This window comes from Magnetococcales bacterium (assembly GCA_015228815.1).
Taxonomy (GTDB): domain Bacteria; phylum Pseudomonadota; class Magnetococcia; order Magnetococcales; family UBA8363; genus UBA8363.
On record JADGCV010000006.1, the window covers coordinates 1 to 57,671 of the forward strand.

Genomic DNA, 57,671 nt, shown 5'->3' on the forward strand with positions numbered 1-57,671 from the left:
CACGGACTTTTCCCGTGAGGCCTCGGCGCTGATGGCCTCGATGGGCAGATAGTCCTCGATCACTCGGCGGTCGTCGTAACACCTCATTTTTTCTTCAGCCATGCGACGCCCCATCAAACAGGCTGCCACTGCCGGCAACCTGTCGATTCTCCACAACCGCGCGCCAGTTGGCCAGAAGTTTTATCAACGCGGCGTGTTCCGCCGGGGTGGTGGCGGCGAACTGGGCGGCGGCATCGGCGCTTTTGCCGGTGAGGGCGGCGCCGGCCAGGGCTTGCGCCACCATGCGCAGGCGGTCCTTGTTGGGATTGGCTTCGTCCAGGAAGTTGGCGAGCTTGCGGGGTTGGTTCTCCAGCAGCCACAGCGCACGGTGGAGCGCGTCCACCAAAGGGGCCGGCACGTCGGCATCCGTTCGTTGCCCCAGTTTTTCGTCCGCGCCCCGTTCGGTGAAATCACGCAAACGATAGCTGCCTTTCTTCTTTTCCACCAGGGCGTCCCGTCCATTGGAGAGTCCCTGGGGGCCATCCAGTTCCACGTTCTGGCCGTAGGTGAAGACGATGGCCTCCCCCGCCTCCAGTTCCGCCACTTTGTAGGCGTAGCGCCACAGGACGTAGAACCGGGTCGGGCCGTCCACTGTCGCGACGCCGGAACCGGCGACGCCGAAGATTTTCTTCAGCAGTTCTTCCAGCACCACCGCTTCCACCTGGGCCAGGAAGGATTCCGCCGGAACCGGCTCGCCGTTGGCGAACTCCACCCGGGCGAAGCGGGTGAAGGCGCGCAGGCCCGCGCCCACGGCGGCGATCACCAGATCCGCCCCCGCCACCCCCTTCTCCTCGGGACCATTGACGGGCCGGAATTGCGCCATGGGAACCAATGCGCCGTACACCGCCGCCCGGCACGCCACCAGGGGCCGGCGCGCCCACCACAGATGCAGGGTGGAGATGTGCCCCTTGCGCACGGACTTTTCCCGTGAGGCCTCGGCGCTGATGGCCTCGATGGGCAGATAGTCCTCGATCACTCGGCGGTCGTCGTCCTGGCTCATGCGTTCATCATCTTCCCGTGCGTCCCCTTCCCAGGGGGGATTGCCCGAAGCGTGCTGCCACGCCACGGTCTCCAACAGTTCATCCAGATTCGGGCGTCCCTCCACGGTCCGCCCCAGGGGCCGCGCACCGCTCTCCAGAAAATAGCGGTTTCCGGCGGCCCGCGCGATGTGCGATCCGTAAAGAATGACGAACAGGGGACGTTTCAGTGCCCGGGCCGCCTCCGCCGCATGGAAGGTTCCGCCCCCCTCGCCGGATTCAATCACCACCATGGCGTGGGCCAGTTCGGCGATGAAGCGGTTGCGTTTGATGGGCATCCAACGGGCAAAACCCACCTCCGGCGGAAAAGTCGAGGCAATCAACACCCGCCCCTCATCAAAGGCGGGCTGCAAGTCCTTGTGCAGCCGGAATCCGTTCAGCCCCCTGGCCGGGACTACCGTGGTCACGCCGCCCGCCGCGATGGCCGCCCGATGCGCCGCCATGTCCACTCCCCGGGCATGGCCGCTGATGATGTTGATCCCCCGGGCCGCCAGCGCACCGACATATTCCTCGGTGACCTTCAATCCCACATCGGATACGTCCCGTGTTCCGACAACGCCGACGGCGGGTAGACTCAGTACATCTTCATTTCCCTGCAGGTGAATGGTCGCCTTGGCCACATCATCACGCCCGATCCATGATGGCATCCGCCGGAATCTCGAAGAATCACGCCTCGGCCTGGGCCATCATCCCGGCGCCCCTGGATTCACTTCACGAACGATACATCCAGAAGATGTACCGCGCAGGAAATGCACGGATCATAGGCCCGCAGGAGCATTTCCATGTTTAATGTCAGTTCTTTTTCCGACATGAGGGGCAACATTCGCGGCACGAAGGCTTTCATGTCCTGTTCGATGTTGTTGACATTCTGGCTGGTGGGGATGATCGCGTTGGCATCGCAACACCGGCCATCCCGGTCGAAGGTGTATTCGTGGAAAAGAATGCCCCGGGGAACCTCGACGGCGCCGGCGCCCTGCCCCTCCCGCGGTTGATGATCGATCGGTTCCTCGCGCAGGCCGTTTTCCAGAAGGGTGGTCATCATCGCGAGGCTGTCGTGGGCGCAGTGGATGATCTCGACCACCTGGGCGCAATTGTTCATGTAGGGATTGAAGCAGGGGACACGGAGACCCAGATCATGGGCGACTTGCCGCGCTTCCGGTCCGAGTTGTGCAAAATTGTTGTTGACCCGCGCCAGGGCGCCGACGGCGTAGGAATCGCGGTGCCAGCGGGACCAGCGGCTGGTCGAATGGGGGACGGTGAATTCGTTGGTCACCTGGCGGTAGTCGGCGACCGGGACCGTGGCGCGGGTATCGGAACTGTAGATTTCGCCATCGTACAGGGCATATTCGTCGGGATGCTTGAGCGAAACGAATTCGGTTTCCCGTTCGAAGGGGGGTATGTTCAACGTTTTGACGATGGCAACGGTTTCGTGAAGATCGGGAAGGGCGTCCTGGAGCCGTTGCCGGAGCTGGGCGATGGCTTCCTGGTCGGGAAGCCTGCGCCATCCCTTGAGGGTGTTCGCCATGGGATGAAGGGTTCGCCCTCCCAGGACGGCGGTATAGTCGTTGGCGAGCTTTTTCAGGCGCAGGGCCCGTTTGACGACCTCGGGGTGGGTCTTGACCAGAGGGAGAACGCTGGGGGCGCCGACGAAATCGGGAATCGCCAGAAAGTAGACGTGCAGGATATGGCTTTGCAGAAACTGGGATTGGTTGAGCATCTTGCGCAGCAGGACGGTCTGTGGCGAAACCTCGATCCCCTGGGACGCCTCGACCGCCTTGGTGGCGGCCAGTTGGTGGCCGACACAGCAGATGCCGCAAATCCGTCCCACGATCCAGGGGATTTCATCGGGCCGCATGCCGCGGGTGAAACTTTCGAAAAAGCGGTTGGCCTCGACGATGGACAGTTTGACCTCTTCCACCACCCCTTCGCGGACGTTGATGCGAATGCTGCCGTGTCCTTCGACACGGGTGACGTGGTGAATGTCGATATTGCAGTCGAGGGTGGCGAGGGTCATCGTGATTTCTCCCAAAATGGCGTCTGGGTGCCACCGAAAAGGTGGTATCGGTGTTGGATGTCGGTGTCGGAGAGCCCTTTTTCTCGAAGCAGGGCGCGATGGGCTTCAAGGTTGGCATGCGGCAGAAGACCGCGGCATCCGTCGCAACGATAGCCCTGGGTAATGCACAGGGCATGGCATCCGCCCCAGGTGATCTGCCCCATGCAGGTGTCGCCGCGATCGAAAACACATTCGTTTTCGTTCATCTTGCATTCGACGCAGACGGCGTTGGCGGGAACGTGGGGGATCGTCCCCTGAAGGAGCGATTGGACAAGTGCCAAAAATTCATCCGCCACCATCGGACAGCCGCGCAGTTGAAAATCGACCGTGACGATTTCTCCGACCGGACGCACCCGGGTATGGGACCACAGGGGCCAGAATTCCGGATCGGTCTGAACGCGGTTGCGGTCCGTTTCGCCGTAGACGCGGCGATAGTTTTCCGCCGGAGCGATCCGATTGGCGCGGGCCTGGACATTGCCGTTGCAGGCGCAGGCCCCCATGGCGACCAGAAAAGTGCTTCTGGCACGGATGTCTTGCAGGCGCAGAAGATCCTGTTCGCGGTTGATGCTCCCTTCGATGAAGGCGATGTCGTAGCGCGGGGCGGTTTCCGAAAGCGCTTCGCGGAATTCGACGAGTTCGACCTGGGTCAGAAGGTCCAGAAGAATTTCCTCGCAGTTGAGGAGGGCGAGTTGGCACCCTTCGCAGCTGGCAAAATCGAAAAAGGCGACTTTCGGTTTCATTGCAGGGCCTCCTGAAGGGTGCCGATGCGGTCGAAGCGGAAGACCGGACCTTCCTGACAGCAGCAGACCCGATTGATCTGGCAATGACCGCAACGACCGACGCCGCATTTCATGCGCCGTTCCAGATCGACGTAGATGCGGTGGAGGGGCAGACCGCGGGCGACGAGTTCCATGATGACAAACTTGTACATGACCGGAGGGCCGCACAAAGCGACGATGGTGCGTTGTGGATCGAGGGGCAAGGTGGCAATGGGGGCGGTGACGAGGCCTACCTGACCATTCCAGGGAAGGTTGGCGGTTTGATCGACAAGGCGGATGACCGATACAGGGCGTGCGGATCCGGAGGCGGCCCAGGCTTCCAGTTCCTCGCGATAGAGTTCGTCGGCAGGGGTGCGGCAGCCGCTGATGATGGTGATGGAACCGTAATGGTCGGGTTGGGCGATCAGGGGCAGGATCAGGGAACGCAGCGGAACCAGGCCAAGACCGCCGACAATGCACAGGACATCCTGGCCGCGAAAGGTTTCAAGATCGAAGCCGGAGCCGAATGGACCGCGAATGCCGACCTGATCCCCCGGTTTGAGCCGGTGCAGGACCCGGGTGAGGCGGCCTGTCTCGCGGATGACCATTTCGAGGAAGTTGTCGTCGCCTGGGCCGGAGGAAATGGAAATGGGCGCCTCGCCGATTCCCAGGCGGGAGAGCATGACAAACTGTCCGGGTCGATGACCCAGAGGTTTGGGCAGTTGGACCTTGAAATAGTTTTCCCGCGCCGTCATCCGACGGATTTCGAGGATTCTGGCCATCCTGGGGATATGGGGTTCCCAGTCGTGATCCTGGAGGGGGCGATCCGGCGATACCGTGTTCATGAGCGGGTCTCCTCCGGTTGGGCAAGATCCAGAATGATGGAGAAGATGTCGATGTTGGCGGTACACTGGCGACCGCAGCGACCGCAGCCGACACAAAAAGAATGGTCCCCAAACCGCCGGGGCAGGTAATCAAACTTTCGTTCGACCCGATGGCGCTGGCGGCCTGCCGGAAGGGGGCGAAAATTGTGGCCTCCGGCGACTTCGGCAAATCGGGGGAGCATGCAGGCATCCCAGGTTCGAACACGTTGACCGTATTGTGGATTTGTCAGGCCGGATTCATCACGGGTATCGAAGCAGTAGCAGGTGGGGCAGACCAGGTTGCAACTGCCGCAGGAAAAACAGCGTTGCACATGGCGTTCCCATATGGGGGATGACCATTGGGCGGCGATGGTGGCGGCAAGGTGTTCCATCGGTCGAGGAAATTGCCGTCCAAAGGGTTTGGGACGCGCCGCTTCGGCCTGTATCCTGTGCGGTCGGGCATCGGGACAGGGGTGAAAAGATTCGCCATCGATCAGGGACGCTCCCGCCTCGGACTGGACCTCCACCAGAAAAGAATCGCCGATGGGCGTGAGGAAAAGATCGGCGTTGCCACGCCAATTCAGAGAACCGACCGCCTCGCAGAAACACCGTTCATCGCAGGGGTGCGGACAGGCAATGGCGATGAGGGTGGTTGGGTCTCTTCGGGCACGGTAGTGGGGGTCTTCCGGGGGATGACGATGAACCCGATCCATCAGGTCGATCGCCTTGAGATCGCAGGGGCGAACGCCGGCCAGGATTCTCGAAGTCGGGTCCACGACCGGTTCGATGACGGGTTCACCCGCATCGTCGGGATGGAAACGGAAAAGGGTTTCCACGGCGGGCAACAGTTTTTTTCCGGGGGGGACGATGGTGGGGTGGTAGTCTTCGAATGACAGTTCCGAGCGTTCGTGAACCGCCAGGAAACGCCAGCCCGAACGTCCGGCCCGTTGTGGAAAAAACACCGGTTTCCTTCGCGCCAGCCCCCGGAGCCAATGGGGTGCGGCCTCTTTGTGGAGCCAAAAAGCGTCCATCGCGCCACCTTTCCGATCGGTGTGTGGGAAGCGCCGGAAGTCGATGGCGCCACAACCGCGCAATCGACGATTCCCGAAGGCTGTCCCTCCTTGTTTACCGTTATCAGCATATCATTGCATGTGGCGTAGATTAAGAAATTTCTCCTTTCTCATGAATTTTACCGTGAAAAATCTCGCCCTGACGTAACCGTTCAGACCCCGTCTTCTCAAGCCAAAAGCGGAAATCCAGGATTTGCCGAGCCTCCCTGGATCCCCGCTTTCGCTTAGGATGACGTTTGTCAAAAAAAAGGGGGGGGGTAAACGGTTACACTGATCCGGGCATTTGATGCCGCAGGGCTTGACTGATGACATCTTGGTAGATTATTATGCGCCATGCATGCCTTTAGGCATGCATGGCGCATAATATCCTGATCAAAATGGAAATGGCACGGACCGATGGAATCCTCCCATTCTGTTGAACAAACGGCAGACCCGTTCATGCCCCTGGTAACCGTGGAACACAATCAGACGCTGTTCCACCTTGTCAATTCAAATGTGTGCTGGAACTCACATGCAAGTGAACATGCAACGGCCAGAAAAATCGAATACGAATGCGGGGAACATGGCGTAACGATACCAGGCTGCCGGTACTTCTACGCCGGACATGGCCTTGATCGATATGGTGAAGTCGTCTTTGTCTATGAACCGCCGGATGAAATAAACCTATGTGGGTCGGCCAATCCTTTTGATACCGGAGCATTGTTCCTTGGCAGTATGGAACCTTTTGCCAAAAAGACCACCAAAAAAGATCGCTGCCAGTTCATTGATATGACCAAAATCGACATCTCCTCTTGGCGAAAAGAATTTGGCGTATTCATAAATCGGTGCTATGATGGCGATGTATTGTCTTATCTGAATGGGGCACGACCGAAAGAACCAGACGCATGGGGCAATCCCAATCTGCCTTCAAAAAATGCGGCCAACACTGAATTATGCGCATGGGTCTGGGAAATACGCATCGAAGAAAAACATCCCATCGAACAGGGACTGTTTGCCTGGAGCTGTCCCGTCGATCAACACCAATTCATCACACGCACGATCAACGACATGAAAGGAAACGTCAAACCACCAAAACGTGCTAAAAATCTTGGAACTTTCTCCAAAAAGTGGATCAGACCCGGTATCACGGAAACGCCCTGCGAAGCGATTCAGCAACGAATCATCCGTTTATTTTCGGAACGAAAGAAACCCTCTTCATGAACCCGTCGGACACATTTCCCGCCGTTGGCATTTTCAGTTCCGTAGAAACGCCCTGCGCACTCAAACGTGTGCTCCTTCGGTTATCGGACGATCCACTGAGGTTCGGCAGTCCTGCACCATCCACCGGTCGCGAACAGCGCTACGATCAGGATGAATTCACCATGATGCTCCAGGAAGGTCGGATCACGGCATTGGAAAATGAATGTCCTGTACAGCGTCACGACATGGCTTTCTTCGCCCGGCCCTCGTTCCTGCTCACTTATGAAAAGGTTTGCGAAGAACCGTTCCCCTGGTCATCTTTCGATCCCATCGTGGTCAAGACACCGGTTGATCCCGAAGAGGAAAAACAAAATTTTCCAATAATCCTTCAAGATACAACGGAACGCTTGACAAAAGAGAACAAAGTTTTGGCAATACTGGGTTCACCGGAAACGCTGATTGCGCTTTTTGAAAGAGCCACGCAAAATATTTTGCATCACGGGCAACGAACCGGTTGTCGGTATTTAAACCATGCCCAGGATTCCCAGGCATGGCTGGATGCTTTGGACCGCATGAAAGAGATTGGATGGCTGGCGACTTTTTGCAGCAACAGCAATGATCCCGACTTGTTGATCCAATCTTATCTCCTTGTCTGTCTTTCCTTCTACGAACGAGGCGCCTTGGATCTTATTGAAGACCTGTACGAAACCGGTCTTCATCCTTTCGCCCCGGAAATTTCCTATGATGAATTTTTTGATCGTGTCCGTCGGTTGAGAAAAAATTTGCATGCCATGCATGAAGATGGCATCTGTCGGTGCAAAGAGACCAGAACTGGTAGTAATATTATTATCTTTCCATCATCTTCACGGCCATCCTACGGAGATTTGCCTGCACACACCTCTGACCATCTATCTCGAACGAATGGAACAATCCACAACCCAGGCAGATCAAAATCGGTCCGCATACATGAGCATCGTCCATGAAATTCTACAGTTTTTTTTCTTTCAAGGGCGGCGTTGGCAGAACAGCCTTGATGGTCAACATTGGGGCTTACTGGGCCAATCGTGGCGAAACGGTGTTGATGATCGACATGGACCTGTCGGCACCGGGGTTATCCTATTCGCCACTTTTGGGTGATTATCTTCATGCAGAGGGTCGAGACAACGGTTTCAGTGATCTTTTGGCGGTCTATTATCGGGGGCGGAACAAAAATCCCAATGAACTTCATTTCATGCCTCCTCACCTGTTAATGCAGGAAATTTATCCGCCGGACAAGAATGGAATGCCCTTGAAGGGTAAACTCTGGGAAAAGGGTGGTCGTCTTCTGACCATCAGGGCCGGAACCGCATATGTTCCGTATCCTGCGACCAATCCGGAACAACAAGAAAATCCGCGGAGACCAACCCATCAGAATCTCTCTGACCACGCAGACAAGACAAAATCCCTGACCGTCATCAAGGACATTCCTCCCGAAGACGGTCGGGGCGAAGAAGAGACTTTGGAAGAATTTTCATTGCGTGCCCTGGCGTTTGCCATCAAGGATGACCTGAACTCATGGAATGGAAACGGTCGTTCCATCGATCGGGTGCTGATCGATTGCCGTACCGGTTTGCCTGAACTTCTGGAATTGAGTCTCGGTTATCTTTCCTCGCGCATGGTCATGGTCGTCGGACTCAATGAACAAAACCGGGAAGGGATGCGTCAATTATTGACCGCCCTGCAAAAACGTATTCCCCTCGGAGAATTTCCGGGCGCCTTGCGGGTGGTCTTCTCGCCAGTGCCACGGACCGATGACGAGGACAACGTGATTGCGGCATTGGAGGAAAGCAGAACGCTGTTAAACTCCCTGATGCGCATCGACCCGCGCAACGATGAACGGGAAAGTCCACCCGAAGATTCTCTGTTGCACTATACCCCCCGGTTGGCGACCGGGGATGCCCCCCTGGTCACGACCCACCCGCACCTTCTTTATGTCAGCGAAGTACGCGAAGTTGCCAAATGGTTGGAAGGTACCTTCCGCACCGCCAGCGTCGTTGAAGGATTCAAAGACAGGTTGGAGGAAGCGGGAGCGTTTCTGAAGCCCGGGGGTTTGACCGGTGCGTCTGGTTCCCCGACAAACCGACGTGCCAACCCGGCGGTCGGTCTTCCCCGCTGGTTTTGGCCCCTGCCCCGGGAAGTACAGGAACATACCGAACGCCGTACCAAAAAATGTAACGAATTGATTACATTCAGTCCTGACATCAACGTGGACAAGGATGTGTTCCTGACCAAACTGTCCTGGTCGGTATCCCTTGATACCGTCGAAAAACAACGAGTTATTAATACGGCTAAATTGTTCTCCCAGGAACAGGTCGATAGACTGTTGGAACTTTACGATTGGGAACGCCAAAAGTTCGCCGCTCTGGCAGAAGATCAATGGGAAGTATTTTTGGCCACCTGCTGGTCCCGTCAAAAAGACTGGGCCGAAATTGTGGATGGCATCGCAGGAGTCAAACGGTTTCTTACCGCACCCCTCACGGGAGAACACCTGCATCCTTCGTGGGAAATGTGGCCCGGATACTGGACCAACATTGCCGACGCACTGTCAAAGCAGGATCCTGTTCAAGCAGAGCGCGCTTATCAACGTGCCATCGCTGCTGACCCAAACCATGCAAACAATCTTGGTAATTTCGCAAGTTTCTTGTTGACGAGGAAACGGCGGGAAGAAGGGCTGGAACGGTTGCGAACCGCGTTTGATCTGTCACCGCAGGAACATCAACTCCGGTTGGAGCTGTGCTACTATGCCATCGTCCATGCCCCGGATCGCTATCCGGAGGCGCTTTCGACCTTGAAACGATTGCTTCTTGACGGCGTTCGTTCACCCGGATGGGATTTATCGGGACATGTGGCCATCGCCCGCGAACAAAACGATCCCCGGACGGAACTGCTGGCACAATTAGCTGCGGTCATCAGCGACGGCGCGGACCTGGCCTCACTGAATCATATTCCGCTTTGGCACGAAATCCACCCACGACCCAGCCCATAACCGGAGAAATCTGGCAAAAAACCCTGCCCAATCATCACGGCCACAGCATGATGCCCTTCGGGCAAAAAAGTCAAAGGCAAAGTCAAAAACATTGGGGGCTTCGCCCCCAAACCCCCACTGGGAAGGGGAAACCCCTTCCCAGACCCATCCTGATGACTATAAAGACCACAAACACCACGACCGAAAAATCCAGCCCGCTCATCACGGCCACTGGTTCTCACCCGCATCGGTATAACCGCCATCATTGTCGGCATCGTGAAAACGCGCCCCGGTCGAAGCCAGGGCCAGTTTGCCATCGTTTGCCTGCCCCAGAAGAGGGGTGGCCTCGACGACAAAACAGGTGGCGACCGGACAGGCAGTGCCCAGAACGGTCGCCGCATTGGCCGCGGAAAGAATCGTCGCCGAATAATACCCCTCATCGGAGGTCTCCGGATCGGTCAATCCCAGAGACGACATGCTGCTGGTATAGGTCATGTTTTCCGTAAACCAGCGTTCCTGAAGATTGGCGACATGCAACAACAGGCCCTTGCCGTCCGAACGTCGCCCCTTGATAACCGACTCCATGTAACTGGGAACGGCCACGACGGCAAGGATCGTCACCACCGCCAGGACCATCATCAGTTCGATCAGTGTAAAACCGCTCTTCACGTTTTGTTTCATTGAAATAATGTCATCCTTGTTGTGACCGAACCAACAGGCCCGATCAATCGAATTCGATCTCCCGCCAGGACACCCGGCCATTGGGTGGCGAAGGGAGGGTGATTTGCGTCCGGATCAACGATCCGGTGGACATCTGGGTCACGACCGTGGGATTGGATGAGCCACTGCCATAATGGATCACCGGCGTCGATGCAATACCGGTCCCCAGGCTGATCGATCCCTGGACGATTTCATGATCCACCCCGCCATCGTTCAGGGTATAGGTGCCCATCGACGCCGCCGGACAGGCGGTTCCGGTCGCATAACACAACGCATTCAAAGTGCTCGTCCCCTCGGCGGAACATGTGTCGGTCGGCGGGGTATACAGGGAAAACAGCGCCAGGCGTTCAACCTGCTTGATCTGTGACAGGCTCCGTTCACTGGGATTGCCGCCATTCACGGTAAAACTTCTGTACCATCCGTCCTTGGTGCCGATGAGCGTTTCAAGATCGGTATAGGTCGTCACCCCGGTCAGGACACTACCGATGTCCAGTACCTCTTCGTCGGAATCGACCAGAACGCCGCTGACGTTTTGCACATTGGCCGAGGCGATCTCGCCAATGGTTTGCGGTTCCTTGAGACCGTAGAGAACCTGTTGGCCCGAAGTCGAATTGTCCGAGGTGGTCCACAAACGACCCGTTCCCGCCACAAGCCAACGGTCGCCATTGGCGTCCCGCACCGCCAGGGGACGCGCATTGAACGGCTTGTCCGGATTGAAAAAGGAGGAGACCGACGGACTGAGCCAATCGCTGAACTCCATGCGCAACAACCGTCCCGTCTGACTCAGGTCCAACGAATCACGGCCATCGGTACCCAAATAGACCGAGTCGGTCACAAAATCATGATTCCAATCGACCGCGACGACATTGGGAACAAAACTGTTGGCGATACCATCGCTGCCAACGGTCGAAAGATCCAGAGGACCGAATCCCGTCTTCCAGGTTTTATTCACCAGGTCATAGGCATAAAGGCGGGCACTCTGCGACGCGGTAACCCCGGCAAGCTCCGTCGGCCCCGAGCCGAAGATCAGGAGCCAATCATTGTCGGTCGGGTTGTACCAGTTGCCATCCGATCCCGGACTCCGGCGTACCGCCACAGCGGGTTGACTGACGGTAAAACCCAGGGCGGAATCGGTCAATTCAGCCATCAGTTTCGGCGGCGCCTCGGGATTGGTGATGTCCATCACCACATAGGCGGATCGGGTCTCGGGAGTGCCATCATTGTCGATGTCCAACGCCCCACCCCCCAGACGCATCCCCGCCACCAACACCGTGCCCCATCCTCCGGGATGATCCTCATCCTCGGTAAAAATCCGGGCGTCGAAAACAACCGGGGAATCATCCATATAATAGACATGCTGGTAGCTCATCTGGGTGAGCCATTTCAGGTGCGGCAAAAGATTGAACGGGGCATAGGCCCAGAGTTCATCGCCAAGGGAATGCTGTTGCAGGCTGCCCTTGGACGTTTCGAAGGTTTTGGTCGATTCGTTCCAGAATCCGGCGTTGAACGCATGCAGCATCCCATCGTTGGCCCCGACATAGACCACCTGGCGGCGCGCGGCATAATAGGTATGAAAAGCCCGGTAACTGGCATCGTTATAAAGGGTATCATAGCGAACCCCATACGTTTCCCCCGGCGCCGCCACCGCCACCGGGGTCGAATGAATGATGTCCCCCAGACGCCATACCTTCTCGCCACTGCCATCATAATTGAGGGTGCGGGTTCGATAGCCGCTGATCTCCTCCCCCCGGATAAAATTGACAATGTTGGCCGCCTCGGCGGAGGTCGATGCCTGCAAATAATAATAATTGGCCGAATCGGCAAAGTGCGCGGCATCGAAATCGACCTGTTCACCCGTATCGACCGTGCCATTGCCATTGGCATCAAGCCAGGTGGTGATGTAACGTCCACTGATGGCCGGTTGCGTCAGGTAATCGCGTTGCGTCGTCACAGTGCTCACCTGGGCCAGAAGATCACGGGCATCCCAAATCGGACGCAGCTGCTCGATATTGACATCCTCATAGGTCGCCGAGGTGGTATCACAATCCGCCGGGGTCGTATACCGCCTGATCTTCGTCACCTGGTCGGTCGTATCATAGGTCAGATCGATGATCGGATCGACCAGGCAATCATCCAGAACCCCGTCGGCATCACCATCCTCGCGAAAACGGCTGTTGGAATCGATGAACAGGGCATGGAGCGTCCCGCCCCACTGAATCTGCTTGCCATCGGAGTTCATCTCCGGATAATAGAGCGCCTGGTAGACACCGCCGATCCCCGAATAACTGTTGGCAACCACCGCCGCCGCCGTTCCCGAACTGACCCGTTCCATGATGTCGTAAAAGGCCTGGGTCAACCCCTCCACCAGCGCCTCGGGATCGCTCGCCAGGACATAGTTGTCCGGAGTGCCATCACCATCGGAATCCCAATCGGAAGTCTGGCCCGGTTGTGTCCCGCCTCCGGAAAAACCACCATATTTTCCCGCCAGCCACAACATGTTCATGGTACCGGTCAACGGAGTCGCATTGTATTCCTGGGTATCGACCATGAAGGTGGTGATGGTCTGGTCTCCCGTCAGGTCGGACCGAAGGTCCTGGGTGTGGGCATAATAGGCCAGGCCGGCAATGTAATAAGAGTTTTCCTTGGATGTATAAGGACAGGTGCCAAACACCTCGCCCAGGGCATTGATGGTCTTGTTGGTCGCGCTCATGTCACAACTGGTCGCGGTGCAACCGATACACTGGGAGGTTCCCGTCAACCCTTCCAGGTCGCCGACCGTGTTGGTCAGGGTCTTGACATCGATGTCGGCGTCGGCATTGGAAGGGCTGCCATAATCGGAGGTGTCCTGCCCCAGGGAACGCAGACCAAAATAACTGCCACTGGTCTGTTTCGTCCCCGGCAACTGCTTGTCGAGCCAGGGATTGGCGTCGTTGATTCCCAATATAAAGTTTTTCTGACAGGAACTGGTGATCGGATCCTCCCAGGTCGTCAGTACCGGAAACCCATCCTTCTGGGCATCCGTCAGACCCGATGAATATTCACTCGTCGGTCCCCGGTTCTTGAAATAATTGATGCATTCGTAAAACAACTCGCCGATCGGATCATAGGACTTATAACCATTGGAACCAAACTTGTTCAGATAATTGATGACTCCTGAATTGCCCACGCCGCTGGCCAGGGTCACCTGGTCGGGATTGTCCACAAAAATGCCATCGGTACCGAACTCGGCATAGGGATTGATTTCCAACCCCCCTCCCGAGGCGGGACGGTAGGGACCGACATATTTCATATTGGCCCGCAACACCCCCCCATCCCGCGATTGGGAACTGTCGGTGGTATAACTCATCAGGGCAAAACGCATCCGGTAGGCATTGTCCTGGATCAATCCCTGCGGCTTGTAATAAGCACCATAATCGACGCAGTTGTCTTCCACGCTGACTCCGGTATCGCATACCTTCACCCGGACATACAGATTGGCCGCCTTCTGACTCCCCCCCCAACTGGTCCCGAAATCCACCTGATAGCCATGATTGTAGATATAAATCTTGCTGTCAGTGTAGGGGGTGACCGTGGAGGGCGCGACGTTGCTGCTGGCGGTGATCATCTTCACCGGATACCAGGAGTCCCCTTTGCTCAATCCCATGTTCGTCCGTTCCAGCACCGTCAGCGCGGTGGTATCGGTCTGCCGGTTGCCCCCGGTCAAGGCCCAACGAAATTCATCGATGGCGGTCATGGTCGCCCAGTTGAGAAAATTGCCGCTCCATTGACCTGAACATTGGTGGGAAGAGGCCGCAGAAGCGGGTTCGAAACGGCTGTTGACGTAGGTATAACACTTGTCGGGATCGAAATAGCCAATATACTGGCTCGAATTAGAATAACAAATCCCCACGGTGCCCCCGCCATCGGTGATCCGCCCGCTGCAACTGGCGCCATCGGGCTGGTCGTTGTAGGCCGCCCCCTGCATCGGTGTCTCGACCGAAAGGTTCAACATGACATTGGGATCGACCTGCTCCGGCATGGTCGGTGGCCAGGCGCTGTAATCGGCATTCGCGGCGCCATGAGCCTTCCCAGCCACACCAGCCAGTACGAACAACAACATCCAGAGCAGCACCTTTCCGTTCCCGTGCTTTGAATCAATCAGTCGGTTCATGGATCGTCCCTCCCGCAATGCACCGGGTCAGTCGCATGTGATCCAGTAGGTGTCATTTGTTTCCATATCGTCCCAATCATCGGGACGGTTGTTGTTGCATTCGGTGTTCGTACAACAACCCGCCTGCCCCGAATAGGCCCTCCTTCCCGTCCCGTTCCAATATTTCTTGCACAGACAATTATAGACCGAAGTGGTCGTGGTCGTCGTCGGAATCGAGGTCGTCGTCGTGGTAGAGGCGACGGAAGTCGTTGTGGTCGTCGCGATGGAGGTCGTACTGGTCGAGGTCGTGGTCGCGACCGAGGTCGTCGTCGTCGAAGTGGTGGTGGCAACGCTCGTCGTGGTGGTCGAGGAGGTCGTGCTGGTGGTCGTGGACGAGGAGGTCGTCGTCACTCCGGGCAGGGTATTGGGATCGCAAATGGCGCAGGTCGGATCCACGGTCCGGGTCACGGCATAGGTGGACTGAAGCATGACCCGGGCATCGTCGGTTCCCCCGGTCCCCAGAGCGGTGATCCGATACATGCGCTGGGGCAGATCGGTCCACCCCGGATTGGCCTCCCTCCAGGTTTTCGAACCATATTCGCACAAATCCTCGATGATATACTTCGGGACCGTCAGGATTCCCCCCACCTCGACCGGATAACTCCGATGCCGCGTGGTGGTGTTCCAAACGTCCAGGGTGGCATCGGTCCAACGGGGCGCGGTCGGGCAGGCCTGGGTACAATAGCCATCGATACAGGTCGCGCTGAACACCGGATGGGACGATTCCACCTCCCGTTCCCCGGCCAACAGCGCTGCCTCGGCGGCATGGAAGGCCATTTGCCGGTCACGGCTGTTGCGCACCATCCCCTCTTCAAGCGAGGTCGTGTTCATGGCACTGACGCCGATGAGCGTCAGTACCGTCAGCAGGATCATGGCGATGAGAAAGACCGAGCCCCGCTCGCCCTCCTCCATTCCACGAATGACCGCGCCCAGAAACCACCTGGCGGGTGCGTGTCTTGTTCTCGGCCTGGTCACCATGACATTGCCATGATCGTTCAATTTCGCAGTTGAATCGTTGTTCCCGCCACCTTGCGAACCTTGAAGTCGGAAGGATGGGTCACCACCGTGCCGGAAACGCCGATGTCGGTTCCGGCGATCGTATAGGTCGTCGTATCCAATCCGGAACGGACCGGATCGCTGGTGCGAAACAAAAGTCCCAGGCGGACCGTGACGACATTGGACCAATCCGCCGCCGCTTCGACGACCGCCGCCGTCACATATTGGTTGGCAATGCCATCGGCATCGGTGTCACGGCCATAAAGCACCTGAAGGTTTTCCACCCCATCCACCAATTCCGCGGCGCTGCTGGAACTGGCGCCATTGAGAACCTCCCAGAACAAGGCCGGTTCGCCACTGGCCCCGGTGCCAATATAGAACGCCACCGCCCGAAACCTGGCAAGAAAAGCATCGGGACCATACTCGTACCAGGAGGTCGAACACGAACCGCCACAATCACCGCCAAGACATTTGGTCGAATTGCCGATCGAACCGGTTCCGGTATTGTGGACAATGGTCTGGTTGGCCGGGTTGACGTTGGTAATCTGGAAAATGGCCCCCTGGGTGCAGTCGGTCACGAAAACAATCTCATCATCGAGCAGATCGTGACTCTGGGCAATCTTGAACTGGGCGGAACAGGCATTGTGGGATTCGATGGTGAACGGATCGGGATCGAGTCCCGACACCACGAGCGCATCGGTACCGGTCCATGCCTCGGCCTGGAAGGCGGCGGGAAACGAGGCCAGGTCGCTGTTGTCGTAACCGCGGATTCTGTCATTGAAGGCCCATTCATAATTGTTCGGCGTCACCAGGACATTGATGGGCGAGACATCGGAAGTACATCCCCAATACCCCGCCATGGCGATTTCCCGCGACATGAGTTCCAGCGCAAACCGGGCATTTTCCTGCAACCGTGCCAGATTGGAATTAAGCTGGTAGGTTTGCCGGGTGCTGGAAAAGACCTTCAACAAGCCGGTCAGGAGAATCAAACCGATCGTCAGGGCGATCATGAGTTCGATCAGTGAAAACCCGGTCTCGCCGCGAGCCGATGCACGATGCCCTCGTGAAAACAGGATGCTCATATCTCCGTCCTCAGCGAAAACGTCGTGTATTCGGTGACTTCATTGCTGCGATTGTCATCCCAGCGCACATTGATGACAAACAAATTTTCAAGTCCGCCTGAATCGATGGCGACGATTTCACCATCCCCCGACGGGAGCAGTTGCGCCAGATCGTCCTTCCACTGAGCCAGATCGTAGGTCACCATCTGCGCCGGGGTACAGGAGACGGCGGCACAGTCAAGCACCGAGGTGACCGCAACATCAAGCTGGGCCGCATAGGCACCGTTCAGCGCCAACGTGCGGTTGGCGCGCATCCGCTCCAGAATATCGCGTGACAGAAAAAGCGCCTGACTGCGCAGATGAGAACTGTACACCTGTTTGATCGCCCCCAGTTGCAACCGGGCCAGTCCGAGCAGACCGATCGACAGGATGACGAGGGTAATCATGATCTCAAGGAGGGAAAACCCGGAATTTTTTTTCCCCCCATGGTCAGAACGCCGGGCACGGATCATGGACATGAGAGGGCGCTCCCATCGATGTCTTCCACGATTCCATCCGAATCGGTATCCCGTGCCCTGACCACGCGCCCCATCGCCACAACATTGAGCCCGCGGGCATTGGTTGCTCCCCGGGAATCACAAAGAGTCCATGTACCCGAATAATCCAGGCTGAACCCGCGCGAATCGAAGAGAATCCGATCACTGGCACTGCCACCCGTCCGATTGAAACGAAGCGTCGTATTGCCCGCGAGTTCGGGCGTGGATTTGACCACCGCCCCCTGGGCCAGGGTGATCCAACCGTCCTCCCAGTTGCCGCCGCAGGAGGCCCCATCACTGGAACTGCACACCGTGACGGAGGTCTGTCTTCGGATCGCCTCGGCCCGGGCAAACTGCAAGGAACCCAGCAGTTGATTGAACTGGCTCGCCAGGCGATTGTCGTTGAGTATGGAAGTAAGAAAGGGAGAGGCGGAGGAAACCAGGATGGCCACGATGGCCAGGACAATGAGAAGTTCGATCAGGGTATACCCCCCTACCCCATTGAATCGGATTGCCTCTTTGTGAATGCCGACACGTGCCATTGTCTTGCGCCATGAAATTGATTCATCACCAGTTTTCTTCCCATCCATGTTCGACCGTTATGGATTGATCATAGGCACAAACGGCACCGGGAGCAATACATGATTGCCCCCGGGAAACAAATGACCAGCGATCATTGGCACGGACATTCCGTCAGGAGAACAACACCGCCGACATGCGCGAACGATAGGTTGCAACCAGGGAATGCCCCGGTCCCAACATGTCGAAGGTACTCAGAAGGGCCTTTTTTGCCGCTTCGTCAGCAAATTTTCGGTCCTTGCGCAGAACTTCCAGAAACTGATCCATTCCCATGTCATACCGTTCCAGACCCACCAGGGCCTGACCATAACGGATGCGGGCGTCCAGGTCATCCGGATCCGCCGCCACGCGCTGCCGTAAGGCATCCAGATCACCCTCGGCCCCGGCAAAGGCAAGACGGGCCTTCAATCGTACCGCCTCGGGAAGCATCCGTCCTTTGGAGTCAAGCCGGGAAAAAAATTCGCGACCCCGTTCCGTCTCCCCCCGTTCAAGACAGATCCGTGTCAGCAGGAGCAGCGATGGGGCATGCCGGGAATCGATGTCCAGTGTTTGCAGACACAGAACCATTGCCCGATCGACCTCGCCCGCCGCCATCAGCCCTTCCGCCTGAACCGCCGCCCGATCGGCAGGGGTCGGAATGGCGCGATCAAGAAACTGGCGGATCGCTGTTTCCGGCAATGCCCCGGTAAATTCATCCTTCAACTGCCCATCCACAAACAGTTTGACCGCGGGAATCCCCTTGACCCCCCATTGGCGCGCCAGGCGTTTGTTCCGATCCGAGTCAATTTTTGCCAAAATGAACCGGCCACCCATTTCCCGCGCCAGTTTTTCCAGGATCGGCCCCAGAATGCGACACGGACCACACCAGGAAGCCCAGAAATCAACCAGAACCGGTGTGTCCAACGAACGACGCACCACCTGATCCTCGAACGTCGATTCATCGACATCCATCACCCATTGATGTTCATTCATGCGCAACCTCGAATACAACCGCCCCCGGGGGCAAGAAACAAACTTTTTATTATTGTATGAAACGTTTGGAAGATTGAGCACCATCTTCGATTCTGCCAACCACCAAAGACCATCCTTTCAGGTCAATGCGGGAAGAATGACTTGAAAATAAGCGTAATGATGCCACCAACGGTGATTGCAGCACCCCATTTAAGTGGAGCCAACTCAATCTGTAAATCACATTTGGTGACGAGTTCATCTTTCGCCCTGGCAATAACGCGAATCACCTCCTCCGCTTGTGCCTCTGGGAATCCGGCGGCTTTAAGCCGGTCTACCAGTTCCAGGGTGTCAAAGGTGACGGTGGTCATGACGAATTCTCCGGAGAAGCAAGTGACGGACGACTACAGCGTACCACAACACAATGCCGAATTTGAAAAAAATTCCGTTTGACACACACTTGCCATCAGGGGGGCACCCCAGGGACTGAGCCTGAGAACATGTTACAATCCATTACGACTCAACCTTTTTCAGCGCCGGACGTTCCTCCCGAAGACCTCGGCTCATGGCCCGCATGGCCTTGGAATCAAGGATTTTTTCCACATCCAACGCCAACTTTCGCTGCCAGTTGGGATATTCGTTGGTCGTTCCCGGCAGGTTGACCTGCTCGCGCTGACCGATCACATCCTCCAATTGCACCATCTGAATTTTGCTGGCGGACATGGAAAGAAAACGGTTGACGGCCAGAACCAGCTCCTCGGTGCAATAAGGGTGATTTGCCGCGGTCCAGTCCAAGGGAAGAAGACCTTTGGCTTTCACGGCCTGAACCACCTTTTCCCGCTCGTGGCCGCGTTCGGTGATCGTCCGTTGCAAGAGTTCATCGTTGGGGAACAGAGACAGACGCCGTTTTTCCTCCAGGTCCACCCCCTCCCAGTAACCGGGGAAGGTGGGCAGATCGTGCGTCGTGACCGCCACCAGGGCGAAGGGCGAATAATGCTCCGGCCCCTGGAATTCACCCTGGGAGCCGCGTTCAAAGTAGAACAACTGGTACGAAAAGACGTTGGCCTGGGCCAGTTTTTCCGGCAACCCCTCCGGTACCGTACCCAAGGCTTCACCGACGACCAGGCATCGGTTGCGCTGACTTTCCAGTTTGACGATCCCCAGAAGATCCTCGAAGGGATAATTGACATAGCCTCCCTTGGTCGCCCGTTCACCAACCGGAACCCAGAACAATCGGGTCAGTCCCATGACATGATCGAGACGGACCGCCCCGGAAATGCTCATCGTCGCCCGCAGGGTTTCGGCGAAGATGCGGTATCCCTCCTCCTTGAGGACTCTGGGATGCAGCGGTGGCAAACCCCAATCCTGCCCCAGGGGGTTGAACTGGTCATAGGGCGCCCCCATGCGCGCGCCATCGATGAACAGACGCTGGTTGGCCCAATAGTCCGCCCCATCCGGATCGACCCCCAGGGCGATGTCGTTGTACAAGCCGACAAGCATTCCCTGATCCTTGCAGGTTTCGACCACAGCAGTCAATTGGTTATTGGCAACCCAATAAAGGTATTGAAAGAATTCAACCTCGACGGCATGCTGCTCGGCAAATCGGCGCACCTCGGGGGAAGCAGGCGAACGGAAGGGAAGAGGCCATCCGCGCCAGGTACGACCGCCAAAACCACCGTTGCCAAAGTGGTCCGCCAAAGCATTGTAGAGGGCCAGATGCCACAACCGTTCCCCGGCATTCTTGACGAAACGGCGAAACGCCAGACACCGTTCGGTCGGGACCTCGCCGGAGGCGCTGGAAAGGTGAAGGACGCGAAACGTCTTGAACAACAGACGCATGATGTCCATCTTCATGTGCCCGATCTCGATGTAGTCCACCATCGGCGTCTGGCGAACCTGGTCAAGCAGCGCCTTGAACTCGGGGCTCCGGACCTTCTTCCGTGCCTCGGGACAGTGTTCGAACTCGGCAACCGCCTCGGGATCGATGTACACGGGATTGAGAAAGAATCGACTGTTGGGCGAATAAGGGCTGAAGCGTCCCGGATGTCGCGGAAACTGGGCATGCAACGGATTGAGTCCCACCACGCCCGCCCCTTGCGCCGCCATGCCGGCGGCAAGCGCCTTGAGGTCGGAAAAATCGCCGATTCCCCAGCTTCTGGAGGAATTCAGGGCGTAGAGTTGCACCGCCGCGCCCCAGATTCGCCCTTCGGTCTTTTGCATTGCCTCCGGCATGTAGCACTGATCGGGAACCCGGATCAACGCCATGACCGCCTTGTCGCTGCCCGAAAGGCCGGTTCCCGTGATCTCGAAGCGGTGGTATCCCAGGGGAACCTTGACCGGCAACACAAAAAGTCGCCGCTGATATTGACGATCCTCAAGTTCGACGTCGTCTTCGAGCGAACACTCCTTGAGGTCGATGCGCCCATGAGACAGACGTCCCTCCTCCTCGACGAAGGCCCATTCGAAAATGTTGTTCAGATATTTTGCCTTGACGACGATGGGAATGCGGATCTCCCCCTTCATCCCGTGGACGACCAGGGAGGGTTCCAGGGGACGACGCCACCGGGCCTCCTCCAGGGTGCGCAACGAGGCGGAAACCTGCCCCGGAGTGCCGCAAGGCAGACCCATCGCCGTCAGGAAAGAAAGCCTCGTCTCGGGTGGAATCGCCTGCCATTGACCGTAAATATCCCAGTAGCCATCCTGAATCCCCGCCAAACGGGCGAGACGATCCATCTCCTGAAGCGCATTGGGGCTTTGCACCGGCTTGGGAATATCCTTCCACCCGCCGTCGATCTGGACAAACTGAAGTACCGCCAGCGAATGGGGCGCCTGGGGATAGTTTTCCATCTGCCACAGGCCCTGTTCCTTGACGAAGGCGGGCTGGCGACTGGTATCCATCACCAATTGCCAACATTTTTTCTTTTTCTCCGTCCCCTGGACCGGAAGATGGAAGGAAACATCCGCTGGACTGGGATTGATCAGCAAAAGAAAAGTCGCATCCTGGCTCGCCACGAGTTCGGGGGCGTTGTCACAGGGGATGAGTTCATCCGGCTCGAAGGGGGCGCTGACGATCACCCCCAGGACGTTACCCGGAAGGTGATCCCAGTCCTCGCGGGAAATCTCCTGGCCATCGGGACGCAACCAGACGATGTCCCGAGGTTTTCCTTCCAGTCCCAGTCCGGTGAAAAAATCGGTCTTGCGAAAGACGGGATGCTGGCGGCGAAAGCGTATGAGCTTCTTGACGAAATCAAGCAGGTTTTTCTGGTCCTCGCCCCAGTGGGTCCAATTGAACCAGGTGATGTCGTTGTCCTGGCAATAGGGGTTGTTGTTGCCCTTCTGGGAACGACCGAATTCATCGCCGCCGACGATCATCGGCACCCCCTGGGAGAGTAACAAGGTGGCCAGAAAGTTGCGCAATTGTTGAAACCGCAGCCGGTTGACATCGAGGTCGGCGGTTTCCCCCTCGGCGCCGCAGTTCCAACTGAAATTTTCATCACGGCCATCCCGATTGTCTTCCAGGTTGGCCAGGTTGTATTTACGCGAATAGGCGACCAGATCGTACAGTGTAAAGCCGTCGTGGGCGGTGATAAAGTTCAAGGTGCTCGACGGACGGCGTCCCAGATGATTGAAAACGTCCGAGGAACCGGTAAAGCGGGAGGCAAAGTTGCCCCGTTGACCGCCATCGTTGCGCCAGAAACGCCGTACCCCATCCCGGTATTTGTCATTCCATTCGGTCCATCCCGGAGGAAATCCCCCCACCTGGTATCCGTCCAGCCCCAGGTCCCAGGCCTCGGCGATCAATTTGCGTTCCGCCAGGACCGGATCCTGGGCGACGACATCGAGAAAGCCGGCATGACGGTTGAAACGCCCGTCCGCCTCGCGGGCGAGGGTCGTGGTCAGGTCGAAGCGAAATCCATCGACCCGCATCTCTTCGGACCAGTAACGCAACGAATCGGTAACCAGTTGCAGGACGCGGGAATGACGCAGGTTGAACGAATTGCCACAGCCGGTAAAATCCTGATAATGGCGTGGGCGTCCGGGCATCAGCCGATAGTAGACGGCATTGTCGATTCCCCGGAAACTCAAGGTGGGTCCCATCTGATTGCCTTCGGCGGTGTGGTTGTAGACCACATCGAGAAGGACTTCCAGTCCTGCGTCGTGAAGGACCTTGACCATGGTCTTGAATTCGGCGATGGTCTCGGGATGACTGAAATACTTGGCATGGGGGACGAAGAAGGAGATCGGATTGTAGCCCCAATAGTTGCACAGGTCGCGCTGATGCAGATGCCATTCATCGACGAAACCATGCACCGGCAGCAGTTCCAGCGCCGTCACCCCCAGGTTCTGGAAGTAGCGCACCATGGAGGGGGATGCCAGTCCGGCGAAGGTGCCGCGCAAGGCCTCGGGGACCTCGGGGTGGAGCATGGTCGTTCCACGGACGTGGGTTTCGTAGATGATGGTGTTGCGCCAGGGGGTCCTGGGATGGCGATCGTCGCCCCAGGTGTAGGCCTGTTCGACGACGCGGCACTTGGGCATGTAGGGAGCGCTGTCGCGGGTGTCGAAGGACAGGTCGATCGCCGGATCGCCGTAGCGGAAGCCAAAGAGCGCCTCGTTCCAGACCAGACGACCGAAGAGGGCCTTGGCGTAGGGATCGAGAAGAAATTTATGATGGTTGAAGCGATGCCCGCGGTTGGGATCGTAGGCGCCGTAGACCCTGTAACCGTAGAGTTGCCCTGGCCGCACATCGGGAAGATAGGCATGCCAGACCTGGTTGGTATACTCGTTGAGTTTGATCCGGTGGGTCTCATGCATGCCGCTGGGATCGAAAAGAACGAGTTCCACCTTTTCGGCATTTTCGGAAAACAGGGCAAAATTGACCCCACGTCCATCCCATGTGGCCCCCATGGGAGAAGGTGAACCAGGCCAGACACGCAATTTCGAGGCACTCACGATTTGAACTTCCCCAAAGTGACAGATTGAACCGTGCCTCCATGGTCGTATGGGTGATCCTTCGGGTCAAGGTTCATTCTTTACGAGCGGCAGGTTCGAGGATCAGGGCCGAAAGTGGTGGCAGTTCCAGATCGATGGAATGGGACCAATCGTTCCAGGGACGGGGATGGGCCATCACCTGCCCGCGGTTGCCCATGCCCCCCCCGCCATAATCGACCGCGTCGCTGTTGATGCGTTCCAGGTAAAGTCCGCCCCGGGGGACGCCGATGCGATAGCCATGGCGAGGAACCGGGGTGAAATTGCATACGACAACGATAAATCCCGACGACTGGCGTCCATGGCGCAGAAAGGCGAACACCGATCGTTCGCGGTCCTCGGACTGGATCCATTCGAATCCACCCGCCTGGCGGTCCTGTTGGAACAGGGGCGGCGTGGCGACATAGAGATGGTTGAGGTCGGCCAGAAGTCTCTGGACGCCACGGTGCATGGGATCCTGGAGCAGATGCCAATCGAGGCTGACATCATGATTCCATTCCCGTTCCTGGGCGAATTCTCCCCCCATGAAGAGCAGTTTCTTTCCCGGATGGGCATACATGAAGGTGTAGAGCAGGCGCAATTGTGAAAATTTTTCCATGCGCTCGCCATACATTTTGCCCAGAAGCGATTTTTTCAAATGGACCACCTCGTCATGGGACAGGACGAGGATATAATTTTCGTTGAAGGCGTAGACCAGACCGAAGGTGATCCGGTTGTGATTGTCGGGATGGCTGCGAAAAAAGGGGTCAAGGGAAAGATAATCAAGCACATCGTGCATCCAACCCAGGTTCCATTTGAAACGGAATCCCAGCCCCCCTTCATGGAGGGGATGGGTGATCCGGGGCCAGGAGGTCGATTCCTCGGCGATGGTGACCGCTCCGGCGCCGCGTTCGTCGAAGGTTTGGTTGAGTTTGCGGATGAATTCGATGGCCTCGATATTTTCGTTGCCACCATGTTCGTTGGGCAGCCAATCGCCATCACGGCGGCTGTAGTCGAGGCGAAGCATGGAGGCGACCGCATCGACGCGCAGGGCGTCGAAGTGAAAATGGTGGATCCAGTACAGGGCGTTGGCGATGAGAAAATTGCGTACTTCGGCCCGGCCATAGTTGTAGATCAGCGTTTTCCAGTCCTGGTGCCAGTTTTTCCTGGGATCGGAATGTTCGTAGAGGAAGGAACCGTCAAAATTGCCAAGACCATGCGGATCCTTGGGAAAATGCCCCGGAACCCAGTCGAGAATGACGCCGATGTTCTCCCGATGACAGCGATCGACGAAGGCGCGCAACTGATCGGGGGTGCCAAAGCGACTGGTCGGAGAAAAAAGGCCGATCGGCTGGTATCCCCAGGAACCGGTATAGGGATGCTCTCCCAGGGGAAGGAGTTCCACATGGGTGAACCCCATCTCCTTGAGATAGGGGATCAATCCATCCGCGAGTTCCGCATAGGTCAACATCCGATTGTTTTCTTCCGGAACCCGTTTCCAGGATCCGACATGGACCTCGTAGATGGCCATCGGGGCATCGGCGGCGTTGGCGCGGGAACGATTGGCAAGCCACTCGGCGTCTTGCCAAACGAACTCCTCCGGGTGCCAGACGATCGAAGCGGTCTCCGGTGGTTTTTGGGAATAACGGGCATAGGGATCGGCCTTGAGGAAGTATTCGCCGTAACGACCGATGATTTCGAACTTGTACAAGGCACCGGTGACGACGCCGGGCATGAAGAGTTCCCAGACACCATGGGGATGACGCAACCGCATGGGATTGCGCCGTCCGTCCCAATCATTGAAGTCGCCCACGACACTGACACGGCTTGCCTGAGGGGCCAATACCGCGAACAAGGTCCCTTCGATGTCTTCGAACCGATGGGGATGGGCCCCGAGGCATTGATAGATTTCCCAGTTTTCCCCCATGGCGATGCGCGCCAGATCCAGTTCTCCGAGCGCCGGAGGAAAACGATAGGGATCCTCGCAATCCCATTTCCACTGGCGTTGGCTGACACGAAAATGGTAGGGGAATGGACCCGTGGCGGATTCGAACAGGCCTGTGAAAAAGCCGGCGGCATGGACCCGGGTCAGACGACCGGCATCCTGGCGGGTGGCGGAATTGACGACCATGACCGAATCGGCCTGCGGAAGAAAAGCCTGGATGCGAAAATGCCGGTCGTCGGTGGCGTGCATCCCCAGGACATCGAATACATTGCGGCAGGACCCGCGGACGATGGCGTCCATGATGTCGGCGCCACTGGCGAACGGTGGTTTCCTCGGCATGCTTTTCCCCTCTGAAACGAATCCAGCCGATGGCCAGGATCCCGGAAAATGGTTTCCACTTCTTTGTCACATTCGTTAACCACGCTGCCAGCCGCGCAACCCCGTCACAACCGGAAACGCCGTCGGCAACGGTCACCCCCCATGCGCCATCTCGAATTCCATGATCTTCCGTGTTGTTTCGGTGGGTCTACATCACCCATTTTTTTCATTCCCGATCGTGTACCGCAAGTGGAAGCATTATATCCTATGCAAGTGAATTCAAAATGTTAAATGTGACGATGTGGCAATAAAACCGGCTTTACACAAGGCCGGTGCGATGTTTGATTCTGTTTTCCAGTGCCTTCAACTCAGCCTCGTCCTGCGCATCCGCCGCCTGTGCCTCTTGGGTTTTGCGGTGTTGGTCGTAGTTCAGAAACATCGGGGCAATCTGTTGCTCCATCCGCGCATGGCTTACGGATCCCGCTCCGGTCAAGAGGGGAAAATCATTCGCGGTGATGATTTGCCCGACGTTCTCCTGCCAGAAACTCATGTGGGTGATCGTTTGCCGTTTGGCGCGCAATTCGGCGGTTTCCAGAAAGATGACCACCAGGCGGTTCAGGGTGTCGATTTCATCTTCGGTCAAATAATTTTTCGCAATCAGAATATCTTGTTTGCGTACCCGCGCACCTTTCCAACTGAGCAAGCCAAAGTGTGCATCCGCGGGGTTGGCGCGGGCGAGGATGATTTCGGCGGCGGTTTGCCGTGTCACCGCGTACAACAGCAGGTTTTGTACCGTGGCGAAAAATTGCTGGGTAGCCCGACTCGGTTTGAACTGTCAAGGATTCCTTGACAGTTGCGGCGGAGTCGATCTCACCGTTTTGATAAATGTTTTTCAGGTGCAGCGAAATATTTTGCTTGCTGGCATTGAACAACTCCGCCATTTCCAACTGTGTGAGCCAAACCGTGCCCCGGTCGGCCCGCAGTTGGATCTGGGATCGCCCGTCTTCGCTGGTGTAGAGAATAAGTTGCGTCATACGAACTCTTCATCCTGCGTAGGGAAAAGCTGTTGCATCAACTCCCTTGAAAGCGGCTGAATTCCTCGCGGGTTTGATTTGCCCCCATGGCGTTTTCCCTGCCATCGCTGTCGATCGCCAACCGGCCATCCCCGATTAAGACAAGCATCAGTATGCATGATCGCTTTTTCCGACGCAAACCGCCAAAACCTGCCTCACTGCCGACCATGCGGGCATTTCCCGACAAAAATTTCCGGCCCGTTTGCCGATCACCAATTTGATCCGGTGCATTTTTTTTTCGCCAACCCTTGCCAAACCGGGTACGATGTTCTTCTTTAAGCGGGGGAATCCCGGAGAACCACCCACCCATCCTTTTTTCGATCAACTCAATCGACCAGAAACCGACGGCGCGAGAAGCAACTCCATGGCCAGAATCATCGCGATCACCAACCAGAAAGGAGGGGTGGGAAAAACCACCACGGCAGTGAATCTTGCAGCCGCCCTTTCGGAGTCGGGACGAAAGGTTCTCCTGGTCGATCTCGATCCCCAGGGAAATTCCTCGACCTCCCTGGGTGTTGACAAAAACAAGATCCGCCATTCCGTCTACGACGTTCTGTTTGGCCACGCAACCCTCGCCGAAACGCTCGCGAGGCCATCGGAAGAAAAACTCTGGATCCTTCCCGCCACCCCCGACCTGAGCGGCGCCGAGATCGAACTGGCGGGTGAACCACGGAGGGAACATCGATTGGCGGAACGGTTGCAAACGATGGCCGAAGAGATGGACCTGATCCTCATCGACTGCCCCCCCTCCCTGGGTTTGCTGACCCTCAACGCCCTGGTCGCCGCGGATGGCGTCCTGATTCCGGTCCAATGCGAATTTCTGGCCCTGGAAGGGTTGAGCCAGTTGATGCGAATCCTCGACATCGTGCGCAAACGACTCAATCCGCGCCTGGAAATCACCGGAATCCTCCTGACCATGTATGACAAAAGGTCAAAATTGATTCGCCAGGTCGTTCGAGAAGTTGAAAAGTTTTTCCCGGATCAGGTGTTCGAGAACAACATTCCGAGAAACATCACCGTCAGCGAATCGCAAAGTCACGGCAAACCCCTGGTCTGGTTCGACAAAAAATCCAAGGCGGCCAAGGCCTACCAAAAACTGGCCAAGGAACTGGCCAAGAGGATGTCACTGAACAAGACAAAGGACTGAACGGTCAGGACAAACAATCGGAACAACCTGAATGGAAACCGGATCGGACTCATGAAGGTTCTCTATGTCACCTCGGTTTTGCATCCGCTGACCCATACCGGATGCATCGACGAAGTGTGCGGCATGATTCCTCCCGCCCTGATGCAGCAAGGGGTGGATGTCCGCGTTCTCCTTCCGGCCTATCCGGAGGCACTCAAGGCATTGCGCCGGAAGGGAAAACCGATCGAACTGGGCAATCCCCTCGGATTGGGCCAGAGTCGGCTGATTCCGGGATGGCTTGCCGATGGAGCGGTCAAGGTCTGGCTTCTGGACTGTCCGGCGCAGTATGATCGGGAAGGCGGTCCCTTTCTGGACGCACAGGGAACGCCATGGCCCGACAACGCCCACCGGTTCGCATTGCTGTCGAAGGTGGCGGCGCTCCTGGCGGAGGCGGGCGGTCTGCTCGGATGGCAACCCGAGGTCCTGCATGCCAACGACTGGCCCTGCGGTCTGGCGCCGGCCTATCTGGCCCTGAACGGCAACCGTCAGTGCGGCACGGTCTTCACGGTGCGCGACATGCGGGCACAGGGTAATTTCGATGCGCGCCTTCTTCACCGGTTTGGACTGCCAAAAAGCGCGTTCACGATGAACGGACTTGAATTTTTCGATCAGTTGAGCTTTCTGAAGGGTGGGTTGTACTATGCAAACAAGATTGTGACTTCCAGTCCCACCTACGCCCGGGAAATTCAACTCAAGGGGCATGGTGAAGGGATGCATGGCGTCTGTTCTCTGCGAGGGGGCGATCTTTCGGGTATTCTCAACGGTTTGGACCGGACGGAATGGAATCCCGCCGCCGATCCGCGAATCCCCTTCCCTTTCGACCGGGACAATCTGGAGGGAAAAAGACGCAACAAGATCGCGGTACAACGCGCCTTCAACCTTGAACCCAATCCCGATGTCCCGTTGATCGGGGTGGCCTCGGGGTTGAATCGGGACGAGGGGGGCGACCTGCTGGTCGCCGCATTGTCGGGAATCATCAGTGCCGGGGCGCAGATGATCGTCGTCGGAGGCGGCGACGAGGATATGGAACACAGCCTGGTCATGGCCTCGACCGCCTATCCGGGACGAATCGGAGTGGCCCTCGACTGGGAACGTGGGGCATACCACAGAATTCTTGCCGGGGCCGACCTTTTTCTGATTCCGGCCCGTTTCGATCCCTGCGCCGTCCGGCAGTATCAGGCAATGTGTTATGGGACGTTGCCGGTCGTGCGAAAAACCGGGGGGCTGGCGGATACGGTCATCGATTGCGTTCATGGCGAGGCGGGAACCGGATTTGTGTTCGAGGAAGCGACCGGAGGGGAGCTGATGCTTGCCATTTCCCGGGGGATCAACCTTTTTCGCAACCGCAACACCTGGTTGCGTCATCAGGCGCAGGCCATGAACCACATCCCGGATTGGACCGAAACGGCTCGGAGTCACCTGGAGATCTATCATCGCGCCCGGCCACTCTGACAACGGTCTTTCAAGCAAACGATGTCACTGTTCAACCACGTTTCATAACGGATGAGGATAAGAGTGCGGCATGTCAAATGATTTGAATATCCAGTTTGAACACTTGGACAAAAGCACATGGGATGTGGAATACATTCGCAAGAACATCCTGGATTGCATGGTTCATCTGGTAGGCAAGGATCCGGAACTGGCATGGGAAAACGACTGGTACAAGGCGTTGGTTCTGTTCCTCAAGGGAATTCTGGCGGAACGCCGGGTCGAATTCGAACGCAAGACCCGGGCCCAGGGAGGCAAACGGGTTTATTATCTTTCGCTTGAGTACCTGATCGGACGAAATCTGCACCGCACCCTGGCCGACCTGGGCATGACCGACGCTGCCCGGCAGGCCCTGGCGGCGTGTGGCAAATCCCTGGAGGAGATCCTCGATTGCGAGGCGGAAGCGGGTCTGGGCAATGGTGGTTTGGGACGATTGGCCGCCTGCATCGTCGATTCCATGGCCTCCCAGGGGTACCCGGGGGTTGGGTATGGCATCCGGTATCAGTTTGGCATGTTCAAGCAATCCATCGAAAATGGCCGTCAGGTGGAACATCCCGAATCGTGGCTCCGGTTTGGCAGCCCCTGGGAACTGGAACGGCGCAGCCTGGTCTACGAGATCAAATTCAAGGGACGCATTTTTCATTATCGTGACAAGGACGGTCGCAACCGGTGCCAATGGGTCGAGACCGAAGATTGCGAAGCCCAGGCGTTCGATGTGATGCTGTCCGGGTATCGCACCCAATCGCTCTCCTACCTCAGATTGTGGAATTCCCGGGCCTCTCGTGAATTCGATCTGCACAACTTCAACGCCGGCAACTACATTGACGCCGTGAAGTCGAAAATTCACTCGGAAAATTTGTCCAAGGTTCTCTATCCCGACGATTCGACGGCCATGGGACAGGAACTGCGCCTGATGCAGGAGTATTTCTTCGTCAGTGCCTCGTTGCAGGATATTTTTGCCCAACATGTGACCTGCCCGGCGGACTTGCAAAAGCTGCCCGACAACGTGGCGATCCATCTCAACGATACCCATCCGGCGACGGCCATTCCGGAAATGATGCGTCTGCTTCTGGACGAGCATGGACTGGAATATGACAATGCCTGGGACATCACGCGCAGGGTTTTTTCCTATACCAACCATACCCTGCTGCCCGAGGCGCTCGAAACCTGGCCGTTGGATGTGTTCGGCAAGATTCTGCCACGGCATCTGGATATCCTGTATCTCATCAATCACCATCATATGAACAATGTGAAGTACAAACTTCCCGGAGATACCAACATTCTGGGCCGGATGTCGCTGTTCGACGACAACAGCCGCCGGGTACGGATGGCGAATCTGTCGATCGTGGGAAGTCATACGGTGAACGGGGTGGCGGAGCTTCATTCCCAGTTGATGCAAAAAGGGATGTTCGCCGATTTCGTCCGCCTGACTCCGGACAAGCTGACCAACGTCACCAACGGCATCACCCACATTCGCTGGCTGGCCCTGTCCAATCCGGGCCTTGCCAATCTGATTACCGAAACGATCGGTGGCGATTGGGTCCATGATCTGACGTTGCTGAAGAAGCTGGAAGGATATGCCGACGACCACGGCTTTCAGGATCGCTTCATGGCGGTGAAGAAAGACAACAAGGTCCGTCTGGCCCGGTTCATGAAGGAAAAACACAACATTGCCTTGAATGTCGATTTCATGTTCGACGTGCAGGTCAAACGGATTCACGAGTACAAAAGGCAACTGCTGAACCTGCTGCATGTCCTGACCCGTTACCTGTGGATCCGCGAGGGAACGAAGCCCGATCTGTTGCCGCGGACAATCCTTCTTGGCGGCAAGGCGGCCCCCGCCTATCAACAGGCCAAGCTGATCATCCGCCTGATCAACGACGTCGCGGACATGGTACGCAATGATCCGGTGGTTGCGAGCAAACTGCAATTGGCCTTCATTCCCAACTACAATGTATCGGCGGCGGAAATCATCATGCCGGCGTGTGAGTTGTCGGAACAGATCTCGACCGCCGGCCTGGAGGCTTCGGGGACGGGCAACATGAAGTTTGCCTTGAATGGCGCCCTGACCATCGGAACCATGGATGGCGCCAACATCGAGATTCGCAAGGAGGTCGGACCGGACAATATTTTCATTTTCGGTCTCGAATCACACCGGACCGAAGAGTTGTGGCGGCATGGTTACAATCCTGGCGAAGCCATCGAGCAAAATCCCGATCTCAAGCGTATCCTGGGGATGATTCGCGACGGTTATTTCTGTCCCGAGGAGCCGGACCGTTATCGTGCCATCTATGATGCCCTGACCATGGGGGATCATTATCTTCTGACCGCCGATTATGCCGATTATATCGCCTGTCAGGAACGGGTGGATCAATTGTATCAGGATTCGCGCAACTGGACCCGGAAGGCGATCATCAACGTCGCCAACATGGGATTTTTCTCCATCGATCGCACGGTACGGACCTATGCCGAGCGGGTTTGGAAGATCAAACCGGTCCGATAGACCCCGATTGAGAGATAACCTGCAAACCGGCTCCGGGTCATTCCGGGCCGGTTTTTTTTCATCGGGTCAACAAGGCTTTTTTCAAACATTTTTGAGCCATGCCCCAACCATGTCACGCCTATTGATTATCGATGATGATCCGGCAATCCGGGATATCGCCAACAGGATTCTGGGACGCGCGGGTCATGACCTGGAGACCGTGGCGTCCGCCGAGGAAGGTTTGGCCCGGTGCGATAAGACTCGATTCGACCTTGTGGTGACCGACCTGACGCTGCCAGGCATGAGTGGCGCATCGTTCGCGCAAATCGTTCGGCAAAGGTTTCCCTGGATGCGAATTCTTGTTTTTTCGGGTCTTCTGTCCACCCCCGAGACGGCCATTCCTTTGGACCTGGTCCCGGACACGCCGCATCTCCATCTTCTGGCAAAACCGTTCCGGCCCAGGGAATTGCTGGCAGCGGTCACGGCATTGCTTCAGCATGAACCGGAAAAATAATCAATCAAAACGTCACGATCAAGATCAGGTCTGATTCCTGCTTTTGCATTGACACAGTGTCGTTTTTTCTCAATAAACAACTAAATATTTTTGTATAATTATCATTCAAGGAGTCGCACGTTTTTATACTTATTGAAAACACATGTGACAGGAAAAGTGAGTCACCGAATTTTCTCTCTTGACATATAAACTATTTTCGTGGTAATCAATTATCAATATCGTATTTATATGATAATATAATCATTACAGAATCTTATATAAATAATTCATTTTTTTTGATGCTATTTGTTATGAGTCGCTTAATTATTTAAATAATATCACACCTGCTCCAGCAGTTTGATGACCGGGAACCAGACATGACGATTGATACTTCAAACTTATCTTTCAAGGTGCTCAACCTTCAAGGAACCCCCTATGAACAGGGTATACAGCATGGCCAGTACCTGAAACATGAAATTCACGACGCATTTGATCATTGTGTCAAAAGATGGGGAATGAATCGTCATCGCTGGGACCTGGATCAATTGATCACATTTGCCCATCATTGCCATCAACAAGCGCAACCCCGGTTTCAGGAAGAAATCAAGGGAATCGCGGATGGTTCGGGAATCAATTTTGATCATCTGCTTTCATGGAACTACCTGGATGATTTCTGGGAAAATATACATTGTTCAGCCTTTGCCGTTCATGGTCCAGGAACAACCAGAGGGAGAATGATCGTTGGGCGCAACAACGACTATGAAGATGACCACTCCAGCCCCTATTCCGTCACCATCATCAGACAAGGCGATCCCAACCGGAAAATGACCCTCTGTCATACCTGGTCTGGACAGGTTGGCACCTATGAAGGAATCAACGAAGAGGGGTTGGTGATTGGCATCCAGTTCATCGGTACCCTGATCGAGGAAAAAAATCTTCAGGGTCAATCGATCAAACAAATGGGTCTGGATCTTTTGGAGAAATGCGCGTCTGTTTCGGAGGTCCCTTCCTTCATTGCATCCAGTCCGAGAAACTTTAGTGGCAACTTGCTGGCTGCAAACCGGGAGACGGCCATGGTTGTTGAATTTACCAGTCATCGCCATGAGGTTCGGCATCCTGAAAACAATACAATCACGGCAACGAATCATTATTGCTCCCTGAAACCGCCGGCAGAACCATCCATCGGGTCTTTCCAAACCGAACTTCGTTACCAGGTTCTTCAGGACCGGATCAAACAACACGATGGGACCATCGACCCGGATGTGGCGTGGCAAATCCTTTCCAGCCCCCCTGTTCAACAAATGGGACCTCCGCGCCATGCCTATTTTTCTCTGCGCTCAACCCTTTTCTTTCCGGATGATGTCAGTACACAGGTAGCCCATGGTGTTCTTCCTGCGGCGCGGGGACCTTTTTTGCAGATCAGTTTGCCGCAAATGAAAGGAAAAAGGGCGGGTCTGTCGTACATTCCCTTTCCCCCAATGACCAGCGACCCATTCTTGTCGCCACCCGAATGCATTGTGGACGAACGCGATTTACACACCATTGGAGACTATTGCATCAAGGAACGAACTGTCGCTCTTCAAGACGGACATCGATTGCCACGTGCAACGGTCTCAAGTTCAGACTCGGTTGTTATTGTTCCATTGACGGAAGATGGACAGGTGAGAATGATACGTCAATTCCGACATTCGGCCCAGAAATGGCTGCTTGAACTGCCCGCGGGAGGTATCGAAGCGATGGAACTACCCTTCGATGCCGCTAAAAGAGAATTAAAGGAGGAAACAGGAGATGTCGCTCCAAGATGGAAGAAGCTTGGTGGATTTTATAGTGCGCCCTATGTCTTGACAGAATATCTGCATCTTTATCTTGCCCAAGGAATCATTCCCGGAAAACAAGAACTGCAACCTGGAGAACATATTCTTACAGAAACTTTCCCATGGAAAGACGTGATTGAAAAAATAAGGATTGGCGACATCGAAGATTGCAAAACAATCGCTGCAATCATGATCGCTGCTCAAAATATCATGTAATCTTTTGCCGACATAATAAACAGATGATAGGCAATCAGATCATAATTATTAAACATCCAACCGAACATCCTGATCGGAATTCGGTCACCTCGGAACATTTTGGACACAAGGGAACCAATTGTTTCCGCTTGAGTTGGCTCTTGAATACATCCCTGACCCCGACAACCGTATTGGTCGGAGCAGGCATATTCAATGAATATATTTCAACAATTTCAAATGAGTATTCCAGATTGTCCGCAACTGATCACCTGTCAGATCATGTTTTTGCGGAAATTGTGGAACAAGACTTTCCCAGATGGTTGCGGACGAATCATGAGGAACTACTTCGCCGAATTGCCCGTGTTTTCGGCAATGTTCGAATCGCGGTTCGCAGTTCCGCCAATGAAGATTCAAACGAATGTTCCAATGCGGGACGTTTTCGATCCATTTTGAACGTTGAGATTTCAGATCTGGCTCGCGCAATGGGTCAGGTGGCTGGAAGTTATTTGTTGCCAAATTATGTTTCCGAAGATACCTGTCCTGCCGAATATAATTGGAAGAACCAACATCAAACAATATTCGGCGCCTTTCTGATACAGGAGATGATCGGGTCTCCACTTTCAGGATCTCAAGCACAACTGGTCCCACTGCTTCATCCCGCTTTGATTGAAAAGATTGCGCTTGAAACCAGGAATGTCATGAAAAACGGCTTCAATGACAATCCAGTCGATATGGAGTGGGTCATTGTCGCACAGGATGTCACCGTATCGGTGTTATCCTTTTCCATGGAGCCCAATACCGGGGCGGATGTGGTTACCATTTCCTGCGCCTTCGGGGCGGGAGTGATTGTTCAGGGAAATAACAACGCAATCAGTACCTATTATCATGACCCGGATCAACCTGAAGCGACATTTGTCCAAACGCCTCCATCATGTTCAACACAATGGATCGGAAAGGAAGCAAAAGTTTACGCTGTTCAGGCAAGACAAACAATGATTCGCGGCAAGACAAACCAATCTTATATCCAACAGATTAATGAAAATCATGGCGGTATTCATATCATTCATGGTGAACCACTTGTAAATTCAGGTGCGGTTGCGAAAGGATGGATTCTTTTTTCTCAAAGCATCGAGTCTGCCTGGCATGACCATGTCAACATGGACAAGAAAGATAAGGATCGTTGTGCCGGCGTCGTGGTGATGAGCGGTTCAACCATGGACCATTACGCCATCTTATTCCGAGAAAACTCAGTAAACGTCTTTTTACTGAACACAAATGAATTCCATCGTTTTCTTGACCGGCCCAATCAACATATTGCAACAGATCCGCAAAACAGTCGGTTACTGGCCTGTGCCAATAGAAAAATTTTACTAAACCTGCCCGTTCAACCAGGAGTATGTCTTTCAAGATCACCCGCATGGATTTCAGCCGATTTTTTCCATTTCCGTGATATGAATACAATCCATACTCCATCCGGTTCTCAACCATCAACACCGCATGTTTTCTTTCGTCATGGAATCCACCGTAGGATAATGACAACAATTAATTTCATGGGGAATTGCATTGAGGAATGGATTGCACCATATTTCGATGCCGATCATCACAGGAAGGAAGCGCTCTTCCAGTCCTTGAACACTCTGAAGGTCCTGCTTCATCAGGCGAACGATGCCACAGGTTCCGATCCGCAATGGCGGACGGTCAGAGTTCAGGTGAACTCATTACTTTCGGTTCTGGCGGCATTGGAAACGTCAATAAATCGCGGATGCAAGGAAACCGTCTCATTCTATTACAAGATGATTGAAAGACATGTCGCTACCTTTCCTCGGCGTCGCACTGGCATGTCGCACACATTCCCCATAGGTAACTGGCTGGAAGAGGTGGATCGGACCATTCTCCAACTGGTCGATTCAGGGATTGTCGGCCTCCATGATCTTGACCCGGAACAATGGGCAGATCGACCGGAAATGCTCCAACTCATCCACCTTCGGGACCGATTGAGACCTCGCCAGCCATGGACCCCCACAACACTTCCTGAACCAACAGCCGATCAGGAACACACTCTGGCTGCTTGCCAACTTCTGATCGACCTGTATGGAGAAGAGGCGCGTCTTGAACTGACCCGTTTGGAACCACTGGCTCTTTGCGCTTCCTCCTTCTCCAAAATGGAAATGATCCAGAAATTATTGAACAATAAGTGTATTTCTGGAAAACAAAATTTCTCGGAACTGCTCTCTGTTCTCAGGTTTTATCGTTCCATTCATCAGGATATATTCTGTGAAATTACCGAAGCCATGCTTCTCAGCGCCATATCGGATCCAGGTTTTCTTGACCGGTTGCGTTCATTCGACCCATTGCAGGATGGGGGGCGTCACCTTGTCGAAGCATGCGGTGGAAATCTTTCATTTCAAATTTTGTCCAATTCTTTTCTTCACGCAAACCCACGATGGTCACAATCATTATCGTGTCTTATCGATGCTTTGAACAATACAATGCAGGAACGCCAAGACCTCATTGAATTGGGCACGGTTGGTCGGTTTGAAGCATTACAATCCATGGATCGGGTTGTTTCGATCATTATCTCACCATTGATCGACCTGATTCAATTGGCGATAACAGATTGTTGCAACGCTGTTCCTGGATGGACGCATCAATTGATCGGCAATTCCTTGGACGCTGTCTTTGAACTCTATGACGATCTTGGGAAAATGTGTTGCAATCGACTTGCAAGGAATGATTATGGCATCTATGATGTTTATTTGAAACATCTTAATGCCTGGTTTTCCACTATATCAAGAGTCTACGCACATGTGGGCATTGCAGATAAAGAAAGATATTTTTCATACATTTCCACTAAATTAAACGAAATAGATTCACAACGTCCCCATGGTATCGGCTTGAATGAGAGAACATGGAACGATCTTATTTTCAGGTATTCCAATCATCCGATAAATATTCACCAGATTCATAATGTCCTACACCAATCTGAACTGGAACTTCGCGGCAACTGGCTCCAATTACAGCCCATTCCTGGAACAAAATTACAGCAAATACTCCGGATTGCCAATCGATTCGCCCTCAATGAAAACAGATTGCTGCGCGTTTCGACCAATAGAATTGAACTTGACCTGGCCCTGTCAAAACATAAGTCACTCGCAAGGCTGTCTGATGATCATTGCCTGTTCGAATTCATCGAACTGCCTTCCCTGACCCGAAGACTGCAAGGACGCCAGGCGCGAATTCACTCGTTTGTTACTTGGTTGAATATTATTTTCAATGATAATCATTATAATGTGCATCACCAGTTCCATATCAATGTCAACGATCAGATGATTCGAATCCGTATCGATCGACATGGAGAACGATTGAATGCCGATGAGATTGTCATCTTGTTCGAAAATGTCAAGACACTGTTCGACTGCTCTCACCATTTTGCCCGCTGCCCTACCGATATGGTCGATCGTTTCAAAAAATTCAATCATTCAAAAAAAATGCATCTGTTTTTCATCCTTCTCAGAGACTATTGCCGCCGTTTTGATTATTCACGACAGCGACATCGCGCCAGAAACAATTATGCATCATACATCCTCACCTATGTGAGCTTGCACCCGGATCTGTTTGATGTTTTATTGACAAAATTGGACATGGGCTACAAACAATTCCTGAATGATGCAAGAAGAAGACTTGGTCATCGTCCGCCATTCAAACAAAACTATTTCAGGCATTGGAAAACCATGAACCTGGAAAAAGTGTTGCTCTTATTGCTTTGCATTCGTTATCCACTGGAAATGATGCATGAATATCAGGTCAATCCCGAACGGTTGCTGACTCTTTTCAAGAAAAAAGATCTCCGTATTCACCTTTTCGACGGCGCCACAGCGAATGCGATGATCCATTCCATATCAGGGGACAACGCAAGATGAACAATCATTTGAAAGAACCGGCCCCGTTCGGCATCCTGGATTGGTCACCGGAACGGGTTCGGACCCTGGGGAGACAGATCATCGAATTGTGGGCCACCCACCTGGAACGCCTGCCATCGCTGCCGGTTACCAGACATTTGTTGCCAGAACAGGTCAAGGATGCCGTTACCTGTCCCATACCGGAGGAACCCCTTTCCGACCACCAGCTGCTGGATCACCTGAAGACCCTGTTCGTGGATCATTCCATTCATACTGGCCATCCGGGTTTCCTGGCGTACATCATGGGGATTGGAACGCTTCCTGGTACCCTTGCCGATCTGGCGGCGAGTGCCTTCAATCAGAATCTTGGCGCATGGCGACTCTCACCAGGCGCAACGGAAATCGAACTGTATCTGATCCGTTTTTTTGCCCGGCGGTTCGGACTTCCGGACACCGCCGGCGGGATCACGGTTTCCGGTGGCGCCATGGCCAATTTCATCGCACTGAAGGTGGCCCGGGACCAAAAGGGCGGACAAGGTCTCCGTGAATCGGGTCTGTTCGGCGGTCAACGACTCATGCTTTATGCCTCGGAACGTGCCCATGTGACCATCGACCGGGCTGTGGATATGCTTGGACTGGGAACGCGATCCCTGCGCAAAATTTCCACGGATGATCAACATCGAATGCGTCTTTCTCATCTGTCCGAAGCCATCGAGCAGGACCTGAACGATGGATACGTCCCCTTTGCCCTTGTCGGCACCGCCGGCACCACGTCCCTGGGTTCCATCGATCCACTGGATGAACTCGCCAAACTCTCCCGCCGGTATGGCATGTGGTTTCATGTCGATGGCGCCTATGGTGCGGCAGCGCTGTTGGCTGAAGGGCTTCGACCCCTGTTTTGCGGAATCGAAAAGGCCGATTCGATCACTTTCGATCCTCACAAATGGATGTACGTCCCGCAATCGGCGAGCATCGTCCTGTTCCGACAGGTGTCACAATCCGCCAACTCGTTTACCTCGGATGGCGATTATGTCTTCGAAGACAAGGAACTTACCGGCAGCGGCGTGGACATGTCCGATCTTGGACCACAATGGAGCCGGGGCTTCCAGGCCTTCAAGGTCTGGTTTTCCCTTTTGGCGCATGGCAGAAAAGCAATAGCGCAACGAATACTTCATGATGTTCGACTGACACAATTCTTTGCCGATTGCGTGACCGCACATCCTCGATTCGAACTCATGGCCCCGCCAAATCTGTCCATTTGTTGCTTTCGCTATATACCAGAGGTCGTCTTCACGGAACCGGAACGTTGGGAGTCTCATTTGAACAAACTCAATGAAAGGCTCATGACGGTCGTCCAAAACAATGGAAAGTTCTATCCGTCGAATGCCATCGTGAATCATAAGTTTGCACTGCGCATCTGTATCGTTAATTTTCGTACCGAGGCCGAAACTCTGACAAGTCTTCTTGATACCATTGCGGTTATTGGTGATCAAGTCCATAAAGAACTACTGAGCCATGACCATTGACAAAATCGCGTCCGCACCATGAATCAATTGAAAACAGGTGATGACAAATGGGTACAAAAACTGCACAAGAAAGAATTCGCATGGGGTTCTCTCTGCACGAGGCCGTTCGCCATTGGGCGACCTATACTCCGGAAAAACCCCTGCTGATCAATGAACATCTTCACATCACCTATCGGGAAATTCAGGAAAAGATCATAAAAATTCGCGCCGTTCTGAGTGCTCGTCATCTTGAACCACAAACACCGATCGGTCTGCTCATGGACGATAAACCGATCTATCTGGCATCGTTATGCGCCATCCTGTCCGAGGGACACAGTGTTGTCATTTTGAACGTGGCCATCCCTGGAAATCTGCTGGCCAACATGATCCACGATTGCCAATGTCCGCTGTTGCTGACCCATGAAACACTTCTGGAAAAAGCGCGGCAGATCGATTGCGATCAAATCCTGGTCGATCGCATGCTCCAACAAACCCCGACCACCTTCGATCCAGCCCCTTTTCGGAATCCAGAAAACTACAATCCAAGATACCTGGACCAGATCTGGGGCACCATCTACAGTTCGGGAACGACCGGACAACCCAAAGGGGTCGTTCGCACCGATCTGTCAATCTTGTCCGAATTGATCGGTTGGTGCTTTGAAATACCGATCGTTCGCTCCTCGACCATCTATATCAGTCGTCCGATTTATTATACGGGTGGTTTGGTTCTCAGCGCCGCGGCAATGCTTGCAGGCGCCAGCATCATTGCACCCGTTCTTCACAGTGAAATAAATTACCACGATCTGTTAAGCCGACATTCCGTTTCCATGGCCTTCATGCTTCCCAGTGAGGTCGATCAATTGATCCAGGCCCGGATCGCATCGAGTCTGCCATGGCCTGCCCCGGAGAAAATCCTTACCATGGGCGCGCCAACATCCGTCACGTTGAAAAAATTAACAAAAAAATGGCTTCATTGCGATTATATCGAATCCTGGGGAAATTCAGAAGGTCTTGGCACAATCACCGATCCCGATGATGTGGAACGTCGTCCCAAATCCATTGGCCGTCCCTTTCTCACCGATCGCATGTTCATTCTGAACGACAAACGAGAAATAGTGCAGAATCAGGAAATCGGTCTCATCAGTGGTATTGCCGACAGTAATTTCTCGGAATACAGAAACAGAAGTGATTTAAATCAGGAGGCAATCAACGACGACCGGGTTATTTCGGAAGACCTTGGCCATATCGATCCGGATGGCTATTTCTATATCGTTGGTCGCACCGTGGATCGCATGATTCGAAATGGACATGTTGTGTTCACCTCCGACATCGAACGCGCCATGCTGCAAACCGAAAACTTCGAAGCCGCCAAAGTTGTCGCAATCGAACGGCCCGGAAAAGACGCAATACCGGTTGCGGCTGTGGTATTGAAACCATCCATCACCAAAACGCCCGAGGACTTGTTACAGGATATTCACTCCTTGCTTCCACCAGAACAACATGTATCAAGTATTCTTATAGTCAATCAATTGCCGATGAATGCCGCCGGCAAGGTTGACCTCAATGCGGTTCGGGCACTGTTTTGCAAGGATGGAGCGAACTCTTTTCAAACACCAACAAATCAAGGAATAAAATCATGAATAACATTCTTCTTGTTATCGATGCCCAGAAAATCTACTCGGATCCAGATTCGGTGCTTTATTGTCCCGAAGTTCATTCCACTCTGGAAAAAATAAACACACTTGTGCGATCGTTCGAAGAACGAAACAAAGGTATCGTTTTTGTGCGGCATATGCACCTGCACGACGGGTCGGATACGGGAAGAATGTATGATTTTTCAGGTCAGAGTGATGGTACGTTCAACTTTGTCCAGGGAAGTGATGAGGTCGAATTCATGGATGACCTCCACCGTCCCATCACTGCGATGACAATAACAAAAAATCGTTACTCTGCGTTCGTCAACACGGATCTGTCCCGATTGCTGACCTCGTTGAAAGCGGATACGGTCACCATTTGTGGTTTCATGACCCAGTTTTGTTGCGAATCCACTGCCCGTGATGCCCATGACCGTGATTTTCATGTTCACTTTATCGTCAACGCCACGGGAAATCCCGGCAGCCCCTCCCGAACCCAGGAGGAAATTCGCGACATGACCGGAGAAACGTTGCAGGAGGGGTTCGCCCTGGTTCATCGATTGGATGACTTTCTGTCGAACGCCACGGAGCTTTTGGGATGATTGCCAATACAGTCCTGGATCTTGTCGGCAATACCCCATTGCTGAATCTCGGTCCCCTGTTCCCGGAAATGAAGGCGATTCTCTATGGCAAGGCGGAGTTTCTCAATCCCATGGGTAGCGTCAAGGAACGACCAGCCCTGGCAATGGTCGAAGAGGCCGAACGGACCGGTCGTCTCCGGCCCGGCATGACCATCGTGGAACCAACCAGCGGCAATACCGGACTGGGACTGAGCATGGTGGGCGCGGTCAAGGGATACAAAGTCTGGATCCTTGTCGAGCGGGATATGGCGGGAGCAATTGCCCGTGTGGCCCGGGCCTTGGGGGCGCAAACCATCTTGACGGAAAATTTCAACGAGGCTGTGCGCCTGGCGGAATCCATCCAAAAAGAAAACCCAGACCGTTATTTCCTGCCCCAACAATTCACCAATCCAGCCAATCCCCAAATCCACGTCCATACCACGGCGCAAGAGATCTTCGATGACCTCGGTCATAACCTGTGCGCTTTTGTACATGGATATGGTTCGGGCGGAACATTCACCGGAGTTGCAAGGGCATTGAAACAGTTGAATCCAAAAATTCGTTGCGTTCTTGTTGAACCGGATACCCTGCGTCGATTCTCCGGTGGTCCCGTCACCGGATCCCAGATTCACGGCATCGGCCCGCCGTTCATTCCCCGAAACCTGGATCAGGAACTTATCGATGACACGATCGCCGTTTCCGAAGAACAAGGTTATGAGATGGTCGTAAAACTGGCGCGCCGCTGCGGGGTTCTCTGCGGTCCGTCATCCGGCGCAATGGTCCATGCCGCTGCAAGAATCGCCGCGGACTATGGCAGCGGCGATGCCGTAGTCACCATTCTCCCCGATCGTGGCGATCGATACTTCGGGAGTGATTTTTTTCCAGAAACCAGTACGTGACCGAACGGTATCCAAAATGACCCGTACAACGCATCCCGGTATTTCGGAAGTCAATCGACAACGGTTTCATGTCCTTCCTCATGGGACACAGGATGGAGGGAATTGTTTGATTTCCATTGATGACCTGGAACGAATGGCCCAATTGGGACGGTTGAATCTTGATGAAGACCATGGACTCTTTCTCGGATGGAGCGAAAAGAAATTCACGGCAATGAAACCTGGACCATTCCGCGGGAAAATAAAATTCATGTCATCCGTGTCGGCCACGGACACCACCAAACCGGATGGTCATGAAATCCTCTCGATGCCCTCTTGCGCCGCGGCATGTTTCGATTGGGTCGCCGCCACCGTGGACTGGTCTGTCCCGGAAACCGCATCTTTTCTTTCGACCGTTTTCGATTGCCTCAAACCTGGAGGGCGGTTTGTTTTCATACGCACCCTCAATCGGACAGGACAGGGTTTTTTTCCTCTACCCAAAGGAAAGCGGGCATCGATTGCCAATCTTTCCAACCAGTTTGAATCATTGCTGTCCGCCGGTTTCGAACGATTGAGTTACGTTGATCGATCCATGGAACTGAAAGTCTCGTTGGCGTCCGCTTTGACAGATCGCCCATCTGCCCCCGGCGATCCCCATTCAGCGGATACCCTGGATTGGTTGCAAACACTGTTGGCAACCGTTGATTCGGGCGATACCGGACAAGGACTTTTCATGGGATTCCGTCCGTGCATGATCCGCTTTTGAGAACCAACCCCATTCATGGCAACACGGTCATGGTGTCGTTGGGAACTTCGGAAAAAATTTCCGGGGAATACATCGCCTCCACCCGGGTCGGAGGCAGTTGGAACGTGCCCGCGGTATTCAAACGCACCGTATATTCCACCTGCCATCCTCCTTTGGGAACCCATTCATAATAGACACGGTACGAGTCGAAGGTGCGCTCGGTCATGGCCGGCCAGACCCACCCCCGGGATTGCTCCCCGGCAGTCATCATCCGTGAATCCTTGCCCAAACCACTCCCCAACACCACACTCCCCGCGGGAACCGGATCCATGACCACCACCCAACTCATATCGGCCTGCGCGTCCAGTTCCAGACGTACCCGGTACAGGTCGCCACGATGCCATTCACCTTCCTTTTGACGCTCCAACGCGGTCACCGTTCTCTTGACCTGATACCCGGACAACAGGGGTTCCGTCAGCATCACCGCCGCCCTGCTTTCCACCATCAGCCATGGTTTTCCTTTTCCCTCATGATGAACCACCAGAGAGGCCGGTCCCTCGGACCACGGGTGCTGCACCGTTCCCCCCTGGGGTTGGACCGACCAGTCGATCGTTTTCCCATCGGAAGCAAACGAACTCGTACTCGTCCCCGAAACCTTTTCCTTTTCGAACACCTCCGAAAAACGACGAACCGCCAACGTCCCCCAGGCATTGGCGACACTGGTGTTCCAATGGCCCCGCCGCTGCCGCGACAAACTGCCCCGCATCATCCGTCCCACATCCTCTTTCCAGCCCGCATCCGCCAACACCGTCAATACCGCCCGATTGGCATTGACATCGGGCGAGACCATCAGCCACCACAGATAATCGCCATTTTCCGTCGAGAATCTCATGGAGCCGCCCGAAAAGTTCATGCGTGTACGCAAAACATCCAAGGCTTCCCGGCGAGACGCCTCACGGTCTGGCCACGGCTCCCGGTTCAGAAGATCGATCCAATCCAATACCGTCGATGTTGGCCAATGCGCGGGATCGACGGTGACGGCGCCGGCATGATTGGCGGTCAGCGCACCATACCGCGACAGCGCCGCCATGGCAGCAACACGGCGCAAGGTTGAATCGGCAACCCTGTATCCCGAATCCCGTCGTATCCGCCCCTCGACGAAACCAAGCAATCCCTTCTTCATCGCAGCCAGCGTCGCATCGGGAATCGTCCACCGCGCTTCATCCGCCACGGCCAGAAGATAACTGGTCAAGGATTCGCTGCCCCAGGACATTTGCGGAAAAAATTTGACCAGCCCCTCCGAATCCAGATGGCTGGGAAGCGCTGCCATGGCCTTGCCCCAAAGTTCCAGGTCCTCCAGGGCAATCGCCCGGGAAACCCTCTGTTCCATGCAGGTGTAAGGGTAGTCCCGCATGTAGGAAATCACACCCGTCAGCCCCGAGGCGAGGCTTGCCGTCAGCGAAACCCCCACGCCACCCCGTCCCGGAAGGGCGCCCTCGGGCTTTGCCCATGCCATTGTCGCCTCGTTTTCCAGCTGCGACAGGGTCGTCTGTAACACACGCACCGCAACCGCGGGGATGACCTCCTGTTGCACCTTGAGGCGATCACCGACCCCCCCCATGTCCGCCACGACCTCCCAGGACAGCGATGCGACATCGGGAACCTTCACGTCCCAGAACACCTCCCTCGCCTCGCCCGGAGCCAGGGCCACCTCCTGGGGGGGAAGCGTTTCCACCCGCCCTTCCGCCGTGGTGCTGGCCGCGATTTTTCCCTGGACCGGTTTTTCTCCGGCATTGCGAATGGTGAATCCACCCTGGAACCGATCACCCGCCCGCACCAGTGGCGGCAGACCCGAAAACAATACAACATCGCGTGACACACGAATGCTGGTCTCCCCGGTGCCGAACAAATCGGCCCCGGCGGTCGCGACCGCGACGATGCGAAAAGAGGTGATGGAATCGTTCAACGGAATCTTCGCCCGCGCCCTGCCATCGGCGTCCAGTTGGATCCGCCCCTGCCAGAACAACAGCGTATCGAACAACTCCCGGGACAGGCCCCGGCCACCACCGCCGCCATGAGGAAGGGCCTTCTTGCCGAAATGACGCCGTCCCACCACATGCCCCATCCCCGTCGCCGCCTCCACCTCCATGCCGCGCGGCGCCATCATGTGTTCCAAAAGTTGCCAACTGCCATTCGGCAACAATTCCAACAACCCTTCATCGACCGCCGCCAGAGCGATCTCGCCCCCTGGGGGAAGCGGTTTGCCGCTGGCGCGATGGACCACCACCGTCACCTCCGCCGATTCGCGCGTCTTGTAGACCGTCCGATCCGCGCCGACCCCAACCTTGAGTTCATAATCGCGGTAGCCCACCTCCAGTTGCGTCATGCCCAAACGCAAGGAGGGCCGTCCCAGATCGACCAATGCCGTCGGTTGCGATTCGCCACTGCGTCCCCGGACCGCCATCACCGCCACAAAGACATTCGGTCCATAATGGCCCAGAATCGGCAGCGAAACCCGTGGCGACCGGCGCGAAAGCGGTTGGACATAGGTATCCATCACCCCTTCCCGGGCAACGACCACCAGGGCCGTCGCCTCCTGAAACGGCAGCCGCGCCTGCAATAGGGCCTCTTCTCCCGGTTCGTAACGCCGTTTCTCGGGAACAAGATCCATCCGGTCGCCATCCCGGGTATGAAACCAGGTCTCGTCCGAATCATCATGGACCCACAGGTCATCATGAACCTCCCCGACATGGCCCGCCTCATCGACAACCCGGGCCTGAAGAATCAGATTCCCGGATCCGGGCGGAACCCCCTCGCAAAACAATCGGCCCAGGGCATCACTCTTCCCGGAACAGAATTCCTTGATCGGCGTCACCTCCTCATGATGATCATAGGAATAAAAGCCGCCCAATAAACGTTTTCTATGACTGAATGTTTTACGTTGCAAAAGATCGACCCGCACAACCAAACCTTCCCGGGGCTTGCCGGAGGGATCAAGCGTCGCCACCTGGAGGCGAATTTCTTCCGTTTTCCCGATCCAGCCAACCGATTTGATGCCGACGACCACCGGTGAAGGCCACAGATTCATCCGCGCCGAGGAAACCAGGATTTCGCCATTGGGGTCGCGGTATTCCATCTCCGCCAGGAGACTTTTGGGCGCCGCGATTTTTTTCCATCCTTCCAGGGACACCCTTCCGCCACCCGCGGCATCGAGTTGAGTCGAAATGACCGGCAACGAACGGGTCTGGTCCCCTTCCACCAGGTCGGCGGTCTCTTCGGCGGCAGACGCCTCTCCATCACCCGTCCGTCCCGGTTCGACTGCCCCATTGGCCCACGTAAATTCCTCATATCCCGGAAAAGTCACCTCCCTTGGGGAAATCATCCCGCGAATCCGGATGGGGGCATGCCCTGCCGCCCCTCCGGCCAAATAATTCACCTGGACATCCAATTCCGACCGGAGCGGATCGACCAGATCGACGGCGACCGGCTTGACGACACCCCGCATCAGAGGTACACGAAAGGCTTCGACACGGAAACTGCCACTCGAAACACCATCCATCATGATTTCATAGGTCCCCAACCGCGCCTCCTTCGGAATCTCGAACCGGGATTCGGCCACGCCTGTCGCATCCCAGGAAAGGGTCAAGGGGTATTCGACCGTCCCACCCGCATGACGCAGCGTTCCCTTGGTGGGAAGGGAATTCCTGTCCTGAAAAGCGAAGCCCGAGCGCTCATGCCGCCGGAACAGATGTTTCATGTGGACCGTTTCCCCGGCGCGAAACAGGCTGCGATCAAGAATCGTGTACACGCGATGCGGTTTGGCGGTCATCGGCCCCGGCAGATCGAATTGCCAACTTTGGATGCCCTTGTTCCAGTCCGACATGACGAATGTGACATCCTCGCCAAGGCGGGAGGTCACCAGATAAGCCCGCGATCCACCGGAACATTCGGCAATCGTGTCGGGCTGGGGCAATTCCTTCTGAATGAAAAACCGCCCCTCCCCGTCACTTGTTCCCTGGGCGTACACCTTGCCGGAACAATCGGAAACCGTCACCTCGGCCCCGGCGACGGGACGACCGCTGTCAAGCGCCGTCACCCACACCAGGGAGGATTCCCTGCCGTGGAAAAAATGTCCCGCCAGATTGGTGACCAGGGCGGCTGCCTGGACATAATAGGGTCTGGGTTGACCATGCAGTGCCGCTCCCAGACGATGGCTCGCCAGTTCCACCACATAAAATCCCGGCCCGGGCAGGGGAATGCCCATGACTTCGAATTCCTTGGCGCCATTGGGTTTGGGAAGGACAAACGTGGACAGGGAAGGAATTTGTTTCTCTGAAAAAACCGACTCATCGCCAAACTTTCGATCGATGCGGCGGATCCAGGCAGGAAAATCGACTGGATTGGTCACCTTGAAGATGCGACCACGGATTTCGGCGGTCTCCGTGCCCCCCTCGGAGACGGCAACGGGATGGCCGGGATCCGCGGCGACGATCGATTCCAAATGGCGCACCGTCACGGGAAGCGCCGGTTCCGAAGCGGCCTCGATGATGCCGAATTGCGCGGGAAACTTGGCCAATGGGGGCATTTCATCGATGACAATTTTCATTGGGAACGAACTCATATTTTCAAGCTCGCGTCCTGAATCATCCTTGAAGCCGGTCGGCAGTTCCAAAAGCAATTCCTGCTTTTCCGGAAACGGCGGGGGAAAATAAACCCTCGTGACCAACTGGGCGCCGGAATCATCATCCACGACAACGGGATGCCGTGCGACATCCGGCCCCTTGAGGATCATTTGTTCCGCCACTGCCCGCAACACCGGGGCATTGAAATTCACTTCCAGGGAGACAAGTGGCAGACAATTGGCATCCTTGTTGACCCTGCCACAGGTCAATTCGGCCAGGAACGGCTCCCGAACTTTGAACCGTTGCACCTGATCCTTCACCCTGGCCACCCCGGATCGCGAACGGACACCCGCGCTCCATATCAGTGAAACATCACTTCCCGGAGGTAATCGACGCTTGCATTGGACCCCTGCGATCGGGGCGCCGGGGGTTTTCAGAAACTGACGCATCCGATGAGAATCGTTCCCCACCTCGGTCGCTCCCGGAGTGGTGGCCTGATTCTGGTCCAAAGCCGCGATCCCCCGGCTCAAGAAAAACTGGACCAGTTCATCGGAGGCCTGGATCAGGGGCGCCACTTCCTCGGTGGACAGAACACGAACCTCGATTTTCTCGGCGATGCCGCCTGCCTGACAATGAACCAACGCTTCGATCGATGCCGGATCGGCAGGGGCATCCAACCCGAGGAGAAACACCTGATCTTCCTCGATCATGCGCCACGGCTGCGAAAAAATGATTTCCGGTCCACCTGTCGAAAATGAGAAATTTCTTTCCCCAGAGAGTGAAAGACCATCGAGCGACTTCACCGAATCCTTCAACTGGAATGAACATTGAAGACCGGCGGACAGGTCCTGCTCGAAGTCGTAGACCCAGTTGCGCCCATCGACCCAGCGTCCCTTGCCCTTCGCGGGACACTGGACAATGAACGGATCCTCAAGGCGCGGGTCGCCCAGGGGAACCATGGGATGGGTGAACCGAACCGTCACCTGCCGCACCTGTTTGGTCTCTCCCCGCGGTTTGGCCCATTCGATTCGCGGAGTGGCCTCGGGTTTGGCGGGCGCGGCAGGTGCGGCAACGCCAATGTTCAATACGCCGATCCGTCCCTGGTACATTTCTTCAAGACATCGAACCGCTCCCTTGGCATCGTCGAGCGCCGCCCCCTGCCTGTCGGGGATACCACAGCGCTCCAGGCGATCGGCCAACCATTGCCGCTGTTCCTGTCGCAGTTTTTCCTCCTGATCCGCCCCCGCCTCCTTTTTTTTCCTGGAATAGGCGCGGCCCATCGCCCCGTCGAGTCGGGAAAGATTTTCATCCCCACAGATCAGCACCTCCACCGGCAACCTGGCCTTGGCACAGTCGAACGACGGTGAGACCGCCATCACCGGAATGGACCATCCCATCCCGAACAGAAGCAACATCCATTGCATCAATTTCATGGACTCTCGACTCCGGTCGATGAACGTTGGCCAGCCCTTCTCTCCGATGACCCGATGGCAATGATGATCCTTCGACATGACCGTGACAAGGAAGTCCCGTCATCAATAAAATAACACTTGAATAAATGTTCCTATTTTCATGCCTCAATGTCCCTTTTTTTTCAGGAGACGAATATCTTTCCGCTTGAAGTTTGGCTCGCTTTTCTATTATTTTCATGAACCGTTTCCATAGATCAGGAATATCCCGGTCGGGATCACCGTCCTTGGAGATCGGGGATGCCGGGCTGGAAAAACACCTGTTTCCTTTTGTGCGACACGTTTGATCTCGGGAGAACGAGCGTGGGGCTGGATGATCGATACGAAATCCGCGACTGCCTGCATGAGAGTCAGAAGTCGCGCATCTTTCGGGCGATCGAACCCGGCATGGCCGGGCGCCCGGTCATTCTGAAGATCATCAACGGACACTATCCATCGAAAAAAGAACTGGCCCGATTTCGGTTGGAATACGAGACGACCCGATCATTGGATCTTTCTGGCGTCATCAAGGTGTACCGGTTTGAACGCGAGGGAAACCTGCCGGTCATCGTCATGGAGGATTTTGGTGGAAGTTCACTGGACCGTCATCTGAAAGCGGGTCCCCTGGAACTTGGACACTTCCTCGATCTTGCCCTGAAGGTGGGCGCCACCCTCGGCGACATCCACAAACGCAAGGTGATCCACAAGGATATCAATCCCGCAAACATTGTCTGGAACCGGGAAAACGGCCTCATCCGCATCATCGATTTTGGCATCGCCACCCCCCTGGAGCACGAATCGACCGAACCCCTGCCTCCCGACCGGCTCGAAGGGACGCTCCCCTATCTGTCGCCCGAACAAACGGGCCGCACCAACCGTTCGGTCGATTATCGCAGCGATTGGTATGCCCTGGGGGCGACCTTTTTCGAACTTCTGGCCGGACACCCGCCGTTCACCGCCACCGATCCCCTGGAACTGGTCCATTGTCATGTTGCCCGGAATCCGCCCAGTCTGGAAACCTTGGCGATTCCAGGCCGCGAAGCCCCGGCCATTCCCTCCATGATATCGCGGATCATCCTGAAACTACTGGCCAAGGACCCCGAAGACAGATACCAGTCCGCGGCGGGTCTCATGGCCGATCTTGAGCGATGCCGCGGGCAATGGGAACAGACGGGCCGGATCGAACCCTTTGCCCTGGGAACGGCGGAAGTCCGGGATCGTTTCGCCATTCCGCAACACCTCTATGGCCGGGAAGAGGAGGTATCGCGGCTTCGGTTGTCCTTCGATGCGGTGTGCGCGGGAACGACGCGCCTGCTTCTGGTGGCTGGATATTCTGGAATCGGAAAATCGGCACTGGTCAAGGAACTGCATGGGCCGGTCACCAAACAACAGGGACTCTACGTCGCGGGTAAATTCGACCAGTACCAGCGCGATGTCCCCTTCTCCGCCATCATCAAGGCCCTGGGCCAGCTGATCCGGTGGATCCTGACCGAACCGGAGGAACGGATCGCCCTCTGGCGCCAACGGATTCTCGACGTGCTCCACGACAATGGCCAGGTGATCACCGCCGTCGTCCCCGAACTGGAATGGTTGCTCGGTCCCCAACCAACCCCGCCAAGACTCAACCCCCAGGAAGAGGAGAACCGTTTTTTCCATCTGGTGCAAAATTTCCTGTCGGTCCTGGCAGGGAGCCAACATCCCCTGGTCCTTTTCCTCGATGACATGCAATGGGCCGATATCGCCTCCTTCAGACTCATTCGACACATCCTGCGGGATGAAAAAGTCAAACACCTGTTGATGATCTGGGCCTACCGCGACAATGAAATCACCTCGGGACACCCCCTGCCGACCGAACTGGAGGCATTGGCGAAGGATGGAGTGGCGCTCGAACGTCTGACCCTCCGGCCCCTCGACCAAACTCATCTGATCCGGCTGGTTGCCGACACCCTGAACGCCGATCCCCGCAAAATCAATCCCCTGGCCGTGGTCTGTCACGAGAAAAGCGGTGGCAATCCCTTTTTCCTGCGTCAATTCCTGACCATCCTGCATCAACGGCAATTGATCCGGTTTCAGGAAACGGGTTGGCACTGGAACATCGAAGACATCCAAAACCTGGCCCTGACCGAAAACGTCGTCGATCTGATCCGCGGACGTCTGGAACGATTCGACCTGGAAACCCGCCGCATCCTGGGTCTGGCTTCCTGCATCGGCTCGGTCTTCGACCTGGACACCCTTTCGGCCATCGCCGGCACCGATTTTCAACGAACGATGACCGCCTTGTGGCCCGCCCTCGAAGGGGAAGTGATCGTGGCGGCGACCCGGGATTACCTCCTGGCCAGGTACCTGGAACAGGGCGAAATACACTTTCGCTTCAATCATGATCGTTTGCAGGAGGCCGTCCATGAAGCGATGGACGAAACCCTGCGCCAACACGCCCATCTGGCGGTGGGACGAACCTTGTGGGCCGATTGGTCGCCTCCGGGAACACAGGATGATGCGGTGTTCGACATCGTCACCCATTTGAATCAGGCCATCGCGCTGATCGAAAATCAAGAGGAACGCAACGATCTTGCCCGAATGAACCTTCTGGCCGGTCAACGTGCCGCTTCCTCCGCCGCTTTTCATTCTTCTTTTGGATTTCTGAAGACCGGTGTAACCCTGTTGGGACCGTCGGGATGGAATACAAACCGTGATCTTGTCTGGAACCTGCATTACGAGATGGTCCGTACCGCAGCCATGATGCCCGATTACGAAGCCATGGAGTTTTACTCAAACCATGCCCTGGCGCATGCCGGCCACGACATCGAACGAGGAGAAATACTGGAAATAAAAGTTCAATCCTATCAGGGACAGAATCGATTGCGGGAAAGCCTGTCCCTGGGGCTCGAATTGCTCGATTCCCTGGGGTTTTCCTTTCCTCGGGAACCCGATGCCCGACAGCTCGGACAAAGCCTTGAAGAAGGAATGTCGCTGACGAGCGACAGAACGATGGCACAATTGATCGATTTGCCCGAGATGACCGATCCACGATTACGACTGGCTTTGCGGATTGTGGCTTTTCTGGTGCCGGTCGTGGTCTTGACGCGCCCGACATTGCTGCCGTTCATGATTGTTCGAACCATGAAGGAGACGTTCCGTTCGGGTCTGGCCCCGCCCTCGCCCGTGTTGTGTGCCGGGCAGGCCGTCCTCCTGTGCGGATTCATGGACCAGTACGATCTGGCCTACCGGATGGCCAAAACCGCGATCCTGCTCGCTGGCAGACCCGAATCACGACCCCATCGGGCCGAGGCCATGCAATATGCCAACCTTCTCATCCCCTGGAAGGAACACTTCAGAAACAGCCTGCCCATCTTCGACGAGGTGTTCGCCACGGCTTTGGAAACAGGACAGAACAATGCGGCGGGATTCTCATGTGAAGGCTGGTCCTGTACCGCCATTTTCCTTGGGTTTCCTTTGGAAGAGGTCGAACGCAAAATCGCCGATCGAATCGTCATCCTGCGCCGGATGGGACAATATCAATCTTTGGAGATGATGGGCAACCTCCATCAGATGGTCTTGAATCTTCTCGGTCGGTCGAAACAACCCCACCAAATCGACGGTCCTGCCTGTAACGGTACGGCAGCCTTGTTACGTCAGAAGGAACTCGAAAATGGACAGGTCCTCTTCAATCTTCTGTTCAACCAATTATATCTTTACTACTTTTTCCGCTTCCATGAAGAGGCCCTGGCGACATCATTGGAAGCAGCCCGCTATAAAGACAGCATGGCCGGCATCGCACTCTACGGGGTCTATTGTTTCATCGATTCCCTGAACTGTCTGGCGTGTTCCGGAAACGCCCCATCCGACCATCGCCAGGAACTCCTCGACAAGGTGGCCGCCAATCAACGCCTGATGGACCATTGGGCCAACCACGCCCCCATGAACTTTCGCCACAAGTTTCACCTGGTGGAAGCGGAAACGTACCGTGTGCGGAACATTCCCCAGGCCGCCCTGGGACATTACGACCGGGCGATCGCGTTGGCGCGGGAGCATGGTTTTCCATCCGAGGAAGGGTTGGCCCTGGAGTTGGCGGGCCGGTTTTGTCATGAGCAGGGATGGCGTGTCCCGGCGGGACATTATCTTCGGGACGCAATCCATGCCTACCATCGCTGGGGGGCCGAGGCCAAGGTTACGGATGTCAAAAAATCTTTCCCCGGTTATCTTTTCCCCGCCGAACCGGCCATCTCTTCCGCCTTTACCTCGATTTTGACCAAACAAAGCACGATCGAGGATTCGACCGCGGTGTTGGACCTGGGAAGCATCATACGCGCCTCCCAGATCATCTTTCGCGGGTCGGACATGCCGGGACTCCTGGCGGACCTGATGCGCCTGGCCCTGGAAAACGGTGGCGCCGAACGGGGCTGCCTGATCCTGAGAGAGGATGGATGCGCAACACTCGAGGTCGAGGCCTGGGTGGAACCCGAGCGTATCGAATTATGGAACGCCTCCCCTCTGGGCGATGGCGCCGACAAGGAACCTCGTGTCCCCCTGGAAATCATCAATCTGACCCTGCATACACCCGAGTCGCTCCTGTTGGACGATGCCCTCGGGGATGACCGGTTTTCCCGGACCTTCTATGTCCAACGGCGGAAACCCCGGTCGATCCTGTGCGTGCCTCTGGTCCATTCGGGACAGGTTTTGGGGGTGATCTATCTGGAAAACAATCTGATTCAGGGGGCGTTCCCGCCGCAACGCAGTGAAATGATGCGCCTCCTCGGCACCCTGGCCGCCATTTCCATCGCCTCGGTCCGCCATACGACCCGATTGGTGGCGGCACGGGAATCCCTGGCCCGTTCCAACCTGAGAATCAGAGAACTGGCCGCCCACCAGGAGGATGTCCGGGAAAACGAGCAGCGACGGATCGCCGGTGAAATTCATGATGAACTGGGCAGCGCCCTGACCCGTCTTGGCATGGACATCACCTGGTTGATCGGTCATCCCCCGAAAGGCCCGGATGAACTGGCACGACAACTGGATGGACTCAAGGATTTGACCGGTTCGATCCACACCACGGTTCGCCGTATCTCCCATGCCATGAGGCCGGCGGTTCTGGATCAGTTCGGGTTGTTGCCCGCCCTCGAATGGCTGGCGACCGGGACAGGAAACAGGGATGATTTCAAAATCCATATCCGCGAGGATTCCCAGGAAGTCCTCCTGGATGACGCACGCCGCACTGCCCTGTTTCGCATCGCCCAGGAGGCGATCACCAACGCCATCCGTCATTCCGCGGCGCAACATCTGACCATCGCCCTCAACCTTGCCGCCACCGCGGTCGTCATGACCCTTGAGGATGATGGCCACGGCATCCCCCCCGACCGACTGGCCGATGGGGGGGGATTCGGTCTTCGCGGCATGAAGGAACGGGCGCGGCGTTTTGACGGACGGGTCGAAATCGAGGCCATCCCTTCGGGAGGGACCCGAGTTCGGGCCACACTACCCCGACTCCCTTCGGACCTGGTGGAGGAACAATGATTCGCCTGTTCATTGTCGATGATCATGCCATCATGAGAGATGGTCTCAAACGCATCCTCTCCGAGGACCCCAACATGATGGTCGTCGGCGAGGCGGACAACGGCGCGAATGCCTTGATCCTGCTCCGACAAACGGAATGGGATATCTTGTTGCTGGATGTTTCCATGCCGGGGATGAACGGGTTGGAGGTGTTGCGTGCCGTCCGGACGGAGCATCCCCAGGGAAAGGTCCTTATCCTGACGCAACACAGCGATCGTCTTCTGGCCAAACGTTATTTCAAGGCGGGGGCGTTGGGATTCATCACCAAGGTCAAGGCGGCGGAGGTCCTCCTCAGAGGAATCCGCAAGGTGGCCTGGGGCGGACGGTTTTTCAGTTCCGACATTGCCGAACAACTGGTCGGTGAAACGTTGAACGGCGCGCGTGAAATCCTGCCCCACGAAACCCTGACCGACCGTGAATATGGCATCATGTGCCGTCTGGTCTCGGGAATCCCCCTGAAGGTCATCGCCCATGATCTTTCCATCAGTATCAGCAGCGTCAGCACCTACCGCAATCGCATTCTGACCAAGATCCAGGTGGCCAACAATGCGGAACTCATCCAATATGCCATCGAAAACGGCTTGCTCAACAAATAGTCGCCCCGACCCGTCTTCTGTTTTCAATCTCATCCGTTGGTCGCGTAGACCGGATGAAGAATGTGGTCGCGCTCATGGGCGCAGGCTGTTCCCGCTCCCCTCGGCAGGGCGCACCCGCAAAATTCCCGCATCCAGTGAAACGACCTCGACCATGGTTTCCCGTCGAATGGTTTCGACTCCCGATGCAGGGTCCAATACCACCGTCCAATCGACCCCGGAATAGCGTTCCATGGCGCTCTGTCCGACCGAAAGATCCTGTCGCAACAAAAAACGCAAGCCAACCAGGTCGCTGACGGGCGGAGGCGGAACGGATGGGCGTTTGACCCGGATCAATATCTTCCAGAACAACAGCGCCGCAATGATGGAAATGGTCGCAAAGGTGGCCATCGACGGCGTGGGCGCGCCATCGAGCAGACCGGTGAAAATCAACAGTCCCGTCCCGACCGCCCCAATCCCGGCAAACAAAAGCATTCCGGTGGCAAATCCAAAAACACCCGCCTCGATGCCCAAAAGGGTAAAACCAATCGTAAACCAAATGGCCTCGCGGTGCAGATCGAAATAGGAAACCAGATCCATGACTATTCCTTGCAACCCTCGGAAAGACCCGGTCCATGCCGCATGGCGCCGCTTTGATTGATCGCCGCCAACATGGCCATCGCCTCGGCGACCGTATGCGCCGCCGATGTGCTTTGGGAATCCAGAAGAACGACCGAACTGTGTCGTGCGATCGCCTCACGGGCTTGAATGGCTTTCGCCGCCAGTTCGAACTGCACCGCCTTCTGCCCCTCGGATGAAGCGGCAGCGTCACCGACCATCTTCAACGCCCGCGCCTTGGCCTCGGCGACCGTGGTGATCGCCAGGGCTTCGCCCTCGGCACGCAAAATCGCCTGTGCCCGATCCGCCTCGGCGGCCAAAACCTTCGACTTCTTCTCCCCTTCGGCATTGTTGATGGCCGAATCGCGCAACCCCTCCGACTCCAATATGGCCGCCCGTTTTTCCCGTTCCGCCTTCATCTGCCGTTCCATCGCCTCAAGGACCGTCTTCGGTGGTTTGATGTCCTTGATCTCATAGCGCAACACCTGAATCCCCCAGGGCAGCGACGCCTCGTTGATGGCACTGACAATGTTGGCATTGAGGGCAATCCGTTCCTCGAAAGTCTTGTCGAGTTCCAATTTTCCAATCTCGG

The 57,671-nt window shown here is 55.6% G+C and carries 34 protein-coding genes and 1 pseudogene (1 of these 35 running past the window's edge); 16 read left to right on the forward strand and 19 right to left on the reverse strand.

Going from position 1 to position 57,671, the window contains the following annotated elements; all coding sequences use genetic code 11:
- Window positions 1-94: 94 nt before the first annotated feature.
- The 5 genes from HQL76_03590 to HQL76_03610 are packed head-to-tail and all read right to left on the reverse strand — an operon-like array spanning window position 95 to window position 5,781.
- Window positions 95-1,723, reverse strand: a complete 1,629-nt coding sequence (locus tag HQL76_03590; protein MBF0108241.1) for a DNA-processing protein DprA — start codon at window positions 1,721-1,723, stop codon at window positions 95-97.
- Window positions 1,724-1,782: 59 nt separating this feature from the next.
- Complete coding sequence (locus tag HQL76_03595; protein MBF0108242.1) at window positions 1,783-3,090, reverse strand: Ni/Fe hydrogenase subunit alpha; 1,308 nt, start codon at window positions 3,088-3,090, stop codon at window positions 1,783-1,785.
- Window positions 3,087-3,869, reverse strand: a complete 783-nt coding sequence (locus tag HQL76_03600) for a hypothetical protein (protein ID MBF0108243.1) — start codon at window positions 3,867-3,869, stop codon at window positions 3,087-3,089. Before HQL76_03600 ends, HQL76_03595 begins: the two co-directional genes overlap by 4 nt.
- Window positions 3,866-4,732, reverse strand: coding sequence for an FAD/NAD(P)-binding protein (locus HQL76_03605; GenBank protein MBF0108244.1), 867 nt, complete (start codon window positions 4,730-4,732; stop codon window positions 3,866-3,868). The genes HQL76_03600 and HQL76_03605 overlap by 4 nt, the downstream gene beginning before the upstream one ends.
- A complete protein-coding gene (locus HQL76_03610; GenBank protein MBF0108245.1) occupies window positions 4,729-5,781 on the reverse strand; it encodes a 4Fe-4S dicluster domain-containing protein in 1,053 nt (350 codons plus the stop codon). The genes HQL76_03605 and HQL76_03610 overlap by 4 nt, the downstream gene beginning before the upstream one ends.
- Before the next feature lie 435 nt (window positions 5,782-6,216).
- On the opposite strand from HQL76_03610, the gene HQL76_03615 reads away from it, so the two are divergent.
- From HQL76_03615 to HQL76_03625, 3 genes are read left to right on the forward strand one after another with little or no spacing between them, the layout of a single operon-like run.
- Complete coding sequence (locus tag HQL76_03615; protein ID MBF0108246.1) at window positions 6,217-7,020, forward strand: hypothetical protein; 804 nt, start codon at window positions 6,217-6,219, stop codon at window positions 7,018-7,020.
- Entirely contained in the window at window positions 7,017-7,982 is a 966-nt protein-coding gene (locus tag HQL76_03620) for a hypothetical protein (GenBank protein MBF0108247.1), read from the forward strand. Before HQL76_03615 ends, HQL76_03620 begins: the two co-directional genes overlap by 4 nt.
- A complete protein-coding gene (locus HQL76_03625; GenBank protein ID MBF0108248.1) occupies window positions 7,979-10,024 on the forward strand; it encodes an AAA family ATPase in 2,046 nt (681 codons plus the stop codon). The genes HQL76_03620 and HQL76_03625 overlap by 4 nt, the downstream gene beginning before the upstream one ends.
- Window positions 10,025-10,225: 201 nt before the next feature.
- Here HQL76_03625 and HQL76_03630 read toward each other — a convergent pair whose 3' ends face one another.
- The 11 genes and pseudogenes from HQL76_03630 to HQL76_03680 form a co-directional block, all read right to left on the reverse strand.
- Window positions 10,226-10,684, reverse strand: coding sequence for a type IV pilin protein (locus HQL76_03630; GenBank protein MBF0108249.1), 459 nt, complete (start codon window positions 10,682-10,684; stop codon window positions 10,226-10,228).
- 43 nt (window positions 10,685-10,727) lie between these two features.
- Window positions 10,728-14,873, reverse strand: a complete 4,146-nt coding sequence (locus HQL76_03635; GenBank protein MBF0108250.1) for a hypothetical protein — start codon at window positions 14,871-14,873, stop codon at window positions 10,728-10,730.
- 27 nt (window positions 14,874-14,900) lie between these two features.
- The gene (locus HQL76_03640; GenBank protein MBF0108251.1) at window positions 14,901-15,890 is read right to left on the reverse strand and encodes a hypothetical protein; all 990 of its coding nucleotides are present in this window, start codon (window positions 15,888-15,890) and stop codon (window positions 14,901-14,903) included.
- Between the two features lie 17 nt (window positions 15,891-15,907).
- Complete coding sequence (locus tag HQL76_03645; protein MBF0108252.1) at window positions 15,908-16,990, reverse strand: PilW family protein; 1,083 nt, start codon at window positions 16,988-16,990, stop codon at window positions 15,908-15,910.
- Window positions 16,987-17,487 carry a type IV pilus modification protein PilV gene (gene pilV, locus HQL76_03650; protein ID MBF0108253.1) on the reverse strand — a complete coding sequence of 167 codons (501 nt, stop codon included), beginning with the start codon at window positions 17,485-17,487 and terminating at the stop codon, window positions 16,987-16,989. The genes HQL76_03645 and pilV overlap by 4 nt, the downstream gene beginning before the upstream one ends.
- Window positions 17,478-18,047: a GspH/FimT family pseudopilin gene (locus HQL76_03655; protein ID MBF0108254.1), complete on the reverse strand. Its 570-nt coding sequence runs from the start codon at window positions 18,045-18,047 to the stop codon at window positions 17,478-17,480. Before HQL76_03655 ends, pilV begins: the two co-directional genes overlap by 10 nt.
- Window positions 18,048-18,198: 151 nt before the next feature.
- Window positions 18,199-19,056, reverse strand: a complete 858-nt coding sequence (locus HQL76_03660; GenBank protein MBF0108255.1) for a tetratricopeptide repeat protein — start codon at window positions 19,054-19,056, stop codon at window positions 18,199-18,201.
- A gap of 122 nt (window positions 19,057-19,178) precedes the next feature.
- Window positions 19,179-19,403: a DUF1640 domain-containing protein gene (locus tag HQL76_03665; GenBank protein ID MBF0108256.1), complete on the reverse strand. Its 225-nt coding sequence runs from the start codon at window positions 19,401-19,403 to the stop codon at window positions 19,179-19,181.
- A 142-nt stretch (window positions 19,404-19,545) separates the two neighbouring features.
- Complete coding sequence (gene glgX, locus HQL76_03670) at window positions 19,546-23,982, reverse strand: glycogen debranching protein GlgX (GenBank protein MBF0108257.1); 4,437 nt, start codon at window positions 23,980-23,982, stop codon at window positions 19,546-19,548.
- Between the two features lie 73 nt (window positions 23,983-24,055).
- A complete protein-coding gene (glgB, locus tag HQL76_03675) occupies window positions 24,056-26,281 on the reverse strand; it encodes a 1,4-alpha-glucan branching protein GlgB (GenBank protein ID MBF0108258.1) in 2,226 nt (741 codons plus the stop codon).
- Window positions 26,282-26,579: 298 nt separating this feature from the next.
- Window positions 26,580-27,294 (reverse strand): annotated as a pseudogene (locus HQL76_03680) (virulence RhuM family protein).
- Window positions 27,295-27,697: 403 nt separating this feature from the next.
- Between HQL76_03680 and HQL76_03685 the strand changes: the two are divergent.
- From HQL76_03685 to HQL76_03735, 11 genes are all read left to right on the forward strand, one after another.
- Entirely contained in the window at window positions 27,698-28,480 is a 783-nt protein-coding gene (locus tag HQL76_03685; protein MBF0108259.1) for a ParA family protein, read from the forward strand.
- 51 nt (window positions 28,481-28,531) lie between these two features.
- The gene (glgA, locus tag HQL76_03690; GenBank protein ID MBF0108260.1) at window positions 28,532-29,971 is read left to right on the forward strand and encodes a glycogen synthase GlgA; all 1,440 of its coding nucleotides are present in this window, start codon (window positions 28,532-28,534) and stop codon (window positions 29,969-29,971) included.
- 70 nt (window positions 29,972-30,041) lie between these two features.
- A complete protein-coding gene (locus tag HQL76_03695; protein MBF0108261.1) occupies window positions 30,042-32,510 on the forward strand; it encodes a glycogen/starch/alpha-glucan phosphorylase in 2,469 nt (822 codons plus the stop codon).
- A gap of 109 nt (window positions 32,511-32,619) precedes the next feature.
- Complete coding sequence (locus tag HQL76_03700) at window positions 32,620-33,003, forward strand: response regulator (GenBank protein MBF0108262.1); 384 nt, start codon at window positions 32,620-32,622, stop codon at window positions 33,001-33,003.
- A 356-nt stretch (window positions 33,004-33,359) separates the two neighbouring features.
- On the forward strand, window positions 33,360-35,012 hold the full coding sequence (locus tag HQL76_03705; protein MBF0108263.1) for an NUDIX domain-containing protein: 1,653 nt from the start codon (window positions 33,360-33,362) through the stop codon (window positions 35,010-35,012).
- 140 nt (window positions 35,013-35,152) lie between these two features.
- Window positions 35,153-38,911: a hypothetical protein gene (locus HQL76_03710; protein ID MBF0108264.1), complete on the forward strand. Its 3,759-nt coding sequence runs from the start codon at window positions 35,153-35,155 to the stop codon at window positions 38,909-38,911.
- Window positions 38,908-40,416 (forward strand): aminotransferase class V-fold PLP-dependent enzyme, encoded by a 1,509-nt coding sequence (locus HQL76_03715; protein MBF0108265.1) that lies wholly within the window; start codon window positions 38,908-38,910, stop codon window positions 40,414-40,416. The genes HQL76_03710 and HQL76_03715 overlap by 4 nt, the downstream gene beginning before the upstream one ends.
- Before the next feature lie 47 nt (window positions 40,417-40,463).
- Complete coding sequence (locus HQL76_03720; GenBank protein ID MBF0108266.1) at window positions 40,464-42,035, forward strand: acyl--CoA ligase; 1,572 nt, start codon at window positions 40,464-40,466, stop codon at window positions 42,033-42,035.
- Entirely contained in the window at window positions 42,032-42,631 is a 600-nt protein-coding gene (locus tag HQL76_03725; GenBank protein MBF0108267.1) for a cysteine hydrolase, read from the forward strand. The genes HQL76_03720 and HQL76_03725 overlap by 4 nt, the downstream gene beginning before the upstream one ends.
- Window positions 42,628-43,548, forward strand: coding sequence for a cysteine synthase family protein (locus tag HQL76_03730; protein ID MBF0108268.1), 921 nt, complete (start codon window positions 42,628-42,630; stop codon window positions 43,546-43,548). Before HQL76_03725 ends, HQL76_03730 begins: the two co-directional genes overlap by 4 nt.
- A gap of 106 nt (window positions 43,549-43,654) precedes the next feature.
- Window positions 43,655-44,290, forward strand: coding sequence for a hypothetical protein (locus HQL76_03735; GenBank protein MBF0108269.1), 636 nt, complete (start codon window positions 43,655-43,657; stop codon window positions 44,288-44,290).
- A gap of 13 nt (window positions 44,291-44,303) precedes the next feature.
- On the opposite strand, the gene HQL76_03740 is transcribed toward HQL76_03735, so the two are convergent.
- Window positions 44,304-50,324: a DUF1311 domain-containing protein gene (locus tag HQL76_03740; protein MBF0108270.1), complete on the reverse strand. Its 6,021-nt coding sequence runs from the start codon at window positions 50,322-50,324 to the stop codon at window positions 44,304-44,306.
- Window positions 50,325-50,663: 339 nt separating this feature from the next.
- Between HQL76_03740 and HQL76_03745 the strand changes: the two genes are divergently transcribed.
- A complete protein-coding gene (locus HQL76_03745) occupies window positions 50,664-55,850 on the forward strand; it encodes an AAA family ATPase (protein MBF0108271.1) in 5,187 nt (1,728 codons plus the stop codon).
- Window positions 55,847-56,485, forward strand: a complete 639-nt coding sequence (locus tag HQL76_03750) for a response regulator transcription factor (GenBank protein ID MBF0108272.1) — start codon at window positions 55,847-55,849, stop codon at window positions 56,483-56,485. The genes HQL76_03745 and HQL76_03750 overlap by 4 nt, the downstream gene beginning before the upstream one ends.
- 72 nt (window positions 56,486-56,557) lie before the next feature.
- Here HQL76_03750 and HQL76_03755 read toward each other — a convergent pair whose 3' ends face one another.
- Complete coding sequence (locus HQL76_03755; GenBank protein ID MBF0108273.1) at window positions 56,558-57,061, reverse strand: NfeD family protein; 504 nt, start codon at window positions 57,059-57,061, stop codon at window positions 56,558-56,560.
- A 2-nt stretch (window positions 57,062-57,063) separates the two neighbouring features.
- A protein-coding gene (locus HQL76_03760; protein MBF0108274.1) for a paraslipin crosses the window boundary here: on the reverse strand, window positions 57,064-57,671 show its 3' portion. It continues 379 nt past the right edge of the window; the window shows 608 of its 987 coding nt (coding positions 380-987); its start codon lies beyond the right edge, outside the window; the stop codon is at window positions 57,064-57,066.

Excerpts from the sequence above, each read along its gene's own strand:
- HQL76_03590 (MBF0108241.1), bottom strand. The coding sequence starts at position 1,723 with ATGCCATCATGGATCGGGCGTGATGATGTGGCCAAGGCGACCATTCAC.
- HQL76_03730 (MBF0108268.1), top strand. The coding sequence starts at position 42,628 with ATGATTGCCAATACAGTCCTGGATCTTGTCGGCAATACCCCATTGCTG.
- HQL76_03685 (MBF0108259.1), top strand. The coding sequence starts at position 27,698 with ATGGCCAGAATCATCGCGATCACCAACCAGAAAGGAGGGGTGGGAAAA.
- HQL76_03600 (MBF0108243.1), bottom strand. The coding sequence starts at position 3,869 with ATGAAACCGAAAGTCGCCTTTTTCGATTTTGCCAGCTGCGAAGGGTGC.
- HQL76_03655 (MBF0108254.1), bottom strand. The coding sequence starts at position 18,047 with ATGGCACGTGTCGGCATTCACAAAGAGGCAATCCGATTCAATGGGGTA.
- HQL76_03640 (MBF0108251.1), bottom strand. The coding sequence starts at position 15,890 with ATGGTGACCAGGCCGAGAACAAGACACGCACCCGCCAGGTGGTTTCTG.
- HQL76_03620 (MBF0108247.1), top strand. The coding sequence starts at position 7,017 with ATGAACCCGTCGGACACATTTCCCGCCGTTGGCATTTTCAGTTCCGTA.
- HQL76_03755 (MBF0108273.1), bottom strand. The coding sequence starts at position 57,061 with ATGGATCTGGTTTCCTATTTCGATCTGCACCGCGAGGCCATTTGGTTT.
- HQL76_03695 (MBF0108261.1), top strand. The coding sequence starts at position 30,042 with ATGTCAAATGATTTGAATATCCAGTTTGAACACTTGGACAAAAGCACA.
- HQL76_03740 (MBF0108270.1), bottom strand. The coding sequence starts at position 50,324 with ATGAAATTGATGCAATGGATGTTGCTTCTGTTCGGGATGGGATGGTCC.
- HQL76_03665 (MBF0108256.1), bottom strand. The coding sequence starts at position 19,403 with ATGACCACCGTCACCTTTGACACCCTGGAACTGGTAGACCGGCTTAAA.
- HQL76_03725 (MBF0108267.1), top strand. The coding sequence starts at position 42,032 with ATGAATAACATTCTTCTTGTTATCGATGCCCAGAAAATCTACTCGGAT.
- HQL76_03700 (MBF0108262.1), top strand. The coding sequence starts at position 32,620 with ATGTCACGCCTATTGATTATCGATGATGATCCGGCAATCCGGGATATC.
- HQL76_03750 (MBF0108272.1), top strand. The coding sequence starts at position 55,847 with ATGATTCGCCTGTTCATTGTCGATGATCATGCCATCATGAGAGATGGT.
- HQL76_03630 (MBF0108249.1), bottom strand. The coding sequence starts at position 10,684 with ATGAAACAAAACGTGAAGAGCGGTTTTACACTGATCGAACTGATGATG.
- glgA (MBF0108260.1), top strand. The coding sequence starts at position 28,532 with ATGAAGGTTCTCTATGTCACCTCGGTTTTGCATCCGCTGACCCATACC.
- HQL76_03635 (MBF0108250.1), bottom strand. The coding sequence starts at position 14,873 with ATGAACCGACTGATTGATTCAAAGCACGGGAACGGAAAGGTGCTGCTC.
- HQL76_03605 (MBF0108244.1), bottom strand. The coding sequence starts at position 4,732 with ATGAACACGGTATCGCCGGATCGCCCCCTCCAGGATCACGACTGGGAA.
- HQL76_03615 (MBF0108246.1), top strand. The coding sequence starts at position 6,217 with ATGGAATCCTCCCATTCTGTTGAACAAACGGCAGACCCGTTCATGCCC.
- HQL76_03660 (MBF0108255.1), bottom strand. The coding sequence starts at position 19,056 with ATGAATGAACATCAATGGGTGATGGATGTCGATGAATCGACGTTCGAG.
- HQL76_03705 (MBF0108263.1), top strand. The coding sequence starts at position 33,360 with ATGACGATTGATACTTCAAACTTATCTTTCAAGGTGCTCAACCTTCAA.
- HQL76_03720 (MBF0108266.1), top strand. The coding sequence starts at position 40,464 with ATGGGTACAAAAACTGCACAAGAAAGAATTCGCATGGGGTTCTCTCTG.
- HQL76_03715 (MBF0108265.1), top strand. The coding sequence starts at position 38,908 with ATGAACAATCATTTGAAAGAACCGGCCCCGTTCGGCATCCTGGATTGG.
- HQL76_03610 (MBF0108245.1), bottom strand. The coding sequence starts at position 5,781 with ATGGACGCTTTTTGGCTCCACAAAGAGGCCGCACCCCATTGGCTCCGG.
- glgB (MBF0108258.1), bottom strand. The coding sequence starts at position 26,281 with ATGCCGAGGAAACCACCGTTCGCCAGTGGCGCCGACATCATGGACGCC.
- HQL76_03645 (MBF0108252.1), bottom strand. The coding sequence starts at position 16,990 with ATGAGCATCCTGTTTTCACGAGGGCATCGTGCATCGGCTCGCGGCGAG.
- HQL76_03625 (MBF0108248.1), top strand. The coding sequence starts at position 7,979 with ATGAAATTCTACAGTTTTTTTTCTTTCAAGGGCGGCGTTGGCAGAACA.
- HQL76_03595 (MBF0108242.1), bottom strand. The coding sequence starts at position 3,090 with ATGACCCTCGCCACCCTCGACTGCAATATCGACATTCACCACGTCACC.
- pilV (MBF0108253.1), bottom strand. The coding sequence starts at position 17,487 with ATGTCCATGATCCGTGCCCGGCGTTCTGACCATGGGGGGAAAAAAAAT.